The organism is Variovorax sp. AC103, assembly GCF_979254005.1.
In genome coordinates this window covers 54,485-109,452 of the sequence record NZ_CEEDFC010000025.1, presented here as the reverse complement: position 1 = coordinate 109,452, position 54,968 = coordinate 54,485, and the positions used below count along the sequence as shown (strand labels likewise).

Genomic DNA, 54,968 nt, shown 5'->3' with positions numbered 1-54,968 from the left:
GCGCATCACCTCGCAGGAGGAGGCGCTGCGCCGCGCCGAGGCGCGCAGCACCGAGATCGCCGAGGCGCAGAGCCGCATCGAGCGCGCCAGGGCGCTGGCCGACCAGCAGGACGCCAGCCTGTACCCGACGCTCGACGCCGTGCTCGTCAAAAGCAAGGACCCGCGCGGCGTGTCGCCGCAAGACCCGACGCGCGCGGCCTTCGAGCTCAACTGGAACTTCGGCAACGGCTTCGACCGGCAACTGCGCCTGAAGTCGGCGCTGGCCGAAATCGCCAGCCAGGAGGCCAAGCTCGAAGGCGTGAAGCTCAACCTGTTCGAGCTCACCTCGGCGTCATGGTCGCGCACCGTGGCCGGGCGCGAACGCGAGAAGCAGCTGATGGAGGCCGTCAGCACCTCCGGCCAGGCCTTTCGCGGGCGCCGCCGCCTGATGGAGTTCGGCCGCGAGACCCTGCCCAAGGTGCTCGACGCGCAGCTCGACTACTACACGCTGCTGTTCGATTACATCGACGGCGTGTTCGACCTGCGCGTGTCGGAGCTGCGCCTGGCGCGCACCACCGGCGAACTGCGCATCGACCCCGCGGGCACCAACGGCTGGATCGACCGCCTCTTCGGCGCGCCGAGCCGCCAGGTGCTCACCGAAGACGGCCTGCTGGGCGCGCTGTGCATCTCGAGCAACACGGCATGCGCGAGCGAGCCGGTCACGGAGCGCAGCGTGGGCGTGGCGGCTGCGAACACGCCGCTGCGCAAGGCGCAACGCCTGTCGATCCCCTGACGCGCAGCGGGCAAGGCAAGCGAAGCGAAGCCCCTTCCAGAGACACCGAGGAACCAGCTTCGCCGGGCCTCAGGTGTCGCCCCCGGTAGGGGGAGGAGAAGCGACACGGAGTGCGCGAAGCCTGGGGGCGAGCCTAATGCTCTTCCGGGATGCCTGGCTCGCCGTCCAGGATCTGGTACTTGCGCATCTTTTCCCACAGCACCTTGCGGCTGATGCCCAGGTGCTGCGCGGTGTCCTGGCGCTTCCAGTCGTTGATCTCCAGCGCCGCGATGATGCGGTTGCGCTCGCTGCTGTTCCAGCCCTTGCGCTCGCTGCTGCCGTCGAGCGCGACGCCGCCGCCGCCCGCGCCGTTGCGCTCCGCCGAGACGGCCGGTGCTGGCGTGCCGCGCGTCAGCGCGATCGCGCGCTGGATCAGGTTCTGGTCCCAACTGTGCAACTGCCGCGCGATCACGCCCACGCGCTCCGCGAGGTTGCGCAGCTGGCGCACGTTGCCGGGAAAGTAGGTTTCGGCCACCGCGTCGCTCAGCCAGTGCGGGGTTTCGCCGAGCGCCTCGAGCTCGTCGCCGAGCACGTGGGCCAGCAGCGCCTTGAAGATCGCGATCTTGTCAACCTCGCCGCGCTCCTCGAGGCTGGGCACATGCAGCTCGATCACCGCGAGCCGGTAGAACAGATCGGCGCGAAATTCGCCGCTGGCCACCATCTCGCGCAGGTTGCGGTTGGTGGCCGCCACCAGGCGGAAGTCGACCCGTATCGGCGCCGTGGCGCCAAGCCGCGTCACCGCGCTGTCTTCCAGCACGCGCAGCAGCTTGACCTGCTGGTAGCGCGGCAGGTCGCCGATTTCGTCGAGGAACAGCGTGCCGCCCGTGGCCTGCTCGAAGTAGCCGCGATGCGCATGCACCGCGCCCGTGAACGAGCCTTTGTTGTGGCCGAAGAACAGCGACTCGAACAGCCCGTCGGGAATCGCGCCGCAGTTCACCGCCACGAACGCGCCCTTGTTGTAGTGCTGGTGGCCGAGGTGCAGCTGCTGCGCGATGCGCTCCTTGCCCACCCCGGTTTCGCCGCGCACCAGCACCGGGTGGTTGCAGTCCGCGAAGGCACCCACTTCGGCCAGCAGCGACTTCATCGCTTCGGAGTGCGCGACCAGCACGTCGGGCGCCTGCGGCGCCACGTCGCGTGCGCGCAGCTGGCGCACCAGCTTGGCGACCATCGTGCGCAGCTCGGCGCAGGTGAAGTCGTAGGGCAGCACGTGCAGGTATTCGGGCGGGTAGGTGCGCGAGTCGCGTTCGCGCGAGCCCGCGGCCACCCAGATCACGGGCATGCCTTGGAGGCGCTCGCTCGCCTGCGCCAGCCCGCCGCCGTCGATGACCGTCACGCTGATGACCGCGACGCAGGGGCGCAGCGCCACGCCGCGCTCGGGCTCGGGCGTGGCCAGGCCGTCGGCCCGGATCACCTCGACGTCGAAGCTCGCCATGCAACGCGCGATGCGCTCGAGGATGTCGGCTTTGCCTTCGTAGACGAAGAGGTCGAGTTCGTCGAAGTTGGGCGGTGAACTCATGCTATTGAATGGCGGGCAGGGGCAAGGAAAAAACTTTTCGAAGATGTCGCATTGAAAGGTGTTTGTCAGTAGACAAGGACGGCACCTCTGCTGCACGAAAGCCGGGCGGAGACTTCAGTTTTCGAAAGGTCTATACCCAGCACGTTCAGCAAGGAATTGAGCGCCGGGTCCAGCAGCGGCGAGAGTGCGCCCTTGATGACGGTCTGTAAAGTGTTGAGCAGGCTGCTGATGAGACTGAACGTGCCGCTCAGAAGGGCCCCAAGGACGCCGCTGCTGTTGCTCGCGTAGGGCTGCAACTGAATACCACCCAATGTCGCTCCTAGGCTCCCCACGATGGACTGAGACGTTATGGCCTTGTATGACGGATCGACTGCGCCATCGAAGGGGGGCGCGTCAATTTCCGGCAGGTTTTCTGGTGCAGGAGCGCTGTAGACGAGCGGAGTGCTGGTACTGCTGCCGCCGACAGACGAGTTGATCTGCAGGCCTAGTCCAGATATGACGTGCTTCGCACCGTTGGCCTGCCCCGCGACGAACGTGCCGCTTGCGTCTCTCCACTTTGGACTGGAGCATCCAATTGACCCGAGAAGTATGTTGAGGATGCAGACGTCGTATCGTGCTTCTTGATAGCCAATCTCGACGACAGGTACCGGCGCGGCGGTAATGACTGGGTCGGAGGACGAAAACGCGGTGTCGGATACTTTGCCGATGTTCAGCTGGGCGATGCTGGTGCTGGCTTGCACGCTGAGCGACTTGCTGTTGTCCTCGGCGCAGGAGTGGTCTGTCACGTAGGCCGCGCCGTTGCCCGAACTGACGCTGATGTCAATGGGCGCTGGCAGAACGCTTGTGTAGATGACCTGAGAAATCGGGCAATTGCCGGCGCAGATGATTCCCCCCACGAGATTGGTCACGATGGTTCCAAGATTGAGTGTGGCCACCGAGTTCAGAAAACTGATGATCGGAGACAGCGAAGCAGTGACCGCAGATGTAATCTGACTGATGACATTGGTGAGGCTGCTAAGGTTCACCGAGATCAGCGTGCGAATCTGCGAAGTACGCACGTAGATCTTGTTCGGGTCGGTGAGTCCGGCGCCGGGGTTGATAAGGTTCGGATTGCCGATGGCGGAGACCTGTGGCGGCTCGACAATTTTTATCTTGACGCTCGTGGTGATGCCGGCCAATGAGGGGATGTCGAGTGCGACGGCCGCGGCATTTTTTCCACTTGCCAGTTGGACCACACCGCTGACCAACTGAAAAAGCTGCAGATCGCCTTTCAATCCTGCAGCGGTCGTCCCGGTTTCGATGTTGAGCAGATCGGCAACCTTAAGCATCGGCCCGAGCGCTTGAATTTGTGCTGCAGCCTGCAGCTGCTGCAGTGCCGTGAGCGTTGCCTGCGCGGTTTGCCCGCTTTTCTGAAGCGCGAAGACCATGGCCTGAAGAAGCGTCCCGACGTCAGCCTGTGTGTTGAGAACCTGGTCGTAGCCACCCGCACTGATGTTGAGAGCAATCTTCAGTTGATCGAGGAAATCGAGGAGTTTGATGTCGGTGGCGAGCAGACCATTCCAGCCGAGCGCCGACACGTTGAGGCTGCCCCCGAGAAGCCCTCCAAACACCGCGTTCAGAAGCGGTGATTTGGTGTCGTCGACGTTCACGAGCGTGTTGCGAATGGTGAGCGACGCCATCGGCTGTTGCTGAGCAGCAAGTGCTTCTGCTGTGATGGGACGTTGTTCATTGCCTGGCAGCAATGGAAGCAGGAGCGCTGGCCGCCGAGTAAGGGTGACATGTACGGCATTGAGCTTCTGTCCGACCCCGGGGGTGCCGAAATGCAACGGCGGGTCGCGCGTCTCGGAATCCCAGTGTCCACAGACTATCTCTTGTTTTGTCACTGCATCGAGACCGAGAGGAATGTTCAGATTTCCATTGATGACGGCAGCCTGTTGGGCAGCGTCGCAATCGAGCGGTCCCAGGGCTTGGGCACCCGCAATCGCTGCGAGGTCTGCTGTTTTTTGAAGCTCTCTCTTCATGAAGAAGAGGTAGCCGAGTTCGGTTCCCACCAACACAATCACCAGAAGACTCAAAGCAATGGTCGCATTGATGACCACTGAGCCGATTTGCCGCCTTGCAGTTCTTTGATTTGAAGGACGCATTTCTTGTCCCTAGAAAGAGGGTCTGGCAGCTGTCGCTTTACCAAACAAGCGGTCCGGCATCCAACTGCCAGTGAGGGGGATAGGTGGCAGCACCGGATTTGCGCGGTAGGGGTACGTCACCTTCACAGCGACCTGCCCGGGTGAAAGATCCACGTCCGGCGGGGTTGCAATCAACGTCGCTCGGAGCCACGCCTCTTTCGAGGAAGACGCGCTGCCAGCAGAGGCAGGAGTGATCATCGACAGCGCCAGTGAACGGTAAACCGCAGCCTGGATGTTTTTCTGCAAGTCAGCAGGCGTGGTGTTGTTGTTGGCGAGTTGGACGGCCCGCGCTCCATCCTCCGCTGCCCTTGAGACAACTTGTTGTACGTAGAGAACACCACAAAACGTGATGAGACCGTAAACACCCAGAAACAGCACGCTGAAGACTACTGCGAACTCGATCGCGGCGACGCCTCGCTGTTGCCGTGGCCTGACACTGCTGCCCAACTTGGAACGTTCGGTTTTCACAGTGATCTTCCATCGAGCAACATGCTGGCCTTGCCCGCGATCTGGCCGGGCAAGGCGAAGCTTGGCAGAGGGGGGAGCAGCGCTCCGATATCGCTTACTGTGACTGTCACCACCATCTGACAGCGGTTGTTCCAGTCGGGACCGCAGTTCGCAGCTTGAAGGCAGTCATCTGCCCCCGCCATGCATACGTTGGTTTGGACGTCCAATCTTGCTTTCAAGGCCACGGGCAACCAGCTCGCACGCTGATTTGCTACCGTAGTTGCTGTCGCCTTCCGTGCCTCCAAATCGACCTGATAACGCAATCCGGCTCTCGCGCCTTCCTCTGCCGCGTTTTGCAAGCCCAGACGTGCCGTCAGCAGGAACCCATAGCAGATGACCGCATAGAGCAGCGTGAAAACAATGACGAACACAAACGCGAACTCGATCGCATAGACGCCGCGTTGGCGGCGCCGTTGGTTTACGGGCTTGCGCATGTATGGCATTTGGTTCGCAAGACGGCAGGGCTTGCGCAGTCAGCGAGACCCGGAAGAAGCCGCGCCTGCGCCGCTGTTGGACTTCGTCACTGTCGAGCCGAGGTGCTCGGGGATCGCAAATTCGAAGCTCTTGAGATAACGCTCATAGCTCCGGTTGGCGACAATCCCGGCGATGGGACGGGGCGATGCTGAAGCAATCTCGCCGCTGCGTTGCCATGCAAGCAAACTCTGCGTGGCATCGCCGATCCGAAGCGGCTTCAGGTCGAACTCTTCCAACTCGCCGGATTGCATTTCCGAATCAGCACTCTTGCTCGAAACCTCCGGCACCTGTGTCGTTGCGATGGCTTTGGCGTCTGGCTCGCTGGCCTTTTGTTGCACCTGTGCAGCCGCGCTTGACGTGGCGAGCAAGACCACCGCAGCCAGAGCGCCGACGGGCAGGATCGAAAGCGCGCACAAGAATTTTTTGCTCATGGGATACCTCGTGAGGTCGAGTTCAGTGAAAGAGGTGGGTCCGCGGACAAGTTCGGTGAGCCAATCTGGCCGGCAGTCCTGATGCTGATGGTTTCCGACCAGCGGGATGGCTTGAGCGCCAGGGGCGAAACGATCGGTTCGTCACGGCCAGATGCCGGCGAACCCGCAGGCGCTGCAGCGGCAACAGGGGCGGCCGGACGGCCCGGCAGGCGCATCTGCTGCGCCGCATCCCGTATCGCGAGGCGTGTTGCCTCGGACATGCGATTTGCATTCATCAGTGCCGTTGCCTGATCGTGCTGCTGCGTCAGTTCCAAGTAGAGCGCCAAGTTGGCCTGCGCTTGCGTGCTGTCGGGTTTCAATTGCAGCGCCTGCATCAGCGGCAGCCGCGCTTCCTCGACCATGCCAGCGCGGAGATTGGCGTAGCCCAGGTCGCTGAGCAGCAACGGATCGGTCGGATTGCGGCGTTGTGCCTGCGAAAGAAAACGTGACGCCTCGGCGTAGTCACCGCGCATGCCTGCCAGCAGGCCCAGGCCTCGGTAGCCCGCGCTCTCCAGCGGCGTACCTATAAGGCGTCTGTAAGCAGCTTCCGCCGGTGCTGCCTGTCCTGTCTGGCGCAGCGCTTCTGCGCGCACGCGCGTCGAATCCGGCGACACGCCCCAGCGCTGTTCAAGGGCGTCGATGTGTGCGAGCGAAGCAAACCAGAGCGCCTGCTGCTGCATTTGCTCCACGAGCCGAAGATAGGTGGCTTGGGTGTCGACGGCCGCCCCCGCCTTGGTGTCTGCGGCTGCTTCGGCAGCCATGCGCTGTTGCGCGTCGGCACTGGCTGCGTATTGGTCCTTGACGCTGGCGCAACCTGAGAGGGCCAAGGCGGCACCGACCATGCACGCCGAAACCACGGTGAGGCGCGCCGGGCGCGCAATGGCAAAAACGGTGAAGTTTTTCATTTGGCGGCGATTCCCAGTGAGCGGAAGACGGAAAGAAAAGCAGGTCCTGCGGTGACGATGATGAGTGCCGGCAGCAACGTGCTCACCATGACCGCGGTCATCTTCACGGTGATCTTCCCGATGCGTTCTTTCATCTCGGAGCGACGATGTTCGCGAAGTCGATCGCTGAAGACGCGCAGTGGTTCCTGGACTGCACCGCCGTGCTTGTCGACTTGCACCAACAGTGACACAAGGCCGTTGAGGTTCTCGTTCTTGTGCAGCGTGGCGAGTCGTTGCAGGGAGTGTTCGCGGCTGCGGCCTTGGCTGTACTGGGCGTTGGCCAGCGACAGCTCGTAGCCTAGAACGCGCAGAACATGCGAGAAGTCGCTGGACATGATCTGCAGGCTTTGGTCCAGGCTGAGCCCTACACCTTGCAGAAGACGCAGCAGGTCGATGAACAGCGGCAGTTCCTGCGCCGCGCGCTCTCTGCGTCCTGCGGCGACGCGACCGAGTATCCACTTGGGTGCCATGAAGCCGATCACGAACGCGGCTGCCAGCACCATGACCACGGTGCGTTGCGGTTGCCCTTCGCTCCACACTGCATAGGCCAGCGAAGGGAGCAGGAGCGCGAACAGCACGCGGGTCACCAAAAAGATCAACTGCGTGCGCTTTGAGGACAGCCCGCACTGGTCAATGAGGTTTCGGTCCTCGTCCGCGACCAGCGCACGGCCGAACCTGGAGTTGAGCCAGTGAAAAGGGAGTTCGACATCCGATTTCGTCGAGGCCAGTTCGTCGGCAGCGACGTTGGGCATCGTCACCGACACGGCCTGGTCAATTGCGCGGCCAATGACTTTTCCGCTACGCGCGCGCCGGAACTCGGCCGCTATCAGCGCGCCCGCGCCGGCCATCAGGCCCAGGGCGAGAAGTACCAGGCTCAGGGCCGCCAGCTGATTGGACGTGAAGGTCATGTCAATCTCGCCAAGCGGTAGAGAAGTGCGGCGCCGAACACCTGAAATCCTGCCGCAAAAAGGACCATGTTGCGGCCGGTCTCGTCGTTCCACATTCCCATGAAGTAACTGGGGTTGGTAATGATGAAGAACGCGCCGACGCCCACCGGCATCAGACCCAGAATCCACGCAGAGAGCCTCGTCTCGGACGACATCGCGATCAGTTCATGCTCGGCTTGCTCGCGGTCGCGCATGAAGTTGCCGACCCGCTCCAGCAGCAAGTCGGCGCGGCCGCCGTAGCGCACGCCGAGGCCTAGGATCGATGCGAGAAGGAACATTTCCTCGACGCGCACATTGCTGGCAGTTTGATGGAGTGCGCGGTCCAGATCGACGCCTGCGCGAACCAGCGAGGCGGAGCGTTCGAGTTGACCGCGCAGGGGAGGGGACGTGGTGGCAATCGCCAGTTGGAATGCCGCTTGCGTCGAGTTGCCGATTGTGATCAGCCGCACCATTGCATCGATGTAGGCGGGTAGCTGGCTGACCAGCTTGCGGCGGAACTTTTGCAATTTGAGCCATACGTAGAAGGCTGCGGCAAGTACCAAAGCGCACAGCGCAGTCAATGCCGCCAACCAGCCGCCGAAAAGGCCGGCCAATGACGCAAGCACCAGGATGGCGCCGATGGCCAAGGCAGCCGATCGGGGCTGGATCACGCCGGCCAGCCGGTCTGGCAAGGCTCGTTCCAGAAGTCCGCTAGGTGCGGCCTTTGCCGCCGCGCCGGCCTCGGCTTCCAGCCACGGGTCTTTCATCATGCCGGCGACAAAGCCCTCGCTCGGCATGTCCCGCGATGGCTGTGGTGCCACCGCCGCCCCTGCCGCACTGGCCAGAATCTGCTGGTTCAGATGCCGCTCCGTCGCTTGACGTGCCTGTCGCGCTTTTGCCCATTGCCACAGCATCAAGCCCGCAGCCGCGAGCACCAGCGCAATGCAACCAACGACGAGCAGGCCTTCACGCACGGTTTTCTCCCTGCTGCGCGCGCGCCAGCGATTGCCGGAAGCGCGTGATCTTCGGCGAGTGCGGTGCAATGCCCAGCGACACCCAGCGATCGCGCTCCTCGCCATCGGGCGATGCAATGGGTTCGTAGCGATACAGCTCCTGCATCGCCACCACGTTGTCGTTCACGCCCGTCACTTCGCTCAGCGAAATGATTCGGCGCTGTCCGTTGGAAAGGCGTCCGATCTGCACGATGAAATCGATGGCGTTGGCAATCTGCCGGCGCAGGCTCACTTCGCTGCCCTGGTAGCCGGCGAAGCCCGCGAGCATCTCCAGCCGGTAGAGGCATTCGCGCGGCGAGCTGGCGTGGATGGTGCCCATGGAGCCTTCGTGGCCCGTGTTCATGGCCTGCATCATCTCGATGACTTCGGCGCCGCGCACTTCGCCCACCACGATGCGGTCGGGGCGCATGCGCAGGCTGTTGCGCAGCAGGTCGCGGATGGACACCACACCCGTGCCGTCGAAGCCGCCAGGGCGGCTTTCCAGCCGTACCACGTGGCTTGTGCCCAGCGACAGTTCGGCCGTGTCTTCGATGGTGATCACACGCTCGCGCGCCGGAATGAAGCTGGCGAGCGCATTGAGCAGAGAGGTCTTGCCCGAGCTGGTACCACCGCTCACCAGAATGTTGCAGCGCGCACGCACGGCAATCTCCAGCAACTGCGCCATGCCTGCATCGAATGTGCCCAGCTTCACCAGATCCGCCGGCGTGAGTGGCTCCTTGCGGAACTTGCGGATCGACACCGACAGCCCGTCGATGGCCAGCGGCTCGATGATCACGTTGATGCGCCCGCCGTCCGGCAGCCGCGCGTCGACCATCGGGTTGGACTCGTCCAGACGCCGGCCGAGCGGCGCAAGGATGCGGCGCACGATGCGCATCACGTGCTCCGAGTCGGCGAAGCGCACCGTCTCGCGCTCCAGCATGCCGTGGCGCGACACGTACACGTTCTGGTAGCCGTTGATCAGGATGTCTTCGACCGCCGGGTCGTTCAGCAGGTCTTCCAGCGGCCCGAAGCCCGCGAGCTCCTTGGTCAGCGCGTCCGAGATGAGCTGCATCTCGCGGTCGTTGATCGGCACACGGCGCAGGCGCACGAAGCTGTCCACCTCCAGCTCGACGAACTGCTGGATCGAGGCGCGCGACCAGCGGCCGAACTCCGCGCCCAGTTCTTCGATGCGGCTCAGCAGGTGGTCATGCGTCCAGCTCTTGATGTCCTGGAACTGCTGGGAGTTGATGAACGCCTGGTCGTCGTCGGCAAATTCGATATCTGTGGACATGGGCCTCAACCTTCGTGTGAACTCTTCCACAGGCCGGTGACTTGCGACATGAGCGCAACCCAGCGTGGATCCTTGGCCGGTGGTTGGCCCGACTCCGACATGTATTCCTGGTGCAGCCCGCGCGCCAGACCGGCTACGGCCTGCGAGTACGCGTCGCTGCGAGAGGTGCGTACCAGCATCTCTCCGCGGCTCGCGGCCGCCAGCAACTGCGTGCCGCGTGCGGGCAGCACGTGGCGCAGCGGCAGCTCCAGCCGGTCGGCAATGTCCTTGGCGGACAGACCGACGTGGCTGTCGAATTTGTTGACCACGAGCGACAGCCGCTCGGTCTCGATGCCGCGTGCGCGCAATTCCTTGAGCATATTGGCCGTGGAGACGATCGCGCCGATGCTCTGGTCGCAGACGACCCAGCTGCGCTGCGCGGCCTGAACGGTCTGCGCGACAAAGTCGATGGTCGAGAAGCCGCCGAGGTCGGCGACCTGAAAGTCGAAGAAGTCGCCGAGCCGCTTGATCAGCGAGACCGAATCGGCATGGGAGATCTCGCGCACCTGCGCGAGGCTGGCGGGCAGGGGGAGCACGGCAACGCCACTCGTGTGGTGGGCAAGCGCGGTGTGCAGCAGCGTCTGGTCCAGTCGGCGCAGGTTGCGCACGCCGTCGACGAAGCTGAAGCCGCTTTGGGTGTCCAGATAGAGAAGCCCGTCGCGGGCCGGCAAACCAAGGTCGAGCAACGCGACCCCGCGGCGCGCGCTGCGGCCCTGGGGACGCGGTGGGGCCTGCGACAACATGTCGTTGAGCATCAGCGACAGGCTGGCGGCGAGCGTGGTCACGCCGATGCCCGGCCGCGCGCCGAGCAGGGCGAGCGTGCATCCACGCGTGCCGCCCTGGATGGTGCTGCGGCGATCCAGCAGCTTGCGCAGCGTGCTGACGGCTTCGGCCGGCGGTTCGCCCATGTCGACGAAATCGTCCACGCCGGCGCGCAATGCGGCGAGCATGGACGCCGGCTCGGCCGAGACGCCTGCTGCCAGCACGGGCAGCGTCGGCCAGTCGCGCTTCAGGCGCTGGTGGAGTTCGCTGGCAGCGCCAGCGTTGTTTCCCGAGAAGTCGAGGAAGACCGCCACCGGGCCGAGCAGCGCGATGCGTTCGTCGATGGACTTTGTATCGGGCGCGAGCACGACCACGGTCCCCAGCCGGCTGAGCGCGTCGGTCATCCACGTGATGTGGCTGCCGCTGGACGAGGCGAAGAGATAGGTCTCCGTGCCAGTCTCGGGAAGGTTGTCGCGTGGAGCGTTCATGGCGTCGGACACCGGCTGTGCTCGTTCTTGGCCGTCAACGCGAAAAGCCCGGCACGGTCGTGCCCGAGGCCGGCCCCAGCAGGTGCGCGCGCCATACCGGGCCGTCGCGCTGCTCTGCGCCACCCGGGAGGTACGGCGCGAGATCGGTGCCGCGTGCGATCGGCTTGACCAGATGCGGGGTGACGAGAATCACCAGTTCCTTCTCGCTCATCTGGTACTTGTTCTGCTTGAAGAACGTACCGAGCACAGGGATGTCGCCGAGCAGCGGTACCTTGTCCGCATTCGAGGTGGTGGTGCGGCTCACGAGGCCGCCGATGATGAAGCTCTCGCCGTCGCCGAGTTCCACGGTGGTGTCGGCACGGCGCGTGCTGATGGCCGGCACCGCGACGCCGCCAATGCTCAGCGAGTTGGTGTAGTCCAGGTCGCTGGCCTCGGGCGCCACCTTCAGCACGATGCGGTCGTTCGACAGCACGGTGGGCGTGAGCGTGAGGCCGATGCCGAAGGGCTTGTATTCGATGCTCGTCGTACCCAGGCCTTGTGGTGCCGGCACTGGCAACTCGCCGCCGGCGAGAAAGCTTGCGCTCTGGCCGGACAGGGCGACCAACGTGGGCTCGGCAAGCACGCGTGCCATGCCGTTGCCTTCGAGGAAGCCGACGTTCAGCCCGAGGCCGGCCTTGCCGAAGTTGAACAACAGGCTGAAGGCCTGTGCAAGCGGATTGTTGTACTCGCCGCTGATCGCGCCATTGGAAGCGAACGACACCGAGCCCAGCGACGACGGCGAGAAGACGCCGAAGCTGAAGCCGTTGGAGTTGGCGCGGGTGCTGAAGATGTTGAGGCCGGCCTGCTTGAGCACGCTGCGGTTGAACTCGACGATCTTGACCTCGACCTGCACCGTGTTGCTTCGCACGTCGACGACAGATCGGTCGATGAGCGCCGTTTTCTCGCCGCCTGAAGCCATGGCGGCGTCGCGTGCTTCCTGGTGAGCGTCCATGCTGCTGAGAGAGCCTGTAAGCGTCGAGGCACGACGCCGTACTTCGAGCGCATACACCGTGGCGTTCGACCCGCCTTTTTCCCAGACCATGAGCGTTGTCCTGCCGGCGGCCTTGCCTGTGACGATGAGGCGTGCGGCAGGCGAGTTGGGCGATTGACGGGTCAGCGAAACACCCGCAATCGTTTCATCTGCGATGGCCATGCGCTCGATGCCCTTGGAAATCAGCAGTTCCTTTTGCGTGCCTGCGTCGAGCCGCAGTTGAAGCGCGGGGCGGGACACCACGGCATCCGTGTCCGCCGCCGTGGATAGCACGGGCCATGCACCCGCTGCCAGCAGACACAGCACTGCGAAAGCAGGCCGCAAAGGACGTGCCGGAGCGGTTGCTTTCGCGCGAGGTGCGAGCTTCATCTTGTTCGTTTCCTGCAAGGCATGCATGGGTTTGCGCTGATCAGTAATTGACGGTTTCGCTGCGGTCGCCGCGAATGACTTCGACCTGGATTCCGCGGCGGACACCACCGGTACTCGTCTCCGAGGTTCGCGCCGCAGCGATGGTGGGCACGCGTACGGCGCTCGGCTGACCACCCGTCGCAAAGTCGGCCGCAGTGATGCCGGCCTGCGCACGGTCCAGACCTTCGAGCGGCGGTCGACGCGGCTCGCCCGCCTTTGGCGGCGCCGGTTGCAGGGCTGTCGGCAACTGGGCAAAGAGCTTCGGATCGGGTTCCGACATGTCGGTGGGATTGCGCAGCGCCAGCACCAAGCGGCCGCTGCTCTCGGCGAGCGTCAGACGGTTGATGTCGTCCACCGGCACCGCGAGCACGGCGGTACGGGCCGGCTCCGCACGCTGGGCTTGCGTCGCAGCGTTCTTGTCCGTCTTCGAAGGCAGACCATCCACCGAGGCGTTGCCGTAGGCGAGTACGCGCTTGCGCGACAGAAGCAGGCGTGCTTGGCTGCGATCGATGTCCTTGCCATCGGACTTGAGCATCAGGAAGACGTCGACGAAGTCGCCCGGCTGCACTCGGTTTCCCACGCCCATCGTCTCGTCGGCCTTGATGGCTACGGCACGTTCTCCCTCGGAAACGCGCAGAGCCAGCCCCGAGACCAATTGGGATTCGAAAAGCGGCGTACCTTCGCCCAAGTCGATCACCGGCACACGCCCAACAACAGGCGTTGCTTCCTGAAATGCGCCCGCAGGGTTGATCGTCAAGCGCTCCACACGCAGCGCATCCGCGGGAATCGACTGGCCGGCGGGCAGCGGTTTGGCTGCGACAACCACGGCGAAGGTTTGGCTCTGCGCTGCTTTGGCGACGGGAGCAGTTCCAGATGCCGGAGCGATTGCGATGGGCGGCGGGGCTTGGCGGCTGAGCATCCATGCGTAACCGCCGAGCGCTAGGGCCAGAAGTACCAGGATGACTGCGATGATTTTTGTGAGATTGATCATGAACGGCGTGTCGAGGGTGAGGAACGGGGGGCTATCAATGAGCAACTCCTGGTGACAGCGCAACTACCCGCTCTGTCGACCCCAAACCATCCAGACCACCGCGGCCAGCGCGAGATAGGCCGCATAGGGGATGAAGCGCACCCGCGTTGAAGACGGACGGGCAGACGCCGACAACTGCGAGTTGAACAGCGCTTGCGAAAGCCTCGGCAAAACGGGCCAACGCTGAAGAACCAACCAGAGCACGGCATGCAGGCCGGCCAAGATGCTGCCGATGATCCAGATGGGCAGTAGCGCTCCGAGGCCTACCCAAAGTCCAAGGGCACCGGCGAACTTCACGTCGCCCGCCCCCATGAGTCCGAAGGCATAGAAAAGTAGCAACGCGCCAAATGCGACGCCTGCTCCGAGCAAGGCGGTCTTCCATCCGTTCTCGAATGGCCCGCCCCCAATGGCAAGCGTTGCGAGCGCCAGGACGGCACCTGCAAGCGCAAGCCAATTGGGAACTCGGCGTTGTCTGAAGTCATAGGTGGCTATGAGGAGCAACCACATCAAATACACCGATGCTATTGCCTGGACGCGCACCTTTTTATGCGGCAGTAATAGCCGTCTTGATGTTGGTCCAGATGGTGGTCAGTTTGGCGCCTATGCCTCCGGTGCCGGTGATCGCCGTGATCATCACGACTGAAATCAGCCCCGCAATAATTCCATATTCAATTGCGGTCGCACCTTCTTCATCGCGCAAAAAACGAGTAATAGAGCTGAGCATGATTTCCCCTTTCGGAAGTGTTAACAAACGCTGGCGAGACGAATGTTATCCCGGGTAACTCTGTGTATCAACATCGGTTACCCCGAGGTTGTACCCACAGGCCGTGGTACGAGGGAAGACCAAACGGAGGCTTGCAAGCCTCTTGCCAGTCCGAGCCAGGGCCTGCCTGGTCAGCTGGCTGACAGTTCTGAAACGAAATCTTCCCTCTGTAGGTGCTGTCCCACCTCCCATGAAAATGGGAGGGCACGTTACGTCACACGGAACGTCCAGCAGGGGTGTGTTACGGGCACAAACGCGTTACGTGTTACGTAGCGCAAGGCCACAAACAGGCAGTTGTAACAGCGAAGAAAGCCAAAAACCGTGAGCAAAAAGTCACGAATTCAGGGGGTGCCCGCGTCGCCAGCAGGGCCTCCGTGGATCGCCAGCAGGGCCTGGGGGAATGTCAGCACGGCCTAATGGAATGTCTGCCCGGTCTCGGGGGATGTCCCCCGGCCTCGGGCGATCTCAGCCCGGCCTTCGCGGCTCGCCAGCCGGGCCTCGGTGCAGCGTCAGCCGGGCGTCAGCCCAGGATTTCTTCGTGGAAGAGCTTCCACTCGCTGCCTTGGCGCAGCCAGTACTGGCGCCGTGAGCGCCCGCTCTTGTCGCCCTCGAAGACTTCGCCAAAGGTGACCACCATGGTGTCGTCGCCGTCGCGCCAGTGGAGGTACGACACGTCCTTGAGCTGCACGCGCTTGCCCTGCGCGTATTTCACTTCGTCGTCGACGGCGGAAATGCCTTCGGTTGTCTTCTTGCTGCTGCGCTGGAAGTCGGGCAAATAGAATTTCTTCAATTGCGCTTCATTTCCGGCAGCCCGGGCTTCTTTCCAGCCATTGATTGCGCTGGTAATTGACTGGGCTTCTTTTTCCGCCTGTGGCTGCGAAATCCATTGCAGGCTGCGCGCGGTCACCACGGGGGTGGCGCCAATTTGCACCTTGCGCAAAAGCTGCTTGAGGTCGGGGTTGGCCATGACCACGCAGCCGTCGCTCGCCAGCGGCGCCCGGGCGAACTGCTGGGGCGGGGTGCCGTGCAGCCAGATGCCGCCACCGGTGCGCCCGCGTCGCGCGTCGTACGGGTTGGGGTAGTTGATGGGCAGGGCGCCCGCGCCGTAGAAGTCCTTCAGCGACTTCGGGTCGAGGCTGCTGGTGATGTAGTACACGCCCAGCGGGGTGCGCGCGTCGCCCTCGGCGAGCTTGTCGGTGCCCGACTTGCCCACCGAGATGTAGTAGTCGGCCGTGAGCTTCAGGCCCTTGTCGGTGTTCTCGAACAGGTACAGCCGCGAGCGCGAGGCGTCGACCGCGATGGCGTAACGGCTGCGCGTGGAGAGCGCCAGGAACTGCGACGGCACAGTGTTCGGCGGCGGCCGCTCGCGCAGCGCCTGCAGGCGGCGCTTCGATTCCTCGTGCAGGTCGCTCATGGCGGGGTTGCCGCGCATCCTGGCGATGCTGGCCGTGTCGGGCAGCGCGTTCGTCGGCGGCACCTGCGCGGCGAGCAGGTCGCCGTAGACAAGCTGCGCAAGCTGGAAGTTCGGGTAGTCGCGCACGAGGTCGCGGGCCTTGGCCAGCGCGGGGCGGGCCTGGCCGCGGCCGAACATCTCGTAGACGGCGATCAGGCGGGCTTCGGCGCCGCCTGCTTCCTGAATGGCGGCCGGTGCGCCGCGGCGCGCCGGCTTTGCCGCGGCGGACCGGGTGTCGGCGGCTGCGCCTTTCCTGCTTTTGACCTGCTGGGCCTGAGCCTGGGCCTTTGCCGAAGCGCCCTTGGCTTCCTTGGCGGAACGGCTGCCGCTGTTCGCGGGCCTCGCCTTGGCGGCGGCGCTGGCGCCGGCCTTCGCGTTGCCCGCCGCCTTGGCGGTGCCCGATGCCAGCGCCGCGCCGGGCGTCGCCAGCATCAGCGCCGACGCGGTCATCAGCGCCGCGAGCAGGTGTCCGCTGCGCGGACCGAACGGAGGATTCTGAAGCCGGCCATGCCGGACGATGTCTGCCACTAGCCGCCGACGCTTTCCTTGCGAATGTGCCACTGGTTGCCCGAACGCTGCATGTCCAGCGTCTTGCGGCTCGAGATGTTGAGGTTGTCGGCGCGATAGATCTGGCGGAACTTGGCAGTGGCCGATTGCCCGTCGACCTTGATGACGAGGTTCTCGATGTTCACGCTGATGCTGCTCTTGCCGACGATGCGCGCGCGACGGTCTTCTTCCCAGGCCTTGCGGCTCTGGCCGCCGGCAGGCGCGAAGTCGGGCCCGTAGGCGCCGAGGTAGCGGTCCATGTCCTGCCCGGCCCAGGCCGCGGCCCAGGCGCGCACGGCCGATTCGACTTCCGCGTTGCCTGCGGAGCTGGCTGCCGGTGCCGGTGCGGGCGCTGGCGCCGGCGTGGCCTCCGGTGCCTTGGGTGCGGCGGCGACCGGTGCGGGTGCGGGTGCGGGTGCGACCTTGGCCGGCGGCGGTGCAACGGGGGCGGGCGCAGGTGCCGGCGCAGCCTTGGCCACCGGGGCGGGCGCGGGAGCAGGTGCAGGTGCAGGTGCAGGTGCAGGTGCCGCCGAGGCGACCAGCGCCGTCGCCTTGCCGCCCGGCGGGGTCGGCGTGAAGAGCGTGCGGATCACCGCCAGCTTGGGCTGAACGGCCGTGTTGTTCTGGTCGAGCTGCAGCGCCTTGCTGTAGGCCTGGCTGGCCAGCCGTGCATACACGTCGCCCAGGTTCTCCTGGGCGGTGGCATAGCTGGGGTTGGTGCGAATCGCGCTTTCGAGCGCGGCGCGCGCCTTGTCGAACTGGTTCTGGCTCGCGTAGATCACCGCCAGGTTGTTGTACGGCTCGGGCAGTTCGGGGGCGTCCTGCGTGAGCTGCGTGAAGGCGGCGATGGCCTCGGCGCGCTTGCCGGTGTCGAGCTGGATCACGGCCTTCAGGAAGCGCATCTGCGGGTCGCGCGGCTTGTCCTTGAGGAAGGCGTCGGCCCGCGTCATGGCCTCGTCGAGCTTGCCGGCCTGCATGAGCTTGTCGACGTCCTCATGCTCGACGGCCGCCAAGGCGGAAACCGACATGCCACAGGCCGCTGCGGCCAGCACGAGGGCACGCACGGTGGGGGAAAAGCTGAAACGGGCGCGCGGCCTGGGGCTCTTGGGCATTGCGGACAAGACCTCGTAAGGGGGTGGGTGATGCGGCAGGCATTGTAAGTGGGGTGGTTAACCTCTCGATACGGCGATGACAGCCTTTAATGCGGTTCGTGCGGTTCGTGCGGTTCGTGCGGTTCCTGCGGTTCGTGGCGTTTCGTCGTGTCCGCGATGCCCCCAGTGCCGCCTGGCCCTTCCCCGCAGTACAGTGCCGCCGTGGATCGCCTCCAAAGCATTGAAACCTTCGTTCGTGTCGCGCAGACCCAGAGCTTCGCGGAGGCGGCACGCCAGCTGCGCGTGGCCAACTCGGTCGTCACCACCCGGGTCAAGCAGCTCGAGGAGTTCCTGGGCGCACCGCTGTTCCACCGCAGCACGCGCGTGGTGCGCCTCAGCGACATGGGCCAGGCCTTCCTGCGCGACTGCACCGAGCTGGTAGGCCGCGCCAACGACATCGTCGACCAGATGCGCGACGCGCGCGGCACGCCGTCGGGCACGCTGCGCGTGCATGCGCTCACGGGCATGGTGCTGGGGCGTTTCGCCTCGCTGCTGCGCGAGTTCCAGACGACCTACCCCGACATCCACCTCGAGCTGATCGTGAGCGACGCGGTGGCCGACCCGGTGAAAGCCGGCGTCGACTGCGCGTTGCAGATCTTCCCGGCGACCTCGCAGGAGCTGGTGTCGCGCCCGCTGTTCCCGGTGCGGCGCGTGCTCTGCGCCACGCCGGCCTACCTGGAGGCCCACGGCACGCCGGGCTCGCCGCGCGAGCTGCACCGCCACAAGCTGGGCCTGTACTCGGGCTACCCCACGCGCGACCGCTGGACCTTTCATCACCAGGGCGAGCAGATCACCATCTACCTGGCCGCCGCGCTGCTGACCAACAGCGTGCACCTGCTGCGCGAATACGCGCTGGAGCACGCGGGCATCGTGTGCCTGCCGACGCTGGTGGCGGGCGACGCCATTGCGCGCGGCGAACTGCGCGTGGTGCTGCCGGAACACCAGCTGTCGTCGTTCTCGCTGAGCGCCGTGTACGCGGGCACCTCGCGCAATGCGCTGAAGCTGCGCCTGTTCATCGAGCACATCGCCACGCGCTTCACGCGCGTGCCGCCGTGGGACGCCACGCTGATCGAGCGCGGCCTGATCCCGGCGGAGCTCATCGAGTTCAGCCGCTCCAGCGGGTGACAGGTACGCCCCCAGGCTTCGCGCACTTCGTGTCGCCTCTCCTTCCCACTCGCCGGGGGCGACACCTGCGGGCCGGCGGAGCCGGTTCCGCGGTGTCCCTGGAAGGGGCGGCCGGGCTGCTGGGGAGCGGGGGTAAACCCGGCCGATTGTTCGGAGACTCCGAATAATCCTCTTCCAAACTGGTCCCTACCGGCGGGGACTCAGGGCTCCTAGAGTTCGCTCATTCGAGAGAACACAAGGAGACAAGCCATGACAGCCGCCGATTCCACTGCGTACCAGACCCGCTTCGGTTCGCTCAAGCACTTCGAGAAGGGCCACGTCGAGCCGATCGACGACGACGTGCGCCACTACGCGTTTTCCAACTGCTTCGAGATCGCCAGCCTCAGCAAGCCCTACGAGAAGGTCGTGTTCGGCCAGAACCAGATCTATGTTCTGGAAACGCTCCGCGCCGAGGGCACCTCGCCCTGGTACACCTGCGCGCACGACGAATTCGCGCTGGTGATGGACGGCGACGTCGAAGTGCACCTGGTACAGCTCGACGCTGCGCAGACCGTCGCCGACAAGGAAAAGAACGGCGCCGTGCTCGTGAAGGGCGAGCCGAAGGGCCGGAAGATGGGCTGGATGAAGCTCTCCCGCGGCCACCAGGGGCTGCTGCCGAAGAACACCGCCTACCAGTTCCGCAACGCCGGCGAGCCGGGCGTGATCGTGCTGCAGAGCTGCAAGGGCGAGCTCTCGGTGGAGAAGTGGGCCGACATCTGCCAGACGCATTGACCGCATCGAACAGGAGCCCCGCACCATGAACGCACCCGCAGAACTCGCCCGCGTGATCGCATCGCAACCCGACGCCACGCTCGGCTACAAGGACTTTTCACTCGGCAGCTTCAGCTTTCGCCGCGACGAATACTTCGTGCACATCGGCTGGAAGACCCGCGACGGCCGCCCCATGAGCCACACCATGGACGCCGGCAGCTACCTGCGCGCACTGATGCGCGACGTGGCGTGGGGCTTCTTCTACGGCTGGGTCAATTTCGACGACGTGTTCGGCACCGTCAACCACTACGAGTCGGTCGACCTCTACGCCGGCAGCTTCAACGGCACGATGAAGGACGCGGGCATCGACCTGCTCGAGAACTTTCCGACCGCGCAGATCCGCGCCACCTTCGAGGCCATGCTCGACGACTGGACCAACGAGAGCTTCGACCCCTTCGCCGCGCCGCAGGAAACCGGCTCGCCCTACGGCCGCAAGAGCGGCAAAAACACCGCCAGGATCACGAGGGCGCGCGAACTCGCCAAGCGCTGCGTCGGCCTGAAGGGCGACCTCGACCTGCGCAGCGACGCACGCGGCGCACCCGTGAACCGCGCCTTTGCCGACGTGCCCCAAGGCCAGCCCGAGCTGCACCCCGAGCCCGGCTTCGAGAACGAGGTGCACGGCTTCAACCTCTTCGGCTTCCTGAGCCGCTCGCAGGTGACGTGGAACCCGAGCTTCACCTCGGTGGTGAAGCACAGCTACATGTGCCCGACGACCGAGGAGCACATCCTGCCGATCATCCACGGCAACGACCGCGTCGAGTGGTTCTTCCAGATGACCGACGAGATCCACTGGGACTGCGGCGACAAGAACACCGGCCGCCCGATGGCCCGCGTGATCATGAAGGCGGGCGACATGGCCGCCATGCCCGCCTACTGCCGCCACCAGGGCTTCAGCCCCAAGCGCTCGATGCTGCTGGTGTGGGAGAACGGGTCGCCGAGCCTGGTGCATGAGATCCAGAAGGGCGAAAGCCCCGAGATCCCCGTGCAGTTCTGAATTGCCTACTCCCTCCCCCTTTCGGGGAGGGCAGGGGTGGGGGCTCTCCAGGCCCGCGCCCTCTTTGAAGATGCCCCCACCCCAACCCTCCCCCAGCGGGGGAGGGAGAGGAACGCCCATGCCTGCTCCATCCATCCGCCACCAGCTCTTCATCGACGGCCGCTTCGTCGACGCCGAATCCGGCGACACCCTGGCCACGCTCAACCCGCACGACAACACGCCCATCGCTGATGTCGCGTTGGCCGGCAAGGCCGACGTCGACAAGGCCGTGGCCGCGGCGAAGCGTGCCTTCCCGAAATGGAGCCGCATGGCCGCCGCCGACCGCGGCCGCATCCTGCTGAAGCTCGCCGACCTCATCGAGGCCAACGCGGAAGAACTCGCGCGCCTCGAATCGCTCGACACCGGCCACCCCATCCGCGACTCGCGCCGACTCGACGTGCCGCGCACCGCCGCGTGCTTTCGCTACTTCGGCGGCATGGCCGACAAGTTCCAGGGCGAGACCATTCCGGTGGAAGAGGGCTTTCTCAACTACACGCTGCGCGAGCCGGTCGGCATCGTCGGCCAGATCGTGCCGTGGAACTTCCCGCTGATGTTCACCAGCTGGAAGATGGCGCCCGCCCTCGCGGCCGGCAACTGCATCGTGATGAAGCCGGCCGAGATCACGCCGCTCAGTTCGCTGCGCATCGCCGAGCTGATGGCCGAGGCGGGGCTGCCGCCCGGCGTGGTCAACATGCTGCCGGGCCTGGGCAGCGTGGCGGGCCAGTACATCGCGGAGCACCCGGAGATCGCCAAGATCGCCTTCACCGGCAGCACCGCCACGGGCCGGCGCATCGTGCAGGCCAGCGCGGGCAACCTGAAGAAGGTGCAGCTCGAGCTCGGCGGCAAGGGCCCCAACATCGTGTTCGAAGACGCGAACCTGCAGGCCGCGGTGAACGGCAGCGCGTGGGCCATCTTCCATAACCAGGGGCAGGCGTGCATTGCGGGTTCGCGGCTGATGCTGCACGAGAAGATCGCCGATGCGTTTCTCGAGCAGTTCATTCCGCTCGCCAGATCGATTCGCCTGGGCAACCCGCTCGACGACAACACCGAGATGGGCCCGCTCACCAGCGCGCAGCACCGCGAGCGGGTGCTCAGCTACGTCGAGGTGGCGCAAGGCGAGGGCGGCGAACTGCTCGCGGGCGGCAAGTCGCCCGGGGGCGATCTGGCCCAGGGCTGCTACGTCGAGCCGACCGTGATGCGCGCCAGGTCGTACAAGGACCGCGTGGCGCAGGAAGAAGTCTTCGGCCCGTTCGTCACCGTGCTTACCTTCAAGACCGACGAAGAGGCGATGCAGATCGCCAACGGCACCGACTACGGCCTGGGCAGCGGCCTGTGGACCAGCAACCTGCAGCGCGCCCACAAGGTGGCGCGCGACCTGCACGCCGGCATGGTGTGGATCAACAGCTACAAGCGCGTGAACCCCGGCTCGCCCTTCGGCGGCGTCGGCCAGAGCGGCTACGGCCGCGAGATGGGGTTCGACGCGATGCGCGAATACACGCAGGTCAAAAGCGTGTGGGTGAACGTCGACGCGCAGATACCGCCGCACTTCGCGCGCTGACGCCTGACCGGGCGGCATCCATCAAGAACACAAGAGACGGAGACAACCATGACATTCAATCGCAGGCAATTCACGCAGGCCACCGCCGCACTCGTGGCCTCGGGCGCGGCACCGCTGGTGTTCGCGGCCGACACGCTCAAGATCGGCTACGTGTCGCCGCAGACCGGCCCGCTCGCGCCCTTCGGCGAGGCCGACAAATGGGTCATCGAACAGATGAAGACCGCGTTCAAGGACGGCATCAGCGTCGGCGGCAAGAAATACGCGGTGCAGATCGTGCTGAAGGACAGCCAGTCGAACCCCAACCGCGCGGGCGAGGTGGCGAACGACCTCATCCTGAAGGACAAGGTCGCGCTGGTGCTGACGGCAGGCACGCCCGAGACCGCCAACCCCGTGAGCGACGCCTGCGAACTCAACGAGGTGCCCTGCATCTCCAGCGTGGTGCCCTGGCAGCCGTGGTTCTTCGGTCGCAAGGGCGACGCGGCCAGGGGCTTCAACTGGACGTACCACATGTTCTGGGGCCTGGAAGACGTCATCGCCAACTACACCAACGGGTGGAAGACGCTCGCCACCAACAAGAAGGTGGGCGGGCTGTTCCCGAACGACGGCGACGGCAACGCGTGGGGCGACAAGGAGCTGGGCTTTCCCAAGCCGCTCGCGGCGATGGGCTTCACGCTCACCGACCCGGGCCGCTTCCAGAACGGCACGCAGGACTTCAGCGCGCAGATCGCGGCGTTCAAGAGCGCGGGCGTGGAAATCGTCACCGGCGTGGTGATTCCGCCCGACGCCAAGACCTTCCTCACGCAGGCACGGCAGCAGGGTTTCAAGCCGAAGATCATCACGCTGGGCAAGGCGCTGCTGTTCCCGGGTGCCATCGAGGCGCTCGGCGACCTGGGCGACGGCCTGTCGACCGAGGTGTGGTGGAGCCCGTCGCACCCCTTCACGTCCAGCCTCACGCAGCAAAGCGCCAAGGCGCTGGCCGATGCCTACGAGGCCGGTGCGAAGAAGCAGTGGACGCAGCCGATCGGCTTTGCGCATGCGCTGTTCGAGGTGGCAGCCAATGCGCTGTCGCGGTCGAAGTCGCTCAAGTCGGATGACGTGCGCGATGCGGTGGCAGCGACGTCGATCAACTCGGTGGTCGGCCCGGTGAAGTGGGGCGGGCAAGGACCGTTCAAGAACGTCAGCAAGACGCCGCTGGTGCTCGGCCAGTGGGGCAAGGGCAAGAAGTACAAGGTCGAGCTCACCATCGTGAACAACGAGGCGGCCACGAACATTCCCACCGGCGGCACACTGCGGCTGCTCTGAAGAACGCCATGGCACTGCTGGCACTGCATGGCGTGAGCAAGTCCTACGGCGCGCTCAAGGTCACCGACGGCATCACGCTGTCGGTCGCCGAGGGCGAGACGCTGGGCATTCTCGGGCCCAACGGCGCGGGGAAGACCACGCTGTTCAACCTGATCTCTGGCGATGCGCGCGTCGATGCGGGGCGCGTCGAGTACGCGGGACGCGACGTGACGCGGCTCAAGCCGCACCAGCGCTGCCACGCGGGCATCGGCCGCAGCTACCAGGTGCCGCAGCCCTTCGGCAACATGAGCGTGTTCGAGAACCTCGTGACGGCCGCCTGCTTCGGCGGGCAGCAGACCGAGCGCGAGGCGTGGCAGACGGCGCACGAGGTGCTGTCGCAGACGGGGCTGATGGCGCATGCCAACAAACCGGCCGGCGGGCTCACGCTGCTGGACCGCAAGCGCCTCGAGCTGGCGCGTGCGCTGGCGACGCGGCCGCAACTGCTGCTGCTCGACGAGATCGCGGGCGGGCTCACGGAGCCTGAAGCCGCGGTGCTTGTCGACGAACTCAAGCGCATCAAGGCGCGGGGCGTGACCATGATCTGGATCGAGCATGTGGTGCATGCGCTACTGTCGCTGGCGGACCGGTTGTTCGTCATCAACTTCGGGCAGAAGCTGGCGGAAGGGGAGCCGCGCGCGGTGATGAACGATGCGGAAGTGCGGCGGGTGTACATGGGGATGGAGGCATGAGCGCGAGCTGTCTTTGCATTGCTCCTTCCCCTTCCGGGGGAAGGCTGGGATGGGGGCACGACGGCGCTGGCTTGGCCGCCGCGCTTCATCGACCGCCGCTTGCCCCCACCCCAACCCTCCCCCGGAAGGGGAGGCAGCAAATGCCATGAACGCGCTCCTCGCAACCCACGCCCTCAAGGCCTTCTACGGCGACGCCCAGGCCCTGTTCGGCATCGACTTCACCCTGACCCAGGGCGAGCTCGTCGCCATCATCGGCGCCAACGGCGCGGGCAAATCCACCTTCCTCAAAAGCCTGACCGGCCTGGTGCGTGCGCCCCGCGACGCGATCCATTTCAAGGGCGACCCGATCGGCGGTCTCCCACCCGGAGAGATCGTCCGACGCGGCCTCGCCATGGTCCCCGAGGGCCGTCGCCTGTTCCCCAGCCTCAGCGTCGAGGAGAACCTGCTCATGGGCGCCACCGCGAACCGCAAGGGCCCCTGGAACCTGCAGCGCCTGTACACCCTGTTCCCCATCCTTGCCGAGAAGCGCCACCAGCCGGGCACCTCGCTGTCGGGCGGCCAGCAGCAGATGGTCGCGCTGGGCCGCGCGCTCATGAGCAACCCCGAGGTGCTGCTGTGCGACGAGCTTTCGCTCGGCCTCGCGCCCATCGTCATCCGCGAGATCTACGCGGCCATGCCCGCCATCACCGGCGAGGGCATGACGGTCGTCATCGTCGAGCAGGACGTGACCATGGCGCGCCAGGTCTCGCGGCGCATCTACTGTTTGCAGGAAGGCCGCGTGTCGCTCGAAGGCCGCTCCGCGGACCTGACGCGCGAGCAGATCTCGCAGGCCTACTTCGGCATCGAGGCCGCCCATGGCTGAAACCCTCGTGCAAGGCGTGCTGCTCGGCGGCCTCTACACCCTGTTCGCGCTGGGCCAGTCGCTGATGTTCGGCGTCATGCGCCTGACCAACACGGCGCAGGGCGACTTCATCATCCTCGGCGCGTTCGCCGTCATCGCGGGCGTGTCCCTCGGCGGCGACGTGGCGCCGTGGCTGGTCGCTCTCGCGGTGCTGCCGGTGGCCTTCGGCTTCGGCTACGCGCTGCAGCGCTACGTGCTCAACGGCACGCTGGGCAAAGACCCGCTGCCTTCGCTGGTCGTCACCTTCGGCCTGTCGATCGTCATCCAGAACCTGCTGCTCGAGCTGTTCTCGGCCGACCCGCGCGCCATCGAGACCGGCGGGCTCAACACGCAGGGCGTGGCGCTGGGCGATTCGCTCTCGCTCGGTGTGCTGCCGCTCGTGGTGCTGGCCATCGCGGTCGTCGCGACGGGCGCGCTGGAATGGCTCTTCGCGCGCACGGCGCTGGGCCGGTCGTTTCGTGCGGTGTCCGACGACCGCGAGATCGCCGAGCTCATGGGGCTCGATGCGAAGAAGGTCTATGCCTTCGCCACGGCCATCGCCTTCGTGCTCATCGCCATCGCGGGCACCCTGCAGGGCATGCGCACGACCGTGTCGCCGTCCGACGGCCCGCTGCTGCTGCTGTTCGCCTTCGAGGCCGTGATCATCGGCGGCATGGGTTCCTTCTGGGGCACGCTGGCCGGCGCGATGATCCTCGGCGTCACGCAGCAGATCGGCTTCCGGCTCGATCCGGGCTGGGGCATCTGGGCCGGGCACATCGTGTTCCTGGTGGTGCTGGTGCTGCGCCCGCAGGGGCTCTTTCCCCAAACCCGTGGATGACCGCGCGGATGAACCGAATGACGAACACGCCCCCGCCCCTCATCGCCGTAGCACGCGCCACCGCTGCGAGCCGCGCCGCGCTTGTCGTCGGCATCGCCCTCGTGCTCGTCGCTGCCAGCCTGCCGTTCTGGGGCGAGTCGAGCTGGATGCGCGAGTTCGTCGAGATCGCCTGCTACTTCATCTTCGCGATGATGTGGAACCTGCTCGCCGGCTACGGCGGCATGGTCAGCATCGGGCAGCAGGCCTTCTTCGGCTTCGGCGGCTACGTCATGCTGATGCTCGGCAACTTCGCGGGCCTGAACCCCTTCGTGGCGATTCCGCTGGGCGCGCTGGCCGCGGGGCTCGTTGCAATACCTGTGTCCTTCGTCGCCTTCCGGCTGTCGGGCGGGTACTTCGCCATCGGCACCTGGGTCATTGCCGAGGTGTTCCGCCTGAGCTTCGCCAACGTGTCGGCGGTGGGTGGCGGCTCGGGCACCACGCTCACCGCGCTGCGCGGCATCGAGAAGGCCACGCGCGAAAGCACCACCTACTGGATGGCGCTGGCCTGCGTGGTCGCGGCCATCGCGCTGGTGTACCTGTTCCTGCGCAGCAAGCGCGGGCTGGCGCTGCTGGCCATCCGCGACAACGAGGTGGCAGCCGAATCGCAGGGCATTCCGGTCGCGCGCATGAAGCTGGCGGTGTACGTGGTCGCGGCCTTCGGCGCGGGCCTGGCGGGCGCGTTGTACTTCGTGGGCAACCTGCGCATCAGCCCCGACGCGGCCTTCAGCGTCAACTGGACGGCCTTCGCCATCTTCATGGTGGTCATCGGCGGCATCGGCCGCATCGAGGGGCCGCTGGTGGGCGCGCTCATCTTCTGGGCGCTCAACAAGTTCCTGAGCGACTACGGCACCTGGTACCTGCTGGGTCTGGGCCTGCTCGCGATCGGGGTGACGCTGTTCTTCAAGCAGGGCCTGTGGGGCTACGCGCAACAGCGCTGGGGCTGGTCGCTGTTCCCCACGCAGCGCAAGTTGCTGCTGCATCCCGGCCCGAGGTGAAAGCCCGGCTGAACGCTTCCGTCTGACTTGCGCGACGCCGCACGATCACGTAACGTCTTGTAAGTCCGGCGGTCAGCCCGCTGTCAGCAAATGCACCCGCATTCGCCGGCCTTTCACTCTCTGGAGTCACCTTGACGATCACCAAACGCCGCCTGCTCGAAGGCGGCGCGGCAGCCGTTGCCGCATCGCTGCTTGCGAAGGCCTCGTGGGCGCAGCGCGCCTCTTCTTCCTCCGCTTCTTCCGCCGGCGACGTCGCCTGGCCGACCAAGCCCGTGCGCATCCTTGTGGGCTTTCCTGCGGGCGCGTCGCCCGACCTCGCGGCCCGCGCCGTGGCCGAGCCGCTGTCGAAGCTGCTGCGCCAGCCGGTGGTGGTCGAGAACAAGCCCGGCGCCAGCGGCAACACCGTGGCCGACCTGGTGGCCAAGGCCACCGACGACCACACCATCGGCGCGCTGATCAACGGCAACCTCACCATTGCCAGGCTGCTCAACCCGTCGCTGCCGTTCGACCCCGAGAAAGACTTCGCCCCCGTCGGCCTCATCGGCACTGCGCCGCTGGTGCTGGTGGTGTCAGGCAGCGCCGAAGGCAAGACCGCGGCAGACCAGTTGCTGTGGGTGCGCAACCTCGGCAGCGGCGCCAGGTACGGCACGCCGGGCGTGGGCACCGTGGGCCACCTGGGCATGGAGCTCATCAAGAGCCGCGCCGCCATCACGGCGCAGCACAAGCCCTACACCGGCAACCCGCAGGTCATCGCCGGCCTGCTGGCCAACGAGATCCAGCTGGCGCTGCTGCCGCCGGGCCTGGCCCTGCCGCACATCAAGTCGGGCAAGGTCAAGGCCATCGGCGTGACATCGCCCGAGCGCAGCGCGCTGGCGCAGGAGCTGCCCACCATCCGCGATGCCGACGTGCGCGGCGCCGACCTCGAGATCTGGACCGCGCTGGCCGCGCCCGCCGGCATGAAGCCCGCAGCCGTCACCAGGCTCAACGCGGCGCTGGTCGAGGTGATCAGCTCGCCCGACGTGAGCCAGGCCCTGCTCAAGACCGGCTGGCAGGCGCAGCCCGGTTCGCCCGACACCCTGGCCAAGCGCATGCGCGCCGACACCACGCGCCTGGGCGGGGTGATCATCATGAAGGGCATTCACTCGGACAGCTGAGCCCAGGGCTGTGGCCCGTGGTTCTTGCTGCTAGAGCAGCCGCGATACCTGCCTGGCCGCATCCACCAGCGCGGGCAGCATCGTCTCCTGCATCACCTTCGCGCTGGTGCGGTTGGCCTGCCCGCTGATGTTCAGCGCGGCCACCATGCGGCCCTGCCGGTTGACGATGGGCGCGGCCACGGAGATCAGGCCTTCTTCTAGCTCCTGGTTCACCAGGCACCACTGCTGCCTGCGCGCCTGCGCCACCTTGGCCATGAGCGCTTCGACGTCGGTCACCGTGTGCTTGGTCATGGCCTCGATGTTCGAGGCGTCGAGCCGCGCGCGCACCTCGTCGTCGTCCAGGTCGGCCAGCAGCAGGCGGCCCAGCGACGTGCAATAGGCGGGCAGGCGCGAGCCCACGCCCAGGCTCATGCGCATGATCTTCTGCGTGGGCACGCGCAGCACGTAGACGATGTCGGTCGCATCCAGCACCGCGGCCGAGCACGACTCCTGCACCTGCTGCACCAGCGCTTCCATCACCGGCTCGGCGCGGTTCCAGATCGGCATGGACGACAGGTACGCGAACCCCAGGTCGAGGATGCGCGGCGTGAGCGTGAACAGCTTGCCGTCGGTCACCACATAGCCCAGCGTCTGCAAGGTCAGCAGGATGCGGCGCGCGCCCGCGCGGGTCAGCCCGCTGCCGGCCGCCACCTCGCTGAGCGTCTGGCGCGGCGCATTGGCGCTGAACGAACGAATCACCTGCAGGCCGCGCGCGAACGACTGCACGTAGCTGTCGCCGGGGGCGGGCGTGTCAGGTGTATTGGTTTGTGTGGGGTGGGTTGCCATGGTGTGCGATCGTCTCTAGAATTCATTATACGAACAAATGTTCTTTAGACGAACAAATCGAGGGTTCGCAGAATCTGGCAGCTCGCAGGTCGTGGACGGCGGTTTGGTTTCTTCTTTCCTCTCACCCGGAGACAAGCTTCATGATCAACAAGATCGCGCGCTCGGTCGCGGACGCCCTGGCAGGCATCCAGGACGGCGCCACGGTTCTCATCGGCGGCTTCGGCACCGCCGGCATTCCCAACGAACTCATCGACGGCCTCGTCGAGCAGGGCGCCAAAGACCTCACCGTCGTCAACAACAACGCGGGCAACGGCGAGACCGGCCTCGCGGCGCTGCTGAAGGCCGGCCGCGTGCGCAAGATCATCTGCAGCTTTCCGCGCCAGGCCGACAGCCAGGTGTTCGACGGCCTCTACCGCAGCGGCAAGCTCGAGCTCGAACTGGTGCCCCAGGGCAACCTGGCCGAGCGCATTCGCGCCGCCGGTGCCGGCATCGGCGCCTTCTTCTGCCCCACGGGCTACGGCACGCAGCTCGCCGGCAACCGCGAAACCCGCGAGATCGACGGCAAGCAGTACGTGCTGGAGTACCCCATTCATGGCGACGTGGCGCTCATCAAGGCCGAGCGCGGCGACCGCTGGGGCAACCTGGTCTACCGCAAGGCCGCGCGCAACTTCGGCCCGGTGATGGCCATGGCCTCGAAGAAAACCGTGGCCACCGTGCACGACATTGCCGAGCTCGGCACCCTCGACCCCGAGACCATCGTGACCCCGGGCATCTTCGTGCACCAGGTGGTGCGCATCGAACGCGTGGCGACGCAAGCCGGCGGTTTCAAGAAGGCAGCATGACCATGACGACCCCGACCCCGACCCCCACTTACACCCGTCGCACCAAGGACCAACTGGCCGCGCGCGTCGCGCAGGACATCTTCGACGGCGCCGTCGTCAACCTCGGCATCGGCCAGCCCACGCTGGTGGCCAACCACCTGCCCCAGGGCCGCGAGGTCATCCTGCAGAGCGAGAACGGCATCCTCGGCATGGGCCCCGCGCCCGAGGCCGGCGAAGAAGACTACGACCTCATCAACGCCGGCAAGCAGCCCGTCACGCTGCTGCCGGGCGGCTCGTTCTTTCACCATGCCGACAGCTTCGCGATGATGCGCGGCGGGCACCTCGACATCTGCGTGCTCGGCGCGTTCCAGGTGTCGGCCACCGGCGACCTCGCCAACTGGCACACCGGCGAGAAAGACGCCATTCCCGCCGTCGGCGGCGCCATGGACCTCGCCATCGGCGCCAAGCAGACCTGGGTGATGATGGACCTGCTGACCAAGCAGGGCGTGAGCAAGCTGGTGAAGGAATGCAGCTACCCGCTGACCGGCATCGGCTGCGTCAAGCGCGTGTACTCCGACCTCGCCACCATCGAATGCACGCCGCAGGGCCTGAAGCTCGTCGACCTGGTCGACGGCCTGAGCCGCGAAGAGCTCGAGAAGCTGGTCGGTTTGCCGATCGCCGCCGCCTGATTCCATCCAAGACTTCCAAGAGACACACACCATGACCCACCAAGCCTTCATCTGCGACGCCGTTCGCACCCCCTTCGGCCGCTACGGCGGCTCGCTCAGCAGCGTGCGCACCGACGACCTGGGCGCCGTGCCCCTGCGTGCACTGATGGAACGCAACAAGAACGTCGACTGGCAGGCCGTGAGCGACGTGCTCTACGGCTGCGCCAACCAGGCCGGCGAAGACAACCGCAACGTCGCGCGCATGTCCGCATTGCTCGCGGGCCTGCCAATTGAACTGGGCGGCGCCACCATCAACCGCCTGTGCGGTTCGGGCCTGGACGCCGTGGGCACGGCCGCGCGCGCCATTCGCGCCGGTGAAGCCGGCCTCATGATCGCCGGCGGCGTGGAAAGCATGAGCCGCGCGCCCTTCGTCATGCCCAAGGCAGAGAGCGCCTTCAGCCGCAACAACGCCGTGTACGACACCACCATCGGCTGGCGCTTCGTCAACAAGCTCATGAAGGCGCAGTACGGCGTCGACTCCATGCCCGAGACGGCAGAGAACGTGGCCACCGACTACAAGATCGAGCGCGAAGCGCAAGACCTGATGGCGCTGAACTCGCAACTGCGCGCCGTGGCCTCGCAGAAGTCGGGCTTCTTCGACGCCGAGATCGTGCCCGTGTCCGTGCCGCAGAAGAAGGGCGACGCCCTCATCGTCAACAAGGACGAGCATCCGCGCGACACCACGATGGAGGCGCTGGCCAAGCTCAAGCCCATCGTGCGCCCCGACGGCACCGTGACCGCCGGCAATGCCAGCGGCGTGAACGACGGCGCCTGCGCGCTGCTGCTGGCCGACGAAGCCAGCGCCGCCAAGCATGGCCTCACGCCGCGCGCCCGCGTGGTCGGCATGGCCACGGCCGGCGTCGCGCCGCGCGTGATGGGCATCGGCCCTGCGCCGGCCACGCAGAAGGTGCTGGCGCTCACCGGCCTGACGATCGACCAGATCGACGTCATCGAGCTGAACGAAGCCTTCGCCGCGCAGGGCCTGGCCGTGCTGCGCCTGCTGGGCCTGAAGGACGACGACGCGCGCGTGAACATCAACGGCGGCGCCATTGCGCTGGGCCACCCGCTGGGCGCCAGCGGTGCGCGCCTGGCCACCACCGCGGTGAACCAGCTGCACAAGAGCGGCGGCCGCTATGCGCTGTGCACCATGTGCATCGGCGTGGGGCAGGGCATTGCGCTGATCCTCGAACGCGTCTGACCGCCGAGTCATGACGCCCCGCTCGCGCCGAGTCGTTGCTCCTTCAACCACCCGGCGCGAGATGCTGCTGGGCCTGCTGTCCGCAGCAGCCCTGCCGGCTTTCTCCCAGGTGCCGCAGGGACCGCAGGGCGACACCACCAAACCCATCCGCATCGTCGTTCCCTTCGCCCCCGGCGGCGGCAACGACGTGTTCGCGCGCCAGATGGCCAAGGGCCTGGGCGAGCTGCGCAAGCAGGCCGTCGTCGTCGACAACAAAACCGGTGCCGGCGGCAACCTGGGCACCGGCGAAGTGGTGCGCAGCGCCGCCGACGGCAGCACCTTGCTGCTGGGCCACACCGGCACCGTGTCGATCAACCCCGCGCTCTACAAGGGCCTGAAGTTCGACCCCCGCAAGGACCTGGCGCCCGTGGCCATGTTCGCCTCGTCGGCCCTGGTGCTGGTGGTGCCCGCCAGCTCGAAGATCCGCACCCTCGCCGACCTGGTGGCCGAGGCCAAGGCGCGCCCCGGCGCCGTCGACTACGCATCGAGCGGGAGCGGCACCGGCGGCCACCTGAGCGGCGAGTTCTTTGCCGAGCGCACAGGCACCAGGCTGACCCACATTCCCTACAAGGGCACCAACCCCGCGTTGACCGACCTCGCGGGCGGGCAGGTGCACATGATGTTCAGCGTGATTCCACCTGCGCTGGCCTTGGTGAAGGGCGGGCGGTTGCGCGCCATTGCCGTCACCAGCGCCAGGCGGCTGCCGTCGTTGCCCGACGTGCCGACCGTGATGGAGTCGGGCCTGAGCGCGCTCGCGGATTTCGAGAGCACGCTGACCTACGGAATCCTCGCGCCGCGCGGCACGCCCGCCACGTTCGTCAACGAGCTGGCGACGCAGATGCTGAAGGTGGCGGGGGAGAAGGAATTCCAGTCGCGGCTGGACGTGGAAGGGGCCGTGCCGTTGCTGGGCGGGCCGGCTGAATATGCAGCGCTCATTGCCCGGGAGAGCGGGAAGTGGGCAGCGATCGTGAAGAGTTCTGGCGCGGTGGTGGAGTAGCCGCTACAGCCGAAAAGGAAGAAGCCGCGACAACGAATCGAAGAAACGCGGCCAGGAAAATTTCAAACCAAGAGAACCGAAAGAAGAGGATCAGAGGATGAAGAAGACGAACACAACGCGCCGCAGCGTCGGCCTGGCCGCGCTCGCGCTCGCCACCGCCGCGCTGGTGCCCGCCACTGCATCGGCGCAGCAACAGGCCTTTCCGACCAAGCCCGTGCGCATCATCACGCCGTTCCCCGTGGGCGGCGGCCCCGACGGCGTGGCACGGCTGGTGGCCGACAAGCTCTCGCGCGCATGGGGCCAGCCGGTGGTGGTGGAGAACCGCCCGGGCGGCAACGGCTTCATCGCCATCGACGCCTTCAAGCGCGGCGCCAAGGACGGCCACGACATCATCGTGCTCGACAACGTGCACCTGGCCGCGTACCCCGCGCTGTTCAAGAAGCTGCCGTACGACACCGCCAAGGACTTCGACGCGCTGCTGCCGTTGTTCAAGACCTACTTCTTCTTTACCGTCGCGACCAACAGCAAGTACAAGACCGTGGGCGACCTGATCGCCGACGCCAAGGCCAACCCCGGCAGGCTCGACTACGGCTCGTGGTCGGTCGGCAACCCGGTGCACCTGGGCTCCGAACTCTTCGAGTCGGCCACCGGCACGCAGATGGAGCACGTGATCTACAAGGAGACCACGCAGCTTTACACGTCGGTGGCCACGGGCGAGCTGGCCTTTGCGCTGGGCTCCAGCGCCACGGCCGGGCCGCTGCAGCGTGCGAACAAGCTGCGCTTTCTGGCCGCGGCCGCACCGCAGCGCGTGCCGGCTTTCCCCGACGTGCCGACGGTGTCGGAGTCGGGCGGTCCGAAGGGCTTCGAGGTGATCGGGTGGAACGCGATCGCGGTGCCGAAGGGGCTGCCCGCCTCGGTCACCGACAAGATCAAGCGCGACATCGAGAAGGGCCTGGCCGAACCCGACGTGCTGGAGAAGTTCAAGAGCTTCGGCTATGAGCCGTTCCCGACCACGCGGCCGCAGTTCGATCAGTTCGTGGCGAGCGAGACGACGCGTTTCACGGATGTGATTCGCAAGGCGAACGTGTCGTTGGATTGATTGGCATCGCCCTCGCCCGTCACGCCAGCCGGGCGGGGGCTTCGGTACGGCTCAGAAGCGCCCGTCCTGCCGAAAGCTGTTGTACGCGCCGTCCCCGATGATGATGAAGTCCTGCAGAGGCATCTCATGAATGACGCCCAGTTCATGCAGTTTCGCTGCGGTTTTCACATCGTTTTCCGAAGGGGTGCAATGCCCCGACGGATGGTTGTGCACCACGATCAATGAACTGGCCCGTGCCAGCATCGCATTTCGATAGAGCTCCACGGGGGCAAGCAGCGCCGCCGTGCCCGGTCCGATCGCCGCAACTTCATAGGAAAGAACCTCCAGCTGAGGGTTCAGGTGCAGCACGACGACCTTTTCCTTGGTCTCGTCCTGCATGTCCTTGAACAGCGCGAACACCTGCTCGGGGCTGTCCACGGGTTTGTTCAGCAGGTCGTCGTCGACGCGCTTGCGCGTGAACGTGACCTTGAGTTCTTTCAAATAAGCCATCGTCAGTTCCTCCGTCGTGCGGTGTCCGCGTACTGATTGGTGCGCAAGATTGTCATCCACGCCACCCGGCTGCGCCACCAGACCGATATCAGGGAAGGGCCCGAAGCGCTGAAAGGCGCTACACACCATGACAATGAAAAGATGAACCTGAACGCACTCGCCCGCAAGGCATCGAAAGGCCCGGCACCCTCGGCCTATGGCGGCGCCATGAATGTCGAGGACATGATCCGCTTCGCCTCCGTCCACGGTGCCGAAGGCGCGGATGAAATCGAACGTCTCTGCGCGCAGCACGGCTGGCTGAGCGACGGCCTCCTCGAAGACGGCACGCGCGTCGTGCCGTTTGCGCGATGGGCACAGGCTTGCGCCGCCTTCGGGCGCGGTGGTGTTCCCGCACTGCGGCCGCTGCTGGCCGACCCCGCGCTTGCGACCTTTGCGATCGGTGTCCTGGAAGAGGTGAAGACCGTCGAAAGCGTCGAGGCCTTGATCGGCTTTTGCGGCTCGGCGCAGTGGCAATCGACAGACGCCACGCATGCCGAATGGAAGGCGCTGGCGGCGTTGAACCTGCTGTTGAGCTTCGACGATGGCGTGAAGGTCGAGAAGGCCGTCATGGACGATCTTCTGCAGGTTGTGGTCAAGGCGTTCGGCGTAGCGTCCGAGCCGATCCTCCAAAGCATGTGCCTCTGGGCCGTGCGTGGCGCACCCACGGCCGAGTCGCTCGCATGGGTGCAATCGCTCGACGTGGCGAATGCGGCTGTCGACGCGGCGCGGGCGACCGCGATCAAGTCGCTTCGACGCCGGCTGTCGCCCGACTACAAGGCGCCCGATGGCCGGCAGAAGCGGCAGATCCAGCGGCAACGCGCCGCAGACGTCTAGCGACGCGCCGCAAGCACCGCCTTCGCATCGAGCGGGCCAGTCGTCACCGAGGTGTACGTCGGTTCGTCGCCGAGATGAAGCGGTCGCGGGCCTGTTGCTAGCCCAGCATCGAGCCATCCACGCACGTGACACAGGAACCACCGACGCGAATACTGCCCTTCGAATCGATGTTCACCGCGATGCGGCCATTGCGACCCACGCAGCGCCCCTGCGTGGCGAGGTAGTCCTTGCCGCTGGAAGGCAACAGGCCACGCGCCCGCAGGAATGCGGCCACGCTGCCGTTGCCGCTACCGCAGACAGGGTCTTCGTCCACGCCGGAAGACGGTGCGAAGGTGCGCACTTCGATCGCGGCATCGCCGGACGGGTGCGGGCCGAATACCGTGACGCCAGTGACGCCCAGACGACGCTCCAGTTCCGCCAGCTTTGCAAGATCCGGACGCAGACCGATCACTGCGTTTGCATCCTCGAGCTGCGCAATGATCCAGACCGGTCCTACGTTCACGACACCGGGCTCGACCTTCAGCGCGCTTCCGAGAATGGCCTCCAGTTCGTTCAGATCCGCTTTCCCCAAGGTGGTGATCGTTGCCGGCGGAAGCTCAAAGCTCAAGCGACGATCTCCGCCCGTATCCGTGACGGTCAACGCGACCAGCCCCATGTCGCACTCCTGGACCAGGCTACCGTTGTCACGCGGTGTCACGCGTCCGGCTTCCAGGAGCGCGTATGCGCTGCCGAGCGTTGGATGGCCAGCGAACGGGAGCTCGCCGCGGGGCGTGAATATGCGCAGGCGGTAGTCAGCCTCCGGCGATGTCGGGGGCAGCACGAAGGTTGTCTCCGAAAGGTTGGTCCATCCGGCAATGGCTTGCATCGCCGGAGTATCGAGCCCCTCTGCATCGAGGATCACCGCGACAGGATTGCCCATGAACGGCTGGGAGGTGAATACATCGACCACCTTGTAAGTTCTTTTCATTTCTTCCTTTCGACGTTCATGTTCAAGGCCGAGCCCAAGCTTGACTGACGCGCGACCACGCCATCGATCTCGCTGGCCTCGATGCCGTATTTCGCCATTCGCGCGCGATGGTCGGCCGTACCCAGGTACGCACCAAGCTGCCTGTTCACCGCCTGCACCAGGTCGTGGTTGTCCTTGTTGAAGGAGAAGCCTCCTGTGGGCACGCGCCCGTCAGCGCTCCTCGCGTGCGCAACGGCCTCGAGCTCCTTGTTGGCAGCAGCGAGCGCGCGGTTGCCCACGGCCGTTGCGGCATAGGTGTCGATCTTCCCGGACAACAGCGCAGCCACCGCCGAAGGCTGGTCATTGAACAGCACGATCTGGCTGTCAGTTGCTCCGGAAGACTTTGCAGCATCGATCTGTATGGTGCCGCCGACAACGCCCAGCCGTGCATCGCCGCGCGCGGCAACCGCCTTGTAGCTTGTGAGTGCCTTGGGATTGCCCCGTGCCACGAGGAACCCGTCGCCGAGCGCCCAGACCGGCTCGCTGAACGTGACCAGCCTGGCGCGCTCTGGCGTCACGAAGATCGGCACATTGATGTCCCAGCGTCCTTCCTGAACACCGGGCAGCAGTTCTTCGAACGAGACCAGATGGTGCTCGATGCCCGACACCCCGATGGCACGCAGCACCACATCGGCGAGCTCGAGATCTGCGCCGGTTGGAACGCCATCCGAGCCCGTCCAATAAAACGGCGGCTCTTCGATGTATGCGATACGTACTTTCATGCGTCGACTCCAATGGATCGGGGAAAAGGCTTCCCCTGCCTGCAATTTCTTGTCAGCGCGAGGCCGCGTCCAGACTCGAAGAAAGCGCAGCCAAGGCAGGCTTCAGCCTTGCGTGGGGCAGATACCCGAAGCCGAGCCGGAACACCCGGTCGGCTTCGCCAAACCACTTGCCCGACGCCAGCTGCAGGTCATGCTCCGGCAACAGCGCCCAGAAGCGAGAGACCGCCGCATCGTCGAATACATCGGCGCGCAGCCGCAGGCAGCACAACGCACCGGCATCGGGTCGGATCCACTCGATGCGGCCCTGTTCAGCCTTGCACCAGGTCAACAACACGTCCAGGGCATCCGCAAGCAGGCGACGTCGAGGCTCGAGCACCACCGCCCTGTTGCGCAGCAATGCGGCGGCAAGCGCCTCATCGAGCACCGAGCCGGAGAGCACGGTGTTCATCTTCGCAACCGTGAGCCTCGAGCGGAGGTCCGCGTCAGGCACTGTGAGCCACCCGGTTCGCAGCCCCGGTGCGCCCAGTGCCTTGGAGACAGACGCGCCGGTGACGATGCGTGGATCGAGTCCCGCAAAGCTCTCGACCCTCTGGTCGTCCCCGTAGGAGGCCTCGCGGTAGGTCTCGTCGACAAAGAGCAGTGCGTCGGGCGACAGCTTGCCCATCAGTGCGAGGAGTTGCGCGATGTCGGGGCGCGACATCCGTACACCGCTGGGGTTCTGGGGTGAAGCGATGCTCACCAGCTTCGTCTTCGACGTGAGGCATGCCTCGATCTGCGCGAGATCCAGGGTGTAGCCATTCTCGAACGAGAGCTTGACCTCCCGCACGGTCACGCCAGCGCCCAGGAGGCTGTCACGGCTCAGCGGGAAGCACGGCGTCGCCAGCACCGCTTCGTCGCCCGCACGGCAAACCTCGAAGGCAAGAAGGAAAAGACCGAGTGCCGTCCCCTGCGTGGTGAGGACGTATTCCGCCGGGACCTTGCAGGCATCCGCAATCGCCTGCCGCAGCGCGAGCGAGCCGGCCGACGTGCCGTAGCCGAGCTTCAGGTCGCGGATGTTCTCCAGACCCGGAAGCGCCAGAAGCTCGCCGAGGGTCAGGTCTTGCGAGGTGCTTTCCGCCAGATTGAACGGACGGTTCACATCCAGAAGCGAAATGATCTCGTTGTAGGGAAACCTTCCGCGCCATGGCGGGGAGGCCTCCTCGCGAACGTCGCCGTCTCTGCTCTGCACAAGAATTTCTGGAGTGGTTTTCATCATTCGGCTTCGAACCTGTTGTCGGGTGCCGAGGAATCGTAGCGAGCAGGTGCGGACTGCAACAGCCACAGTTTTTCGATTTTTCGACCGGTACAGTTGGCTTGTCGAAGCGCACCCGCATGGCAGAAAATGAGCGCCATCATGGAAGCGCACGCACCCTACCGATACGAACAGCTGGCCGACCTCATCGTCGGCATGATCGACAAAGGCGCGTTGTCTCCGGGCATGCGCGTGCCGTCCGTGCGCACCGTCAGCGAGCAACACCAGATCAGTATCGCGACGGCGCTGCAGGCCTATCGCATGCTCGAGGATCGCGGCATCCTCGTGGCCAGGCCGCAGTCGGGCTTCTATGTATCGAGTGCTCACCAAAAGACGTTTGCACTGCCTTCCACCTCCCGTGCGCGCACCAGAGCATCGACCGTGTCGATCAGTGGCGCCGTTGCCGTGTTGCTCGAGCACGCGTCGAACCTCGCGCTCGTCCCGCTGGGGTGTGCCGTGCCCGATGCAGGCGTGCTGCAATCGAAGCGGCTCGATCTGACGCTCGCACGCGTGGCGCGTCAACACGGCGCGCGTCACAACGTCTACAGTCCGCCGCGAGGCGAAGCGGCCCTACGCCGCGAGATCGCAAAGCGGTCGATGCAGACGGGCCACGCCTTGTCGCCCGACGACATCCTCATCACCAGCGGCTGCACGGAAGCCCTCACGCTGGCGCTGGGCGCGGTGGCCAAGCCCGGCGACACGATCGCCGTCGAGTCCCCCACGTACTTCGGCCTGCTGCACACGCTGGAGGTCCTTGGACTGAAGGCACTGGAGCTTGCGACCGACCCGGTGCGCGGCGTCGACGTCGCTGCGCTGGCACGCCTGCTCGACAAAGAGCCGATAGCGGCCTGCGTGCTCTCGTCCGGCTTCAGCAACCCCCTGGGGTACGTGATGGCCGAGCGCGACAAGCGCTCGCTGCTCGCGGTCCTTTCAAAGCACGCCATACCCCTGATCGAAGACGATGTGTATGGCGACATCCACTTCGGCCGCGAGCGCCCCAAGCCCTTCATGGCGCTGGACCGGGGCGAGAACAAGATCATCTACTGCAGCTCCTTCTCGAAGAGCCTTGCGCCCGGATACCGGGTCGGCTGGATCGCCCCCGGCGCCTACGCACAGCGTGTGATGGAGCGCAAGCTGGCATTCAGCCTGAGCAGCCCGGTGCTGCCTCAAATGGCGATTGCGCAGTTCCTCGAGGGCAACGCCTACGACGTGCATCTGCGCCGGGTTCGGCGTGTGCTCGAGGAGAACCTGACGCGGATGGTCCGGGCCATCGAAGCCAGCTTTCCCGCTGAAACGAAGGTGAGTCGCCCCACCGGCGGCTTCATGCTCTGGCTCGAGCTGCCCAAGCATTTCGACTCGCGCGCGTTGTTCGAGGAAGCGCTCGAACAGGGCATCTGCTTTGCGCCAGGCGATGTGTTCTCGGCAAGCCGCCGCTACCGCAACTGCCTGCGCCTGAGCGCCGGACACGCATGGAACGATCGCATGGATGCCGGCGTGCGTCGCCTGGGTCGACTGGCGCGCGCACAGTTGGCGTCATAAGCGGCCGTGATCCAGCCTCAGGCCTGCCGCCGCGCCGCGGCGCGAAAGGGACGAATGTCCGTCTCGCAGGACTGCTGCTGCGAGCTTCCCCATCCCTGTGGCAGTTCATGCAGCACGGCCTTGGCATCGAGCGAGCCGATGGCCACCGAGGTGTCTGCCGGAATGCGCCCCTGCGCCAGCATCGCCTCGTAGCGCAACGCGCACACGCGCAGGAACGACGCGAAGTTGCCGACCTCGCCGCGCGCCGCGACCAGTTCGTCGTACAGCCGCTCGATGAGCTGCACCACGACCATGCCGTCGCGCTGCGCAATTTCCTCGAGCACCTGCCAGAACAGGTTCTCGAGCCGGATGCTGGTGACCACGCCGTGCAGCCGCACCGAGCGCGTGCGCGCGTCGTAGCTCTGCGGGTCGGCACTGATGAAGACTTCGCACATGCGGCCTCCTGTGTGGGATGGTGGGCGACGCACGCACTGTAGCGCCGCCCCTGGGCCTTCAATGCGCGATGCGCGTACCGAGCACCGCCAGGAACTGCGCGAGCCACGCCGGGTGCGCCGGCCACGCGGGCGCCGTGACCAGGTTGCCGTCGGTCACGGCCTGGTCGACCGGAATGCCCATGTACTCGGCACCGGCCAGCTCCACCTCGACCTGGCAGGCCGGGTACGCCGACACCTTGCGGCCCTTGAGCAGGCCCGTGGCCGCGAGCAGTTGCGCGCCATGGCAGACCGACGCCACGGGCTTGTCGGTCGCCAGGAAGTGCTTGGCGATCTCGACCACGCGGCTGTGCATGCGCAGGTACTCGGGCGCGCGGCCGCCGGGGATGACGAGGGCGTCGTAGGCCTCGGGCTTCACGTCGGCGAAGTTGGCGTTCAGCGTGAAGCGGTGGCCCGGTTTCTCGCTGTAGGTTTGTGCGCCCTCGAAGTCGTGGATGGCGGTGTGCACCCAGTCGCCGGCCTTCTTGTCGGGCGCCACCGCGTGCACCGTGTGGCCCACGGCGAGCAGGGTCTGAAAGGGCACCATGGTTTCGTAGTCTTCGGCGTAGTCGCCGCAGAGCATGAGGATCTTGCGAGCCATTGGTCTTGTCTCCTTCGAACGAGGTTGGAATGCGGCCCGGCGCTGGTGCGCGGGCCGTCGCCGCATTATTCGAAGGAGCAGGGCACAGCGGGTAGCAGCCGGCTGTGACCTTGCAACGCCGGCCTCAGATGAGCGTGGCGCCCACGCCGCGCGCCACCAGGGGCGCGATGCCGGCATAGAAAAAGCTCAGGTCGTCCTCGGGGCCTTTGGTGGCGCGGCCGCGCACCTTGCCCATCACGCACACGCCGATCTGCGCATCGCCCTGGCCGATGACGAGCACGAAGGGGTTGTCTTCGTCGCCGCGCAGGTAGCGCCCGCCGACCTCGCGGCGCGCCACCTCGAAGACATAGGCCGACGCCAGAAAGTGAAGGTCGTCCGGCAGGGGCGCCTGCTGCTTGAAGAAGTCGTCGAGCACGCGATCGACCAGGGGCAGCGAGGCGGCGGTGTAGTCCAGCTTCGCGCCGTCGATGGGCGCGCCCGCTTGCGAGAACGCGCCGATGAAGTCGTTGGCCTGCGAAGCCATGCCGTCTTCGATCGTCTCCGGCATGGCGGGCTTCTTCTTCAAGAAATCGAACAGTCCCATGGTCTTGAGTTCCTTCCTGGTGAATCGTGTGCACAGACGCGAAAAAGACTAAACGCACCATCGCACGGCAGCTATCAGAAATTCGCCCGCGTTGCAGTGCGCGTGCAAGAGCCCGTTCGCGCCTCGGGTCGTCACGGATCTGCCTTTTGCCTTGACTAGCCTTGCTCAGGGTTTTCCCGCATCGCCGGGCCGACGCCATCCAAACAGCCAGACAACTTACAGAAAAGACGAACCATGAAGACCACCCAACTCGCCCTCGCCGCCGCCGTTGCCTTGCTCGCCGTCGCTTCCGTCAACGCCCAGCAACGCACCCGCGAAGCCGTCGAAGCCGAAGCCATCGCCGCCGCGCATGCGCCGAACCAGAACGTGACACGCGGCTCGCGCGGTGCCGACCCGTTCACGTCCACGGCCGACCCGGAAGCTGTGTACAAGCAAGCTGTCGACACGGCCCACGCGCCCAACCAGAACGTGACGCGCGGCTCGCGTGGCGCCGACCCGTTCACGTCGCAACGCGACCCGGCCCAGGTCTACCAGGAAGCCATGGCCACGGCCGCGGCACCCGACCAGAACGTGACCGGCGGCTCGCGCGTGAACAGCAAGGTCATCTCGACCATGCAGAACCCCGTGCTGCAGTCCGCACAAAGCAAGTAAGGGCGCGCTGAACGGGTCGTTGAAATAATGGGGTTCCGCCAACAGGCAAGGACCCCATCGATGGCCCAGAACATCTACGACACGCCCGCTTTCTTCGAGGGCTACCAGCAACTGCCGCGCTCGGTGCACGGCCTTGACGGCGCGCCCGAGTGGCCGGCCCTGCGCGCGCTGGTGCCGCCGCTGCAGGGCCTGCGCGTGGCGGACCTGGGCTGCGGCCTCGGCTGGTTCTGCCGCTGGGCGCGCACGCAGGGTGCGCAGTCGGTGCTGGGCCTCGACGTGTCGCAGCTGATGCTCGCCAAGGCGGAGGCCTTCGGGGCGGACGGTGCCATCTCGTACGTGCGTGCGGACCTCGACACCTTGGCGCTGCCGCCGCAGTCGCTCGACTTCGCCTACAGCTCGCTCGCGTTCCATTACATCGAAGACCTCGCGCGCCTGCTGGGCACGGTGCACGACGCGCTGGTGCCCGCGGGCCGGTTGGTGTTTTCCATCGAGCATCCGGTCTTCATGGCGCCGCAAGCGCCGGGCTGGCATGTCGACGCGCAAGGGCGCAAGTCATGGCCGGTCGACAGCTACCAGATGGAAGGCCCGCGTGTGACGAACTGGCTGGCCGATGGCGTGGTCAAGCAGCACCGCACGCTGGGCACCTTGCTGAACACGCTGGTGAAGACGGGCTTTCGCATCGAGCATGTGCAGGAGTGGGGGCCGAGCGACGAGCAGGTCGCCGCGGTGCCGTCGCTGGCCGAGGAGCGCGAGCGGCCGATGATGTTGCTGGTCGCAGCCAGCCGTTGAGCCGCATCGCGGGGCGGTAGACAGAACGCCCCGACAGTGAACAAAATGCCGCCGGCGCCGTTGCCACTCCCTCCCTGAAAGGTCGTCGCGATGAAAAAAATGCTCGTGCCCGTCTGTCTGGCCCTGGCTCAGATGATGGTCGTGTCGGTGGCGTCCGCGCAGTCTTCCGGCGAAGCGGATCCGTCCCAGGGAAAAGCCATGCCGTCGCCGCCCACCACGCGCGCGGAGCGCACCGAGGCGCGCAAGGAACGCCGCGTCGAAGGCGCCGCGGCCGCACGCGGACCGCAGATACAAGAGGGCGAAGTTCGCGCGACCACCGGGCCGAAGATGACCCGGGAACAGCGGCGTGCCGCGTCGGCCAAGCGCCGCGCGGCGAACCGCGAGGCCATGAAGGCGGGCCAGATGTCGCGCGGCGGCAGCGGCGACGCGCCCGAGAAGCAGAAAAAGCCCTGAGCCGCACGGCCAGGGCGCCCGTCAATCGCGCAGGTGGCTCAGGCGTAGGCCTTGGCCGAGCGCATTTGCAGCATCGCGAGCATTCGCGCTTCTTCGGCGTCGCGCAGGCTCTTGGCGGCGCGGCTGGCGGCATAAGACACATACAGCGTGTCGATCGCCTTGCCCCAGCACTGCGGCGTCTGATAGATGCTGTCCGCGCTTCCTGGCACCGACGGCACGGCGTACCCTGCCTTGCGAAGGATGTTGGCTTTGTGTTCGGTGCTGAGCATGCGGTGGCTCCTGTCGATGTTGCAGGCAACGATAGCCACGCCGCGTGGCCCGCGCCATTGGCTACATGACGTATCTGGATGTAGGCAAAAACCCCTCCGCGGGCGCATTTGCGCCCCGGCGCTAAGCCATAAGGATTAGGCCGTGTCGCACGCCTGCCACACCAGGGTGGCGGCGGTCAGGTCTTCCAGCGCGCTGCCGACGGCCTTGAACACGGTGCGTTCGGGGTCGTTGGCGCGTCCCATGCGCTCGCCCCGGCACAGGCTGGCCAGCGTGCCCTGGACCTCTTGCGCGCGCAGCGTGCCGGCCGCCATCGCGTCGAGCAGGTCGCCGGATTTCTGCAGCGCCTCGTCGGTGTCGACGAAGGTGCGCGCACCGGCAAAGCACTGCGCGTCGGCCTCGCGCATGGCGGGCCTGAAGCTGCCGATCAGGTCCAGGTGCGAGCCCGGCGCCAGCCATTCGCCGCGCACCAGCGGCGCGGTGGCCAGCGTGGCGCAGCTCACGATGTCGGCCTGGCGCACGGCCGCTTCCAGGTCGGGCCCGGCAACCGCTCGTGCGTTCCAGCCCGCGGCGCGCCATTGCGCCGCCAGCGTCTCGGCGCCTTCGGGGCGGTGGTTCCACACCCGCACCTCGTCGATAGGCCGCACGCTCGCATGCGCGGCCGGCAGCATGCGCGCGATGCGGCCGGTGCCCAGCACCAGCAGGCGGCGTGCATCCGGCCGCGCGAGAAACGATACGCCCAGCGCCGACGCGGCCGCCGTGCGGCGCGCGGTGATCTCGTTGCCGTCCATCATCGCCAGCGGCACGCCGGTGTGCGCGTCGTACAGCACGTAGGTCGCATGCAGGCCGGGCAAGCCGCGCGCGCTGTTGCCGGGAAAGATGTTGATGGTCTTGATGCCCAGGAAGCCCGCGTCGCTCCACGCCGGCATGATGAGCACGGTGCCCTTGCTGGTGCCGTCTGGCGTGGCCGTCTCGATGCCGTGCACGTGGCGCGGCGGCACCTGGGCCGTGCCCGCGAAGGCCGCGCGCAGGGCGGGCACCAGCCGCTCGAAGCCCAGCGGGGCGCGGGTGGCGGCTTCGTCGAAGTGTTTCATCGTCATTGCTGCAGGGGGTGCAGGGCCGCGTCGAAGAACTCGGTCAGCGCCTTGCGGTAGGCATGGCCGAAGCGCTGCCCCGTCATCGGCTCCAGGTGGCCGGCGCCCGGCACTTCGATCAGCCGCCTGGGCTCGCGCGCATCGGCCAGCAGGCGCCGCGAATGCTCGACGGGAATCACCTGGTCCGCCGTGCCGTGGATGAACAGCAGCGGAATGGGCGACACGGCCGCCACGTACTTCGACGCCGCGTAGGTGTCGCTCACGAGCAGGCCGGCGCCCTTGAACTTTTCGTTGGCGATCGACGAGTACGAATAGAAGGTCGACTCGATGGCCGCCGCCTTCACGCCCGCGCGGTTGCCCGAGCCCACCACCGCGATCGCGTTGGTGCCGCCCAGGCTCTGGCCGAAGACGAAGAGCCGGTCGGGGTCGACGTCGCTGCGCGTGCGCACGTAGTTCAGCGCAGCGTTGGCGTCTTCGAAAACGCCCTTGGGCTCGGGCTTGCCTTCGGACTGGCCGTAGCCGCGGTAGTCGAACACCAGCACGTTGTAGTCCTGCTTCGGCAGCCAGGCCACGAAGCGCCAGTGCGTGCTCATGTTCTGCGCATTGCCGTGAAAGTGCACGACGGTGCCCCTGGCCTCCTTCGGATTCGTGCGGCCCTCCGCGGGCAGGAACCAGCCGCTCAGGCGCGTGCCGTCGGCGCTGGCGAATTGCACGCTCTCGTAGCGCACGCCGAGCGCATCGGGCGTTTCGTAGCGCACGTCGTCGGGGTAATAGAACATCGACTGCACGCAGCCCGCCAGCAGCAGCGGCAGCGTGCACAGCGCGAGCTTGCCGCACCAGCGGCGCACCGTGCCGCCCGTCATGGCTTCGTGCCCGCGGCGGTTGCGCGGTTCTCTGCGAGCATGTTGCAAAAGAGCGCCCCTTGCTCGATGGCGTCGTCCAGCGCCACGTGCGTGTGCGGCATCTTGTCGAACCAGCGGCGCGGCATCGCGCGCTTGGTGCTGTCGCGGTAGTCGAGCCTGAGCATGGCCATGGCGAAGGACTTCACGTCCAGCGCCGAATGGCTGAACGGGCTCTCGCCCGCGAAGCGCATCAGGTACCAATAGACGAACAGGAAGTCGAAGCCCGCCGGGTACGCCACGAACACCGGCCGCGGCCTGGGAGCGTCGGGTGCCGCGGGCAGGCCCTTGAGCCAGGCCACGTAGGCCTTCATGGCGTGCGCGGGGTCTTGCAGGTCGGTGCGGCAGGCGGCCCAGGCCTCGGGCTGGGTCTTCCACCAGGCCGCGGTCTTGGGGTCGGCCTCGGCGCCGGGCAGGGTGTGCAGGTTGGCGCTGAAGGTGGAGACCAGTCGCTTGTCGGCGGTGTAGGCGGCCGAGCCGAAGCTGAGCATCGAGTGCGGGCCGGGAATGGGGCCGTCGGATTCGACGTCGGTGCTGATGTAGATCTCTGGCATGGCTTCAGTCGATTCCAAGAACGGACGGCAGCGAGCGCTGCAGCTCCTCGACCAGCTCCGCATCCATGTACCGGTACTCGTCCGGAATATCGAGCACATGGATCGGCTTGCCTTCGAGCATTCGCGTGAACTCGGCCACGAGCCGCGACTTGTGCTTTTCTTCCATCACGAGGATCACGTCGGCCCACGCGATGTCGTCGAGCGACACCCGGTGCCGCGCGTTCGGGCTGGTGCCCGCCGAGCGTGCCGCGACCAGCGGATGTCGGCGCCACAGCTGTTCGGCGGTGGGGCTGCGCCATTGGTTGCGGCTGCAGATGAAGAGAACGTTGCGCATGCGTCAGGGAGTGGCTGCGGGCAGCTGGAAGACATGCATGTCTTGCCAGCGGCCGCTGGAGTTTTCGATGAGCGCGACTTCGGTGCACATCGCGTGCACGGCGCCCGATGCACGCAGCCGCGCCTGCAGTTCGACGGCTGCTTCCTCCGCATGGCGCGCATCGCCATGGGCCACGGAGAGATGCGGAATCACGCCGTCATGTTCGCCGCCGTAGGGCGGGAAGCCGGGAAAGGCCGCCACCAGCGCCAGCGTCATGGCGACGAAGGGCGCGGCCGGCTCCGGCGCCAGGTACGCGGTCTCGGGAAAGCGCCCGACCTTGCCCAGAGAGAACGCGAACGAAGGCGTGCGTTGCAGCGCGCGCCCGGCGCGCTCGAGCACCTCAGCGGTGATGAGGGAAGGGTCCATGAACGGCACCAGCACGGTGATATGCGCCGGCACCCCCAGTGCCACGGTGGCGTCGAAGCGGCGTCGCAGGTCCCCGGCCAGCGGCTCGGCCGCGGGCACTTTCACGACGAATGCGGAGATGGCCATGGGGCGGAGGATAGCCAGTCAGCGCTACGGCGCGCCCAGCACTTTCGCGTCCTTCGTGGCGATCCAGCCGCGGACCACGCGGCCTTGCCCGTTCACGAAAGCGACTTCGAGCAGGTCCGCCCGCTCGGAGACGACGCCCAGCACATCGCCGCGAACCACATAGGCACGCCCCGCGTCGGCGGGCGTCTTGCGCAACGCTGTCTTCTGCGCGGCCACGCTCACCAGCCGGGTCCACGTGCCCTTCTGCGTGAGGTCCAGCGCCAGGCCCTTGTCGACCAACGGCGGCAGCACGTTGCCGCAGCCCGGCAATTGCTGGCCGCCCGGCAGGGCGAGGCTGACGCTGTCTGCGCCGGCGGACAGGCGGCCTTCCAGGGCAGGCAGGGCAGGGGTATTGCCGAGCGTGCGGACCACGGCCGTGCCCTGGGGGCTCGCGCGGCCCGCGATCTGGAAGCTGCAACTGCCTTGCTGCGCGAAGCTGCCGCTGACGGCACCGCTTTCGTCGACGGCCAGCATCAGGCCTTCGTACAGGCCCGAGCGCAGCGGGGCCGCCTGGGCGCTCGCGGCGAGCGTCAACGCAACGCACGCAGACACCAAAGTTCTCTTCATTTCACGCATGCGTGTCATCGATCCGGCTCTCCCCTTGAATGTCTGTCTGGTCGGTATGGAGCGCCGAATCTATCAGCGGCCGACCTGGTTCCAGTCGAGCCCGTGCTTGACGAGGTACTTGCGCAGCCGGTCCGCATCGTTGACCACGCTGCGCTGAGCGCGCGAAGCCTGGAAGAGCTGGCGGCCCGCATCGCTCAGGCTGCGCGACTGCCGGCACACGCGCACCACCGCCTCGAGCTGCAGCCGGTCGAACAGGTCGAGCGCGGCGCTGCGCTCCTCGCCGAGCAATGCGTCCAGGTCGACATCGCCATCGCCGCCTTGCGCGGCCGCCGGCCCTTCGCGCTTCCACAGCCAGCGCAGCCGCGTGATCTCCGCCTCCACCAGCGCCACCGGAATGCGCCCGCCGTCGGCCAGCGTGGCCAGCCGCGTCACGCTGGCCGACAGGTCGCGGAAGTTGCCGCTCCACAGCGCCTCGCCGCTTTGCGCAAAGCGCAGGTAGGCCGCGCGCGCCTCGGCGTTGAAGCGCACCACGCGGTGGTTCTGCGTGGCGTGCAGGGCCAGCAGGTGGTCGATGTTGGGCTCGATGTCTTCGGGCCGCTGCGCGAGGCCGGGCAGGTCGTAGGTCCAGAGGTTGATGCGCGCGAACAGGTCTTCGCGAAAGCGCCCTTGCGCCACGTCGCTGCGCAGGTCGCGGTTGGTGCCGGCAATCAGCTGGAAGTCGCTTTCCACTTCCTTGTCGGCGCCCACGGGGAAGAAGCGCTTTTCCTCGATGGCTTTCAGCAGCATCGCCTGCTCGTCGGCCCCGAGCTCGCCGATTTCGTCGAGGAACAGGGCGCCCTGGTGGGCCGTGCGCAGCAGCCCGGGCCGGTCGCTGGCCGCGCCGGTGAACGAACCCTTCTTGTGGCCGAACAGGGTGGAGGCCGCGCCGTCCCCGCGCAGCGTGGCGCAGTTCACTTCCACGAACGGCCCGCTCATCTGGTGGCGCGCCTGCTTCAGCTCGAACATGCGCCGCGCCAGGAAGGACTTGCCCGCGCCCGTCGGCGCCACCAGCAATATCGGCGCGCGCGAGCGCACGGCCACATGCTCGATTTCGTCGATCAGCGTGTTGAAGCGCACGTTGCGCGTGGCGATGCCGCTCTTGAGGAAGGCGACCGCATCGCGTTGCTCCGCGCCGAAGCGCTGCGCGATCACGTCGTAGCGCGACAGGTCGAGGTCGATCAGCGTGCACTTGCCGGCCTCGCCCTCGCGCTGGCGCTTCGGCGGCGAGGTCTGCGCGAGCACGCCCGGCACCAGGCGCGATTCCGACAGCAGGAACATGCAGATCTGCGCCACGTGCGTGCCCGTGGTGATGTGCGTCCAGTACTGCTCGCGCTCGGCGTCGAAGGGGTAGGCGCGCGCCCAGTCGTACAGGCGCGTGTAGACCTCGCCGAAGTCCCAGGGGTCGGCCAGGTCGAAGGGCACCAGGTTGACGGTGGTCTCGGGCGACACCGCGACGATGTCGGCCTTCACCACCTCGGCCAGCGCCTTGTGGCGCAGCGTGTAGAGCAACTCCATGCGCGAGACGACCATGTCCTCGTGCTGTGCGAGCGAGACGGTGGGACGCCACTTGTTCCAGCGGCCCGCGCCTTGGCCGGCGTCCAGCTGGGTGCCGAGGAAGCCGATGACGACGATGGGTTTCTTCATTTTTAGCTAATTTACTAGCCAAAATTATAAGAAGTATTGATAAGTTTCTTGAAGATTCAGTCCGTTTTTCTGAGTGATACGGAAAAAACTCAATCAAATCAATGGCTTGAAAGATTTCGTACCCGTCTGGCAAAACCTTGGCACACCCGTTGCAATAAGGATCACACATTCAAGAAATCAAGCGAACAAAAAGAACCGGACACGGAGAAGTCACATGGCCAACCTTCAACTCTTCCAGACGCTGCGCGGTGCCCTGCAACCTGCGGCCGACGTGCGCAACGAAGCCGGCGGCGCCGCCTACGCGCTGTCGCCCAAGCACCAGCTGGCGCAGCTCGCGGCCACCGGTTGCCTGAACAACACCTTCTACGCACAAGCGCAGGACCAGCTCGACGCCGTGCTGGCCCTGGCCCGCGAAGCCGACCCGGTGTTCGTCGCCAAGACGGCCGTGTACGCCCGTCGCGCCGGCCACATGAAGGACATGCCGGCGCTGCTGGCCGCCACGCTGGCGGTGCGCGACGTGTCGCTGCTCGCCAAGGTGTTCCCCCGCGTGGTGGACAACGGCAAGATGCTGCGCAACTTCGTGCAGATGCTGCGTTCGGGTGCCGTGGGCCGCAAGTCGCTCGGTACGCGTCCGAAGAAGCTGGTGCAGCAATGGCTGCTCGAAGCGACCGAGGCGCAACTGCTGAACGCCTCGGTGGGCAACACGCCTTCGCTGGCCGACGTGGTGAAGATGGTTCACCCCAAGCCCGCCGAAGCATGGCGCGCCGCATGGTTCGCATGGCTGATCGGTCGTCCGTATGCGCTGGAAGCGCTGCCTCCGGTGACGCAGGCGTTCGAACGCTTCAAGCAGGACCGCGCCGAGCGCCCCCTCGGGGGGCAGCGAGGACACGAAGTGCCGAGCGTGGGGGCCATGGAAGTGCCGGACGTGCCGTTCCAGATGCTGACCGCGCTGGAGCTGGATACGCAGGCCTGGGCGCAGATCGCATTGCGTGGTTCGTGGCAGATGGTGCGTCAGAACCTGAACACCTTTGCGCGCCATGGTGTGTTCGAGCTGCCGGGTCTCGCGGAGGCGGTGGCTGCCAAGCTGCGTGACCCGCAGGCCGTGGCCAAGGCCCGCGTGCTGCCGTACCAGCTGATGGCCGCCTACACCGCAACCGGCGCCGAGGTGCCGCACGTGGTGAAGGAAGCGCTGCAGGACGCGATGGAGCTCGCGCTCGCCAATGTGCCGGTGTTCGAGGGCCGCGTGGTGGTGTGCCCCGACGTGTCGGGCTCGATGAGCTCGCCGGTGACGGGCCACCGCGGTTCGGCGACGTCGGCGGTGCGATGCATCGACGTGGCCGCGCTGGTGGCTGCCGCCGTGCTGCGCCGCAATGCGGATGCGCGTGTGCTGCCCTTCGAGACGAAGGTGGTGTCGCTGAAGCTGAATCCGCGTGATTCGGTGATGACCAACGCGGCCAGGCTGGCCGCGGTGGGCGGCGGCGGAACCTCGTGCAGCGCGCCGCTGGCGCTGCTGAACAAGGAGAAGGCGCAAGCCGATCTGGTGGTGCTGGTGTCGGACAACGAGTCCCGGGCTGACCGTGCCCGTGGCCGCGGCACCGCGACCATGCAGGAGTGGGAGGCGTTCAAGAAGCGCAACCCGAAGGCGCGGCTGGTGTGCATCGACATCCAGCCCTGTGCGACCACCCAGGCGCAGGAGCGTGACGATGTGCTGAACATCGGCGGCTTCAGCGACGAAGTGTTCAAGCTGCTGGCGGTGTATGCCGCGGGCGGTCTGGGCGCCGGCCACTGGGTGGGTGTGATCGAAGAGACTTCGATCTGAAGGAAAAGAGAGAGGGTGCCGTGGGCCTCGGCCCGAGGTGCCTGATCCGAAGAATTGAACGTCGTCGTTCGGCGAATGCAGATGCGAGTACATCCAACCATGTTCTCCCTCGCATCGATCGTTTGTCGCCGAACGGGGATGAAAGTTGTTGTGCGAATGCAGGCAGGACTACATCTGGACGCCTGGGGGTCGAACCCCAACACCGGCTCGCCGGTGGGCATGTCTTGCCATCCTTGTCGCACTGTTTTTTGCAGCGAATGCTGGCGGAACTACAGACTCCTAATCTCGTGGTCGCGGGTTCGAATCCCGCCGGTCGCAAGACCGTAGCTCAGTGGTAGAGCACGACGTTTCGTCGATTCTTGTCGCTGCTTTTTTGTTTTGAGGTGAATGCAGGCGGGTTTACAGGAAAGAGCGTCATGGTCCTGGCCATGAAGGTCCCGGGTCCGAGTCCCGGTCTGTTTCGGCAGATAGCTCAGTTCACAACCCGTCGCTTCTCGTCACCTCTTTTTTTCTGGGCACGCAGGCACCGAAGGGAGCGCCACTGCGAAAAATGTTGTTGTCATGTCCGCAGTCCGGGTAGCACCGGATGCGGCGGGAAAGTCGGTTGACGAGTACGGTTGAGGATGCAGGTGCTGGCTCCGATGACGGGTCTGTCACTGGCGCGCGTTTCCAATCGTCGACTGGGCCATCGGACTCAAGAACCATGGTCGCCGTATTGATGCGGGTTCGAATCCCGCCGTGTCCACCAAGTCAGTGAACGCCGTTGTTGTCAGATAGAAAGAAGATCATGTTGGAAGAAGATCGCACCCAGGAACGGATCGGCTACGTGCTGAGCGGCACCGGCTGGGCCACGTTCAGTTTTCGTGCCGACGCCGAAACGATGGCGTTCGCGGTGTCGTACCTGCACGATTCGCTGGGCGACCTCGCGCGCATGGGGGTCGAGCTGGCGAAGGGCGCGCAAAGCGCCACGGCGGTATTCATGGACGAGCCCGGTGAGGTGCAGCTGGTGGTGACGGGCGACAAGGACGACCTGAGCTTCGAGCTGCGCAGCTACCACGATTGGGCGAGCTGGGAAATGACCGCCGCCGACAACTACAAGGTGCTGGCAAGCGGCATCCTCCGGCGTGTGGACTTGGTGCGCAATATCCATGCGATTCTGGAGCGCATCTACGTGGAGTGCGGGCCCGAGACGTATCGCGAGCGGTGGGTGGAGCACGACTTTCCGCTTCGTGCCTACGAGGTGCTCATCGCGGCATTCAAGAAGCGGCCCCAGGATTTCTACAAGTAGCAATCGAACAAGACAAGACAGAAAAGAGAGAGAGAAAAAGAAATGGAACAGAACTACAAACTGCACGAAGTAGCCAACGGCGTCCCCGTGAAGATGTGGACGAACGGCGTGCCCGTGGAAGACGAAGCGCAGAAGCAGCTGGAAAACGCCGCGCGCCTGCCCATCGTGTTCAAGCACATCGCGGCCATGCCCGACGTGCACTACGGCATCGGTGCGACCGTGGGCTCGGTGATCCCGACCTTCAAGGCGATCATTCCCGCCGCGGTGGGCGTGGACATCGGGTGCGGAATGATGGCTTGCAAGACCACGCTCAACGCCCGCGACCTGCCCGACAACCTGGGCCCGCTGCGTTCGGCGATCGAGAAGGCCGTGCCGCACGGAAGCAACCCCAAGCGCATGGGCCGCGACAAGGGCGCGTGGGAAACGCCGCCCGACGAAACCGATGCGGCCTGGGCCACGCTGGTGGACGAGTTCGACCTGATCTGCGAGGACTACCCGCGCATCAGGAACACCAACAACCACAAGCACCTGGGAACGCTGGGCACCGGCAACCACTTCATCGAGGTGTGCCTGGACGAGGCGGGCGCCGTGTGGTTCATGCTGCACTCGGGTTCGCGCGGCGTGGGCAACGCCATCGGCACGCACTTCATCGAACTCGCGAAGAAGGACGCCGAGCTGCACCAGCGCAACCTGCCCGACCAGGACCTGGCGTACTTCGAGGAGGGCGCCAAGTACTTCGGCGACTATGTGCGCGCGGTGGGCTGGGCCCAGAAGTTCGCGCGCGCCAACCGCGAAGTGATGATGCAGCGCGTGGTCGCGGCCGCGCGCAAGGTCATCACCAAGCCCTTCGAGGCGCATGTGGAAGCGGTGAACTGCCACCACAACTACGTGAGCCGCGAGACGCACTTCGGGCAAGACGTGCTCGTCACCCGCAAGGGCGCGGTGAGCGCGAAGGCCGGTGAGCTGGGGATCATTCCCGGCAGCATGGGCGCGAAGAGCTACATCGTGCGCGGCAAGGGCAACCCCGAGAGCTTCATGAGCTGCAGCCACGGCGCCGGTCGAAAGATGAGCCGTACCAAGGCGAAGAAGCTCTTCACCATCGCCGACCAGATCGCCGCGACCGAAGGCGTGGAGTGCCGCAAGGACGCCGACGTGATCGACGAGATTCCGATGGCCTACAAGGACATCGATGCGGTGATGGCGGCGCAGCAGGACCTGGTGGAGGTGGTCTACACGCTCAAGCAGGTGGTGTGCGTGAAGGGGTGACGATGACGGCCTGGTGCCGGCATTCGAAAGTGAAGGCGCTGCCGCAGGGGTGAGGTCGTCGGGGCCGCCTTTGCGGCGCTGGTCGACGGAGGTTGAAAAAATGAAAAGTAACAAGCAACGGCGCGCCGAAATCAAGGCGCATCGCGTGCAGCGCGCTGCCACGCTGGCTGCGCGGCGCTGTGCGCAAGGCGCCTTGAAGCCCTGGTTGCACGGTGATGAATCCAACAGCGAGCCCGCGGACCCGTCCGTGCTGCAGAGGTACAACAACACCTGCGGGCCGCTGCCGGCGTCTTACCTCGCGCGCCCCTTCACCTGCCGCGATTGCGGCGCCGAAGAAGTGTGGACCGCCAAGCAGCAGAAGTGGTGGTACGAGACGGTGCACGGTCCCATCGACAGCCGCGCCGTGCGCTGCCTGGCCTGCCGCCGCGAGCGCCGCGCGCGCTTGCGCAATGCAGGACCGGGCGCGAACCTTCTGGGCGAGCAGACCGAACGCCTGCGCGCGCTGGGGGACATGAAGCCCAGCGCACAGACGTCGGCCGAAGTCGATGCGGCGCTGCAAAGCAAATGGTGGAGCCTGCGTGTCGTGGCGATCCAGACGATGGCGCGCTGGGGTGGCGAAGCGCAGCTTGAAAAGCTCCGTGCGCTGATGGCGAACCGCCCGCAAGGCGGTCGCCGATACTTTGGTTGGGAGCGCGTCGCCGCAGACGCCGCCGCAAGCGCGCTGACGCGCAGGGAGTGAATCGACGTGATGATGAAACTGACTTTTCTGGGAACCTCTTCAGGCACCCCCACGCGGCACCGCAACGTCTCCGGACTCGCCGTTCAAACCGTGCTCAACGCCGACTGGTTCCTGGTCGACTGCGGCGAGGGCACGCAGCACCGCCTGCTGCAGACGCCACTGTCCCTGCACGACATGGCCGCCGTCTGCATCACGCATGTGCACGGCGACCATTGTTACGGCCTGCCGGGCCTGCTCGCGAGCGCGGGCATGGGCAAGCGCACTCGGCCGCTGAAGCTGATCGCGCCGCTGCCCGTGTGGCAGTGGTTCCAGGCCACGCGCACGCTGACCGACCTGCACCTGCCGTACGAGGTGGAACACGTGGACGTCGAAGACCGGGCGCTGGTGTACGAGGCGCCCGGCGTGCGCATCGAGCGGCATGTGCTGCGCCACCGCGTGCCCAGCCACGCCTACCGCGTGCAGGTGCAG

At 66.1% G+C, this 54,968-nt stretch carries 58 protein-coding genes (2 of these 58 running past the window's edge); 26 read left to right on the top strand and 32 right to left on the bottom strand.

All coding sequences use genetic code 11. The features are described 5' to 3' along the window. Window positions 1-772: the 3' portion of a TolC family protein gene (locus AC0IYU_RS29220; protein ID WP_472124408.1), read on the top strand. Its footprint begins 800 nt before the window's first position; only the last 772 of its 1,572 coding nucleotides appear in the window; its start codon lies beyond the left edge, outside the window; its stop codon occupies window positions 770-772. A 133-nt stretch (window positions 773-905) separates the two neighbouring features. Here the strand turns inward: AC0IYU_RS29220 and AC0IYU_RS29215 are convergent, their stop codons facing one another. From AC0IYU_RS29215 to AC0IYU_RS29140, 16 genes are all read right to left on the bottom strand, one after another. Then, complete coding sequence (locus tag AC0IYU_RS29215; protein WP_472124405.1) at window positions 906-2,327, bottom strand: sigma 54-interacting transcriptional regulator; 1,422 nt, start codon at window positions 2,325-2,327, stop codon at window positions 906-908. A gap of 65 nt (window positions 2,328-2,392) precedes the next feature. Beyond that, window positions 2,393-4,471 (bottom strand): TadG family pilus assembly protein, encoded by a 2,079-nt coding sequence (locus AC0IYU_RS29210; RefSeq protein WP_472124403.1) that lies wholly within the window; start codon window positions 4,469-4,471, stop codon window positions 2,393-2,395. Between the two features lie 9 nt (window positions 4,472-4,480). Next, window positions 4,481-4,978, bottom strand: a complete 498-nt coding sequence (locus tag AC0IYU_RS29205; RefSeq protein WP_472124400.1) for a TadE/TadG family type IV pilus assembly protein — start codon at window positions 4,976-4,978, stop codon at window positions 4,481-4,483. Beyond that, a complete protein-coding gene (locus AC0IYU_RS29200; protein ID WP_472124398.1) occupies window positions 4,975-5,451 on the bottom strand; it encodes a TadE/TadG family type IV pilus assembly protein in 477 nt (158 codons plus the stop codon). Before AC0IYU_RS29200 ends, AC0IYU_RS29205 begins: the two co-directional genes overlap by 4 nt. A 39-nt stretch (window positions 5,452-5,490) precedes the next feature. Then, window positions 5,491-5,922 carry a DUF3613 domain-containing protein gene (locus tag AC0IYU_RS29195; RefSeq protein WP_472124395.1) on the bottom strand — a complete coding sequence of 144 codons (432 nt, stop codon included), beginning with the start codon at window positions 5,920-5,922 and terminating at the stop codon, window positions 5,491-5,493. Then, window positions 5,919-6,866 carry a hypothetical protein gene (locus AC0IYU_RS29190; protein WP_472124393.1) on the bottom strand — a complete coding sequence of 316 codons (948 nt, stop codon included), beginning with the start codon at window positions 6,864-6,866 and terminating at the stop codon, window positions 5,919-5,921. The genes AC0IYU_RS29195 and AC0IYU_RS29190 overlap by 4 nt, the downstream gene beginning before the upstream one ends. Further along, entirely contained in the window at window positions 6,863-7,813 is a 951-nt protein-coding gene (locus AC0IYU_RS29185; protein ID WP_472124390.1) for a type II secretion system F family protein, read from the bottom strand. The genes AC0IYU_RS29190 and AC0IYU_RS29185 overlap by 4 nt, the downstream gene beginning before the upstream one ends. Then, complete coding sequence (locus AC0IYU_RS29180) at window positions 7,810-8,805, bottom strand: type II secretion system F family protein (RefSeq protein WP_472124387.1); 996 nt, start codon at window positions 8,803-8,805, stop codon at window positions 7,810-7,812. The genes AC0IYU_RS29185 and AC0IYU_RS29180 overlap by 4 nt, the downstream gene beginning before the upstream one ends. After that, complete coding sequence (locus tag AC0IYU_RS29175; protein ID WP_435436924.1) at window positions 8,798-10,114, bottom strand: CpaF family protein; 1,317 nt, start codon at window positions 10,112-10,114, stop codon at window positions 8,798-8,800. Before AC0IYU_RS29175 ends, AC0IYU_RS29180 begins: the two co-directional genes overlap by 8 nt. A gap of 5 nt (window positions 10,115-10,119) precedes the next feature. Next, on the bottom strand, window positions 10,120-11,415 hold the full coding sequence (locus AC0IYU_RS29170; protein WP_472124384.1) for an AAA family ATPase: 1,296 nt from the start codon (window positions 11,413-11,415) through the stop codon (window positions 10,120-10,122). Window positions 11,416-11,437: 22 nt separating this feature from the next. Continuing rightward, window positions 11,438-12,802 (bottom strand): type II and III secretion system protein family protein, encoded by a 1,365-nt coding sequence (locus AC0IYU_RS29165; protein WP_472124382.1) that lies wholly within the window; start codon window positions 12,800-12,802, stop codon window positions 11,438-11,440. A 40-nt stretch (window positions 12,803-12,842) separates the two neighbouring features. After that, entirely contained in the window at window positions 12,843-13,832 is a 990-nt protein-coding gene (gene cpaB / locus AC0IYU_RS29160) for a Flp pilus assembly protein CpaB (protein WP_472124379.1), read from the bottom strand. 63 nt (window positions 13,833-13,895) lie between these two features. Then, complete coding sequence (locus AC0IYU_RS29155) at window positions 13,896-14,378, bottom strand: A24 family peptidase (RefSeq protein WP_472124376.1); 483 nt, start codon at window positions 14,376-14,378, stop codon at window positions 13,896-13,898. A gap of 37 nt (window positions 14,379-14,415) precedes the next feature. Then, entirely contained in the window at window positions 14,416-14,595 is a 180-nt protein-coding gene (locus tag AC0IYU_RS29150; RefSeq protein ID WP_472124372.1) for a Flp family type IVb pilin, read from the bottom strand. Window positions 14,596-15,154: 559 nt separating this feature from the next. After that, a complete protein-coding gene (locus AC0IYU_RS29145) occupies window positions 15,155-16,615 on the bottom strand; it encodes a L,D-transpeptidase family protein (protein ID WP_472124369.1) in 1,461 nt (486 codons plus the stop codon). Then, window positions 16,615-17,745, bottom strand: a complete 1,131-nt coding sequence (locus tag AC0IYU_RS29140) for a tetratricopeptide repeat protein (protein ID WP_472124366.1) — start codon at window positions 17,743-17,745, stop codon at window positions 16,615-16,617. The genes AC0IYU_RS29145 and AC0IYU_RS29140 overlap by 1 nt, the downstream gene beginning before the upstream one ends. Before the next feature lie 201 nt (window positions 17,746-17,946). Here AC0IYU_RS29140 and AC0IYU_RS29135 point away from each other — a divergent pair, with 201 nt between their 5' ends. The 10 genes from AC0IYU_RS29135 to AC0IYU_RS29090 all read left to right on the top strand — a co-directional run bounded on the left by AC0IYU_RS29135 (window position 17,947) and on the right by AC0IYU_RS29090 (window position 28,246). Continuing rightward, window positions 17,947-18,909, top strand: coding sequence for a LysR family transcriptional regulator (locus tag AC0IYU_RS29135; RefSeq protein WP_435436931.1), 963 nt, complete (start codon window positions 17,947-17,949; stop codon window positions 18,907-18,909). A gap of 249 nt (window positions 18,910-19,158) precedes the next feature. Then, window positions 19,159-19,680: a cupin domain-containing protein gene (locus AC0IYU_RS29130; RefSeq protein ID WP_472124363.1), complete on the top strand. Its 522-nt coding sequence runs from the start codon at window positions 19,159-19,161 to the stop codon at window positions 19,678-19,680. 25 nt (window positions 19,681-19,705) lie between these two features. Beyond that, window positions 19,706-20,713, top strand: a complete 1,008-nt coding sequence (locus AC0IYU_RS29125; protein WP_472124360.1) for a hydroxyquinol 1,2-dioxygenase — start codon at window positions 19,706-19,708, stop codon at window positions 20,711-20,713. 133 nt (window positions 20,714-20,846) lie between these two features. Then, entirely contained in the window at window positions 20,847-22,310 is a 1,464-nt protein-coding gene (locus AC0IYU_RS29120) for an aldehyde dehydrogenase family protein (protein ID WP_472124457.1), read from the top strand. 48 nt (window positions 22,311-22,358) lie between these two features. Beyond that, window positions 22,359-23,612, top strand: a complete 1,254-nt coding sequence (locus AC0IYU_RS29115; protein ID WP_472124357.1) for an ABC transporter substrate-binding protein — start codon at window positions 22,359-22,361, stop codon at window positions 23,610-23,612. A gap of 8 nt (window positions 23,613-23,620) precedes the next feature. Then, window positions 23,621-24,340, top strand: a complete 720-nt coding sequence (locus tag AC0IYU_RS29110; protein ID WP_472124354.1) for an ABC transporter ATP-binding protein — start codon at window positions 23,621-23,623, stop codon at window positions 24,338-24,340. A gap of 145 nt (window positions 24,341-24,485) precedes the next feature. Further along, entirely contained in the window at window positions 24,486-25,202 is a 717-nt protein-coding gene (locus tag AC0IYU_RS29105; RefSeq protein ID WP_472124351.1) for an ABC transporter ATP-binding protein, read from the top strand. After that, window positions 25,195-26,058 carry a branched-chain amino acid ABC transporter permease gene (locus AC0IYU_RS29100; protein WP_472124348.1) on the top strand — a complete coding sequence of 288 codons (864 nt, stop codon included), beginning with the start codon at window positions 25,195-25,197 and terminating at the stop codon, window positions 26,056-26,058. The genes AC0IYU_RS29105 and AC0IYU_RS29100 overlap by 8 nt, the downstream gene beginning before the upstream one ends. A 17-nt stretch (window positions 26,059-26,075) precedes the next feature. Then, window positions 26,076-27,092, top strand: coding sequence for a branched-chain amino acid ABC transporter permease (locus AC0IYU_RS29095; RefSeq protein WP_472124345.1), 1,017 nt, complete (start codon window positions 26,076-26,078; stop codon window positions 27,090-27,092). Window positions 27,093-27,223: 131 nt separating this feature from the next. Beyond that, on the top strand, window positions 27,224-28,246 hold the full coding sequence (locus AC0IYU_RS29090) for a Bug family tripartite tricarboxylate transporter substrate binding protein (RefSeq protein WP_472124343.1): 1,023 nt from the start codon (window positions 27,224-27,226) through the stop codon (window positions 28,244-28,246). Between the two features lie 30 nt (window positions 28,247-28,276). Here the strand turns inward: AC0IYU_RS29090 and AC0IYU_RS29085 are convergent, their stop codons facing one another. Continuing rightward, window positions 28,277-29,071, bottom strand: a complete 795-nt coding sequence (locus AC0IYU_RS29085; protein ID WP_472124340.1) for an IclR family transcriptional regulator domain-containing protein — start codon at window positions 29,069-29,071, stop codon at window positions 28,277-28,279. 140 nt (window positions 29,072-29,211) lie between these two features. Between AC0IYU_RS29085 and AC0IYU_RS29080 the strand changes: the two genes are divergently transcribed. The 5 genes from AC0IYU_RS29080 to AC0IYU_RS29060 all read left to right on the top strand — a co-directional run bounded on the left by AC0IYU_RS29080 (window position 29,212) and on the right by AC0IYU_RS29060 (window position 33,953). Beyond that, entirely contained in the window at window positions 29,212-29,913 is a 702-nt protein-coding gene (locus AC0IYU_RS29080; RefSeq protein ID WP_472124337.1) for a 3-oxoacid CoA-transferase subunit A, read from the top strand. A 2-nt stretch (window positions 29,914-29,915) separates the two neighbouring features. Further along, window positions 29,916-30,581, top strand: coding sequence for a 3-oxoacid CoA-transferase subunit B (locus AC0IYU_RS29075; RefSeq protein ID WP_472124335.1), 666 nt, complete (start codon window positions 29,916-29,918; stop codon window positions 30,579-30,581). A 31-nt stretch (window positions 30,582-30,612) separates the two neighbouring features. Then, window positions 30,613-31,818, top strand: a complete 1,206-nt coding sequence (pcaF, locus tag AC0IYU_RS29070; RefSeq protein ID WP_472124332.1) for a 3-oxoadipyl-CoA thiolase — start codon at window positions 30,613-30,615, stop codon at window positions 31,816-31,818. Between the two features lie 61 nt (window positions 31,819-31,879). Further along, window positions 31,880-32,854: a Bug family tripartite tricarboxylate transporter substrate binding protein gene (locus AC0IYU_RS29065; RefSeq protein WP_472124454.1), complete on the top strand. Its 975-nt coding sequence runs from the start codon at window positions 31,880-31,882 to the stop codon at window positions 32,852-32,854. A 97-nt stretch (window positions 32,855-32,951) separates the two neighbouring features. Next, window positions 32,952-33,953, top strand: coding sequence for a Bug family tripartite tricarboxylate transporter substrate binding protein (locus tag AC0IYU_RS29060; protein ID WP_472124329.1), 1,002 nt, complete (start codon window positions 32,952-32,954; stop codon window positions 33,951-33,953). A 51-nt stretch (window positions 33,954-34,004) separates the two neighbouring features. Here AC0IYU_RS29060 and AC0IYU_RS29055 read toward each other — a convergent pair whose 3' ends face one another. Beyond that, complete coding sequence (locus tag AC0IYU_RS29055; protein ID WP_472124326.1) at window positions 34,005-34,442, bottom strand: JAB domain-containing protein; 438 nt, start codon at window positions 34,440-34,442, stop codon at window positions 34,005-34,007. Between the two features lie 36 nt (window positions 34,443-34,478). Here AC0IYU_RS29055 and AC0IYU_RS29050 point away from each other — a divergent pair, with 36 nt between their 5' ends. Then, window positions 34,479-35,315 (top strand): hypothetical protein, encoded by an 837-nt coding sequence (locus AC0IYU_RS29050; RefSeq protein ID WP_472124323.1) that lies wholly within the window; start codon window positions 34,479-34,481, stop codon window positions 35,313-35,315. Window positions 35,316-35,412: 97 nt separating this feature from the next. On the opposite strand, the gene AC0IYU_RS29045 is transcribed toward AC0IYU_RS29050, so the two are convergent. From AC0IYU_RS29045 to AC0IYU_RS29035, 3 genes are read right to left on the bottom strand one after another with little or no spacing between them, the layout of a single operon-like run. Beyond that, on the bottom strand, window positions 35,413-36,282 hold the full coding sequence (locus AC0IYU_RS29045) for a PhzF family phenazine biosynthesis protein (protein WP_472124320.1): 870 nt from the start codon (window positions 36,280-36,282) through the stop codon (window positions 35,413-35,415). Further along, complete coding sequence (locus tag AC0IYU_RS29040; RefSeq protein WP_472124318.1) at window positions 36,279-37,043, bottom strand: transporter substrate-binding domain-containing protein; 765 nt, start codon at window positions 37,041-37,043, stop codon at window positions 36,279-36,281. The genes AC0IYU_RS29045 and AC0IYU_RS29040 overlap by 4 nt, the downstream gene beginning before the upstream one ends. Before the next feature lie 52 nt (window positions 37,044-37,095). After that, window positions 37,096-38,298, bottom strand: coding sequence for a pyridoxal phosphate-dependent aminotransferase (locus AC0IYU_RS29035; protein WP_472124316.1), 1,203 nt, complete (start codon window positions 38,296-38,298; stop codon window positions 37,096-37,098). 126 nt (window positions 38,299-38,424) lie between these two features. Between AC0IYU_RS29035 and AC0IYU_RS29030 the strand changes: the two genes are divergently transcribed. Beyond that, complete coding sequence (locus tag AC0IYU_RS29030) at window positions 38,425-39,873, top strand: aminotransferase-like domain-containing protein (RefSeq protein ID WP_472124313.1); 1,449 nt, start codon at window positions 38,425-38,427, stop codon at window positions 39,871-39,873. Between the two features lie 17 nt (window positions 39,874-39,890). On the opposite strand, the gene AC0IYU_RS29025 is transcribed toward AC0IYU_RS29030, so the two are convergent. From AC0IYU_RS29025 to AC0IYU_RS29015, 3 genes are all read right to left on the bottom strand, one after another. Next, window positions 39,891-40,307 (bottom strand): ribbon-helix-helix domain-containing protein, encoded by a 417-nt coding sequence (locus AC0IYU_RS29025; protein ID WP_472124311.1) that lies wholly within the window; start codon window positions 40,305-40,307, stop codon window positions 39,891-39,893. A gap of 58 nt (window positions 40,308-40,365) precedes the next feature. Then, a complete protein-coding gene (locus AC0IYU_RS29020) occupies window positions 40,366-40,944 on the bottom strand; it encodes a DJ-1/PfpI family protein (RefSeq protein ID WP_472124308.1) in 579 nt (192 codons plus the stop codon). A 124-nt stretch (window positions 40,945-41,068) separates the two neighbouring features. After that, window positions 41,069-41,527, bottom strand: a complete 459-nt coding sequence (locus AC0IYU_RS29015) for a hypothetical protein (RefSeq protein WP_472124305.1) — start codon at window positions 41,525-41,527, stop codon at window positions 41,069-41,071. Between the two features lie 234 nt (window positions 41,528-41,761). Here AC0IYU_RS29015 and AC0IYU_RS29010 point away from each other — a divergent pair, with 234 nt between their 5' ends. From AC0IYU_RS29010 to AC0IYU_RS29000, 3 genes are all read left to right on the top strand, one after another. After that, a complete protein-coding gene (locus AC0IYU_RS29010) occupies window positions 41,762-42,178 on the top strand; it encodes a hypothetical protein (protein ID WP_472124303.1) in 417 nt (138 codons plus the stop codon). A 60-nt stretch (window positions 42,179-42,238) separates the two neighbouring features. Beyond that, window positions 42,239-42,967: a class I SAM-dependent methyltransferase gene (locus tag AC0IYU_RS29005; protein ID WP_472124300.1), complete on the top strand. Its 729-nt coding sequence runs from the start codon at window positions 42,239-42,241 to the stop codon at window positions 42,965-42,967. Between the two features lie 99 nt (window positions 42,968-43,066). After that, window positions 43,067-43,420: a hypothetical protein gene (locus AC0IYU_RS29000; protein WP_472124298.1), complete on the top strand. Its 354-nt coding sequence runs from the start codon at window positions 43,067-43,069 to the stop codon at window positions 43,418-43,420. 38 nt (window positions 43,421-43,458) lie between these two features. Here AC0IYU_RS29000 and AC0IYU_RS28995 read toward each other — a convergent pair whose 3' ends face one another. The 8 genes from AC0IYU_RS28995 to rtcR form a co-directional block, all read right to left on the bottom strand. Next, entirely contained in the window at window positions 43,459-43,689 is a 231-nt protein-coding gene (locus tag AC0IYU_RS28995) for a hypothetical protein (protein ID WP_472124295.1), read from the bottom strand. A 135-nt stretch (window positions 43,690-43,824) separates the two neighbouring features. Beyond that, window positions 43,825-44,781 carry a bifunctional Delta(1)-pyrroline-2-carboxylate/Delta(1)-piperideine-2-carboxylate reductase gene (lhpI, locus tag AC0IYU_RS28990; protein ID WP_472124452.1) on the bottom strand — a complete coding sequence of 319 codons (957 nt, stop codon included), beginning with the start codon at window positions 44,779-44,781 and terminating at the stop codon, window positions 43,825-43,827. A gap of 2 nt (window positions 44,782-44,783) precedes the next feature. Further along, a complete protein-coding gene (locus tag AC0IYU_RS28985) occupies window positions 44,784-45,644 on the bottom strand; it encodes an alpha/beta hydrolase (protein ID WP_472124292.1) in 861 nt (286 codons plus the stop codon). Further along, window positions 45,641-46,234 carry a 3'-5' exonuclease family protein gene (locus tag AC0IYU_RS28980; protein ID WP_472124289.1) on the bottom strand — a complete coding sequence of 198 codons (594 nt, stop codon included), beginning with the start codon at window positions 46,232-46,234 and terminating at the stop codon, window positions 45,641-45,643. The genes AC0IYU_RS28985 and AC0IYU_RS28980 overlap by 4 nt, the downstream gene beginning before the upstream one ends. Window positions 46,235-46,238: 4 nt before the next feature. Continuing rightward, window positions 46,239-46,568, bottom strand: a complete 330-nt coding sequence (locus AC0IYU_RS28975; RefSeq protein ID WP_472124287.1) for a low molecular weight protein tyrosine phosphatase family protein — start codon at window positions 46,566-46,568, stop codon at window positions 46,239-46,241. 3 nt (window positions 46,569-46,571) lie between these two features. Then, window positions 46,572-47,099, bottom strand: coding sequence for a 2'-5' RNA ligase family protein (locus tag AC0IYU_RS28970; RefSeq protein ID WP_472124284.1), 528 nt, complete (start codon window positions 47,097-47,099; stop codon window positions 46,572-46,574). 24 nt (window positions 47,100-47,123) lie between these two features. Next, a complete protein-coding gene (locus AC0IYU_RS28965) occupies window positions 47,124-47,705 on the bottom strand; it encodes a hypothetical protein (protein WP_472124281.1) in 582 nt (193 codons plus the stop codon). 72 nt (window positions 47,706-47,777) lie between these two features. Beyond that, window positions 47,778-49,388, bottom strand: coding sequence for an RNA repair transcriptional activator RtcR (gene rtcR, locus AC0IYU_RS28960; RefSeq protein WP_472124278.1), 1,611 nt, complete (start codon window positions 49,386-49,388; stop codon window positions 47,778-47,780). Between the two features lie 214 nt (window positions 49,389-49,602). Here rtcR and AC0IYU_RS28955 point away from each other — a divergent pair, with 214 nt between their 5' ends. From AC0IYU_RS28955 to AC0IYU_RS28935, 5 genes are all read left to right on the top strand, one after another. Then, entirely contained in the window at window positions 49,603-51,207 is a 1,605-nt protein-coding gene (locus tag AC0IYU_RS28955) for a vWA domain-containing protein (RefSeq protein WP_472124275.1), read from the top strand. A gap of 787 nt (window positions 51,208-51,994) precedes the next feature. Continuing rightward, window positions 51,995-52,495, top strand: coding sequence for a hypothetical protein (locus AC0IYU_RS28950; RefSeq protein ID WP_472124272.1), 501 nt, complete (start codon window positions 51,995-51,997; stop codon window positions 52,493-52,495). Between the two features lie 42 nt (window positions 52,496-52,537). Beyond that, window positions 52,538-53,761, top strand: coding sequence for an RtcB family protein (locus tag AC0IYU_RS28945; RefSeq protein WP_472124269.1), 1,224 nt, complete (start codon window positions 52,538-52,540; stop codon window positions 53,759-53,761). Between the two features lie 13 nt (window positions 53,762-53,774). After that, complete coding sequence (locus tag AC0IYU_RS28940) at window positions 53,775-54,500, top strand: zinc-ribbon domain containing protein (RefSeq protein ID WP_472124266.1); 726 nt, start codon at window positions 53,775-53,777, stop codon at window positions 54,498-54,500. A 12-nt stretch (window positions 54,501-54,512) separates the two neighbouring features. Continuing rightward, a protein-coding gene (locus tag AC0IYU_RS28935; RefSeq protein WP_472124263.1) for a ribonuclease Z crosses the window boundary here: on the top strand, window positions 54,513-54,968 show its 5' end (the start). Its footprint extends 531 nt past the window's final position; only the first 456 of its 987 coding nucleotides appear in the window; its start codon is at window positions 54,513-54,515; the stop codon falls past the right edge of the window.

Coding starts and splice junctions, on each gene's coding strand:
- AC0IYU_RS29215 (WP_472124405.1), bottom strand. CDS start 2,327: ATGAGTTCACCGCCCAACTTCGACGAACTCGACCTCTTCGTCTACGAA.
- AC0IYU_RS29210 (WP_472124403.1), bottom strand. CDS start 4,471: ATGCGTCCTTCAAATCAAAGAACTGCAAGGCGGCAAATCGGCTCAGTG.
- AC0IYU_RS29200 (WP_472124398.1), bottom strand. CDS start 5,451: ATGCGCAAGCCCGTAAACCAACGGCGCCGCCAACGCGGCGTCTATGCG.
- AC0IYU_RS29195 (WP_472124395.1), bottom strand. CDS start 5,922: ATGAGCAAAAAATTCTTGTGCGCGCTTTCGATCCTGCCCGTCGGCGCT.
- AC0IYU_RS29190 (WP_472124393.1), bottom strand. CDS start 6,866: ATGAAAAACTTCACCGTTTTTGCCATTGCGCGCCCGGCGCGCCTCACC.
- AC0IYU_RS29185 (WP_472124390.1), bottom strand. CDS start 7,813: ATGACCTTCACGTCCAATCAGCTGGCGGCCCTGAGCCTGGTACTTCTC.
- AC0IYU_RS29175 (WP_435436924.1), bottom strand. CDS start 10,114: ATGTCCACAGATATCGAATTTGCCGACGACGACCAGGCGTTCATCAAC.
- AC0IYU_RS29165 (WP_472124382.1), bottom strand. CDS start 12,802: ATGAAGCTCGCACCTCGCGCGAAAGCAACCGCTCCGGCACGTCCTTTG.
- cpaB (WP_472124379.1), bottom strand. CDS start 13,832: ATGATCAATCTCACAAAAATCATCGCAGTCATCCTGGTACTTCTGGCC.
- AC0IYU_RS29155 (WP_472124376.1), bottom strand. CDS start 14,378: ATGTGGTTGCTCCTCATAGCCACCTATGACTTCAGACAACGCCGAGTT.
- AC0IYU_RS29150 (WP_472124372.1), bottom strand. CDS start 14,595: ATGCTCAGCTCTATTACTCGTTTTTTGCGCGATGAAGAAGGTGCGACC.
- AC0IYU_RS29140 (WP_472124366.1), bottom strand. CDS start 17,745: ATGCCCAAGAGCCCCAGGCCGCGCGCCCGTTTCAGCTTTTCCCCCACC.
- AC0IYU_RS29130 (WP_472124363.1), top strand. CDS start 19,159: ATGACAGCCGCCGATTCCACTGCGTACCAGACCCGCTTCGGTTCGCTC.
- AC0IYU_RS29125 (WP_472124360.1), top strand. CDS start 19,706: ATGAACGCACCCGCAGAACTCGCCCGCGTGATCGCATCGCAACCCGAC.
- AC0IYU_RS29115 (WP_472124357.1), top strand. CDS start 22,359: ATGACATTCAATCGCAGGCAATTCACGCAGGCCACCGCCGCACTCGTG.
- AC0IYU_RS29110 (WP_472124354.1), top strand. CDS start 23,621: ATGGCACTGCTGGCACTGCATGGCGTGAGCAAGTCCTACGGCGCGCTC.
- AC0IYU_RS29105 (WP_472124351.1), top strand. CDS start 24,486: ATGAACGCGCTCCTCGCAACCCACGCCCTCAAGGCCTTCTACGGCGAC.
- AC0IYU_RS29100 (WP_472124348.1), top strand. CDS start 25,195: ATGGCTGAAACCCTCGTGCAAGGCGTGCTGCTCGGCGGCCTCTACACC.
- AC0IYU_RS29095 (WP_472124345.1), top strand. CDS start 26,076: ATGACGAACACGCCCCCGCCCCTCATCGCCGTAGCACGCGCCACCGCT.
- AC0IYU_RS29085 (WP_472124340.1), bottom strand. CDS start 29,071: ATGGCAACCCACCCCACACAAACCAATACACCTGACACGCCCGCCCCC.
- AC0IYU_RS29080 (WP_472124337.1), top strand. CDS start 29,212: ATGATCAACAAGATCGCGCGCTCGGTCGCGGACGCCCTGGCAGGCATC.
- AC0IYU_RS29075 (WP_472124335.1), top strand. CDS start 29,916: ATGACGACCCCGACCCCGACCCCCACTTACACCCGTCGCACCAAGGAC.
- pcaF (WP_472124332.1), top strand. CDS start 30,613: ATGACCCACCAAGCCTTCATCTGCGACGCCGTTCGCACCCCCTTCGGC.
- AC0IYU_RS29065 (WP_472124454.1), top strand. CDS start 31,880: ATGCTGCTGGGCCTGCTGTCCGCAGCAGCCCTGCCGGCTTTCTCCCAG.
- AC0IYU_RS29060 (WP_472124329.1), top strand. CDS start 32,952: ATGAAGAAGACGAACACAACGCGCCGCAGCGTCGGCCTGGCCGCGCTC.
- AC0IYU_RS29055 (WP_472124326.1), bottom strand. CDS start 34,442: ATGGCTTATTTGAAAGAACTCAAGGTCACGTTCACGCGCAAGCGCGTC.
- AC0IYU_RS29045 (WP_472124320.1), bottom strand. CDS start 36,282: ATGAAAAGAACTTACAAGGTGGTCGATGTATTCACCTCCCAGCCGTTC.
- AC0IYU_RS29040 (WP_472124318.1), bottom strand. CDS start 37,043: ATGAAAGTACGTATCGCATACATCGAAGAGCCGCCGTTTTATTGGACG.
- AC0IYU_RS29035 (WP_472124316.1), bottom strand. CDS start 38,298: ATGATGAAAACCACTCCAGAAATTCTTGTGCAGAGCAGAGACGGCGAC.
- AC0IYU_RS29030 (WP_472124313.1), top strand. CDS start 38,425: ATGAGCGCCATCATGGAAGCGCACGCACCCTACCGATACGAACAGCTG.
- AC0IYU_RS29025 (WP_472124311.1), bottom strand. CDS start 40,307: ATGTGCGAAGTCTTCATCAGTGCCGACCCGCAGAGCTACGACGCGCGC.
- AC0IYU_RS29020 (WP_472124308.1), bottom strand. CDS start 40,944: ATGGCTCGCAAGATCCTCATGCTCTGCGGCGACTACGCCGAAGACTAC.
- AC0IYU_RS29015 (WP_472124305.1), bottom strand. CDS start 41,527: ATGGGACTGTTCGATTTCTTGAAGAAGAAGCCCGCCATGCCGGAGACG.
- AC0IYU_RS29010 (WP_472124303.1), top strand. CDS start 41,762: ATGAAGACCACCCAACTCGCCCTCGCCGCCGCCGTTGCCTTGCTCGCC.
- AC0IYU_RS29005 (WP_472124300.1), top strand. CDS start 42,239: ATGGCCCAGAACATCTACGACACGCCCGCTTTCTTCGAGGGCTACCAG.
- AC0IYU_RS29000 (WP_472124298.1), top strand. CDS start 43,067: ATGCTCGTGCCCGTCTGTCTGGCCCTGGCTCAGATGATGGTCGTGTCG.
- AC0IYU_RS28995 (WP_472124295.1), bottom strand. CDS start 43,689: ATGCTCAGCACCGAACACAAAGCCAACATCCTTCGCAAGGCAGGGTAC.
- lhpI (WP_472124452.1), bottom strand. CDS start 44,781: ATGAAACACTTCGACGAAGCCGCCACCCGCGCCCCGCTGGGCTTCGAG.
- AC0IYU_RS28985 (WP_472124292.1), bottom strand. CDS start 45,644: ATGACGGGCGGCACGGTGCGCCGCTGGTGCGGCAAGCTCGCGCTGTGC.
- AC0IYU_RS28980 (WP_472124289.1), bottom strand. CDS start 46,234: ATGCCAGAGATCTACATCAGCACCGACGTCGAATCCGACGGCCCCATT.
- AC0IYU_RS28975 (WP_472124287.1), bottom strand. CDS start 46,568: ATGCGCAACGTTCTCTTCATCTGCAGCCGCAACCAATGGCGCAGCCCC.
- AC0IYU_RS28970 (WP_472124284.1), bottom strand. CDS start 47,099: ATGGCCATCTCCGCATTCGTCGTGAAAGTGCCCGCGGCCGAGCCGCTG.
- AC0IYU_RS28965 (WP_472124281.1), bottom strand. CDS start 47,705: ATGAAGAGAACTTTGGTGTCTGCGTGCGTTGCGTTGACGCTCGCCGCG.
- rtcR (WP_472124278.1), bottom strand. CDS start 49,388: ATGAAGAAACCCATCGTCGTCATCGGCTTCCTCGGCACCCAGCTGGAC.
- AC0IYU_RS28955 (WP_472124275.1), top strand. CDS start 49,603: ATGGCCAACCTTCAACTCTTCCAGACGCTGCGCGGTGCCCTGCAACCT.
- AC0IYU_RS28950 (WP_472124272.1), top strand. CDS start 51,995: ATGTTGGAAGAAGATCGCACCCAGGAACGGATCGGCTACGTGCTGAGC.
- AC0IYU_RS28945 (WP_472124269.1), top strand. CDS start 52,538: ATGGAACAGAACTACAAACTGCACGAAGTAGCCAACGGCGTCCCCGTG.